Annotated in this window: 61 protein-coding genes and 2 riboswitches (2 of these 63 cut by a window edge); of the genes, 14 read left to right on the top strand and 47 right to left on the bottom strand. The window is 46.0% G+C overall.

Features of this window, described 5'->3' with window-relative positions; genetic code table 11:
• From MHI15_RS29820 to MHI15_RS29800, 5 genes are all read right to left on the bottom strand, one after another.
• Nucleotides 1-557 carry the 5' portion of a carbohydrate ABC transporter permease gene (locus tag MHI15_RS29820; protein ID WP_081386388.1) on the bottom strand. Its footprint begins 322 nt before the window's first position, so the window shows 557 of its 879 coding nt (coding positions 1-557); the start codon lies at nt 555-557; its stop codon lies off the left edge, out of view.
• The gene (locus tag MHI15_RS29815) at nt 557-1,534 is read right to left on the bottom strand and encodes a carbohydrate ABC transporter permease (RefSeq protein WP_081383334.1); all 978 of its coding nucleotides are present in this window, start codon (nt 1,532-1,534) and stop codon (nt 557-559) included. The genes MHI15_RS29820 and MHI15_RS29815 overlap by 1 nt, the downstream gene beginning before the upstream one ends.
• Nucleotides 1,535-1,568: 34 nt before the next feature.
• The gene (locus tag MHI15_RS29810) at nt 1,569-2,969 is read right to left on the bottom strand and encodes an extracellular solute-binding protein (protein WP_341165216.1); all 1,401 of its coding nucleotides are present in this window, start codon (nt 2,967-2,969) and stop codon (nt 1,569-1,571) included.
• A gap of 93 nt (nt 2,970-3,062) precedes the next feature.
• On the bottom strand, nt 3,063-5,477 hold the full coding sequence (locus MHI15_RS29805; protein WP_341165215.1) for a hypothetical protein: 2,415 nt from the start codon (nt 5,475-5,477) through the stop codon (nt 3,063-3,065).
• A 67-nt stretch (nt 5,478-5,544) separates the two neighbouring features.
• Complete coding sequence (locus MHI15_RS29800; RefSeq protein ID WP_076193723.1) at nt 5,545-6,597, bottom strand: LacI family DNA-binding transcriptional regulator; 1,053 nt, start codon at nt 6,595-6,597, stop codon at nt 5,545-5,547.
• Between the two features lie 214 nt (nt 6,598-6,811).
• Here MHI15_RS29800 and MHI15_RS29795 point away from each other — a divergent pair, with 214 nt between their 5' ends.
• Nucleotides 6,812-7,129, top strand: coding sequence for an MGMT family protein (locus tag MHI15_RS29795; RefSeq protein WP_076124439.1), 318 nt, complete (start codon nt 6,812-6,814; stop codon nt 7,127-7,129).
• Here the strand turns inward: MHI15_RS29795 and MHI15_RS29790 are convergent.
• From MHI15_RS29790 to MHI15_RS29755, 8 genes are all read right to left on the bottom strand, one after another.
• On the bottom strand, nt 7,126-7,821 hold the full coding sequence (locus tag MHI15_RS29790) for a DUF1361 domain-containing protein (RefSeq protein WP_076103907.1): 696 nt from the start codon (nt 7,819-7,821) through the stop codon (nt 7,126-7,128). The genes MHI15_RS29795 and MHI15_RS29790 overlap by 4 nt on opposite strands.
• Nucleotides 7,822-7,971: 150 nt before the next feature.
• On the bottom strand, nt 7,972-9,735 hold the full coding sequence (locus tag MHI15_RS29785) for a SulP family inorganic anion transporter (protein ID WP_076124440.1): 1,764 nt from the start codon (nt 9,733-9,735) through the stop codon (nt 7,972-7,974).
• Nucleotides 9,736-9,842: 107 nt separating this feature from the next.
• Nucleotides 9,843-10,169, bottom strand: coding sequence for an ArsR/SmtB family transcription factor (locus tag MHI15_RS29780; RefSeq protein WP_036676741.1), 327 nt, complete (start codon nt 10,167-10,169; stop codon nt 9,843-9,845).
• Nucleotides 10,170-10,243: 74 nt separating this feature from the next.
• On the bottom strand, nt 10,244-10,621 hold the full coding sequence (locus MHI15_RS29775; RefSeq protein WP_076185165.1) for a hypothetical protein: 378 nt from the start codon (nt 10,619-10,621) through the stop codon (nt 10,244-10,246).
• 62 nt (nt 10,622-10,683) lie between these two features.
• Nucleotides 10,684-12,252: a phospholipase D-like domain-containing protein gene (locus MHI15_RS29770; protein WP_076193720.1), complete on the bottom strand. Its 1,569-nt coding sequence runs from the start codon at nt 12,250-12,252 to the stop codon at nt 10,684-10,686.
• A gap of 175 nt (nt 12,253-12,427) precedes the next feature.
• Entirely contained in the window at nt 12,428-12,721 is a 294-nt protein-coding gene (locus MHI15_RS29765) for a putative quinol monooxygenase (protein ID WP_036676736.1), read from the bottom strand.
• A 59-nt stretch (nt 12,722-12,780) separates the two neighbouring features.
• Nucleotides 12,781-13,416 carry a nitroreductase family protein gene (locus tag MHI15_RS29760; protein WP_076101373.1) on the bottom strand — a complete coding sequence of 212 codons (636 nt, stop codon included), beginning with the start codon at nt 13,414-13,416 and terminating at the stop codon, nt 12,781-12,783.
• Between the two features lie 33 nt (nt 13,417-13,449).
• On the bottom strand, nt 13,450-13,878 hold the full coding sequence (locus tag MHI15_RS29755; protein ID WP_076304354.1) for a MarR family winged helix-turn-helix transcriptional regulator: 429 nt from the start codon (nt 13,876-13,878) through the stop codon (nt 13,450-13,452).
• Nucleotides 13,879-14,036: 158 nt separating this feature from the next.
• Between MHI15_RS29755 and MHI15_RS29750 the strand changes: the two genes are divergently transcribed.
• Nucleotides 14,037-14,822 carry a carbon-nitrogen family hydrolase gene (locus MHI15_RS29750; protein ID WP_341165225.1) on the top strand — a complete coding sequence of 262 codons (786 nt, stop codon included), beginning with the start codon at nt 14,037-14,039 and terminating at the stop codon, nt 14,820-14,822.
• A gap of 102 nt (nt 14,823-14,924) precedes the next feature.
• On the opposite strand, the gene MHI15_RS29745 is transcribed toward MHI15_RS29750, so the two are convergent.
• Nucleotides 14,925-15,770, bottom strand: coding sequence for a lipoate--protein ligase family protein (locus tag MHI15_RS29745; protein WP_341165214.1), 846 nt, complete (start codon nt 15,768-15,770; stop codon nt 14,925-14,927).
• Nucleotides 15,771-16,057: 287 nt separating this feature from the next.
• Here MHI15_RS29745 and MHI15_RS29740 point away from each other — a divergent pair, with 287 nt between their 5' ends.
• Nucleotides 16,058-16,945 (top strand): CHAD domain-containing protein, encoded by an 888-nt coding sequence (locus MHI15_RS29740; RefSeq protein WP_341165213.1) that lies wholly within the window; start codon nt 16,058-16,060, stop codon nt 16,943-16,945.
• Between the two features lie 17 nt (nt 16,946-16,962).
• On the opposite strand, the gene MHI15_RS29735 is transcribed toward MHI15_RS29740, so the two are convergent.
• From MHI15_RS29735 to MHI15_RS29705, 7 genes are all read right to left on the bottom strand, one after another.
• Nucleotides 16,963-18,174 (bottom strand): Ger(x)C family spore germination protein, encoded by a 1,212-nt coding sequence (locus MHI15_RS29735; RefSeq protein WP_339281624.1) that lies wholly within the window; start codon nt 18,172-18,174, stop codon nt 16,963-16,965.
• Nucleotides 18,171-19,262, bottom strand: coding sequence for a GerAB/ArcD/ProY family transporter (locus MHI15_RS29730; RefSeq protein ID WP_076179795.1), 1,092 nt, complete (start codon nt 19,260-19,262; stop codon nt 18,171-18,173). The genes MHI15_RS29735 and MHI15_RS29730 overlap by 4 nt, the downstream gene beginning before the upstream one ends.
• Nucleotides 19,263-19,289: 27 nt before the next feature.
• On the bottom strand, nt 19,290-21,038 hold the full coding sequence (locus MHI15_RS29725) for a spore germination protein (protein ID WP_341165212.1): 1,749 nt from the start codon (nt 21,036-21,038) through the stop codon (nt 19,290-19,292).
• Nucleotides 21,039-21,149: 111 nt separating this feature from the next.
• Nucleotides 21,150-21,476: a thioredoxin family protein gene (locus tag MHI15_RS29720; protein WP_076124458.1), complete on the bottom strand. Its 327-nt coding sequence runs from the start codon at nt 21,474-21,476 to the stop codon at nt 21,150-21,152.
• A 37-nt stretch (nt 21,477-21,513) separates the two neighbouring features.
• On the bottom strand, nt 21,514-21,906 hold the full coding sequence (locus MHI15_RS29715) for a MerR family transcriptional regulator (protein ID WP_076185170.1): 393 nt from the start codon (nt 21,904-21,906) through the stop codon (nt 21,514-21,516).
• 145 nt (nt 21,907-22,051) lie between these two features.
• Nucleotides 22,052-22,687 carry a ThuA domain-containing protein gene (locus MHI15_RS29710; protein ID WP_076185171.1) on the bottom strand — a complete coding sequence of 212 codons (636 nt, stop codon included), beginning with the start codon at nt 22,685-22,687 and terminating at the stop codon, nt 22,052-22,054.
• 48 nt (nt 22,688-22,735) lie between these two features.
• Nucleotides 22,736-23,458, bottom strand: coding sequence for an SDR family NAD(P)-dependent oxidoreductase (locus MHI15_RS29705; RefSeq protein WP_341165211.1), 723 nt, complete (start codon nt 23,456-23,458; stop codon nt 22,736-22,738).
• Nucleotides 23,459-23,686: 228 nt separating this feature from the next.
• Here MHI15_RS29705 and ytxJ point away from each other — a divergent pair, with 228 nt between their 5' ends.
• Together ytxJ and MHI15_RS29695 are read left to right on the top strand one after the other, a co-directional pair.
• Nucleotides 23,687-24,013, top strand: coding sequence for a bacillithiol system redox-active protein YtxJ (ytxJ, locus tag MHI15_RS29700; RefSeq protein WP_042123836.1), 327 nt, complete (start codon nt 23,687-23,689; stop codon nt 24,011-24,013).
• Nucleotides 24,010-24,249, top strand: coding sequence for a glutaredoxin family protein (locus MHI15_RS29695; protein WP_076124465.1), 240 nt, complete (start codon nt 24,010-24,012; stop codon nt 24,247-24,249). Before ytxJ ends, MHI15_RS29695 begins: the two co-directional genes overlap by 4 nt.
• Before the next feature lie 99 nt (nt 24,250-24,348).
• Here MHI15_RS29695 and MHI15_RS29690 read toward each other — a convergent pair whose 3' ends face one another.
• The 6 genes from MHI15_RS29690 to MHI15_RS29670 all read right to left on the bottom strand — a co-directional run bounded on the left by MHI15_RS29690 (nt 24,349) and on the right by MHI15_RS29670 (nt 31,801).
• On the bottom strand, nt 24,349-26,673 hold the full coding sequence (locus MHI15_RS29690) for a histidine kinase (protein ID WP_076220122.1): 2,325 nt from the start codon (nt 26,671-26,673) through the stop codon (nt 24,349-24,351).
• Between the two features lie 104 nt (nt 26,674-26,777).
• Nucleotides 26,778-27,365 (bottom strand): potassium-transporting ATPase subunit KdpC, encoded by a 588-nt coding sequence (gene kdpC / locus MHI15_RS29685; protein ID WP_076124738.1) that lies wholly within the window; start codon nt 27,363-27,365, stop codon nt 26,778-26,780.
• Between the two features lie 76 nt (nt 27,366-27,441).
• Nucleotides 27,442-29,475 (bottom strand): potassium-transporting ATPase subunit KdpB, encoded by a 2,034-nt coding sequence (gene kdpB / locus MHI15_RS29680; protein WP_076124469.1) that lies wholly within the window; start codon nt 29,473-29,475, stop codon nt 27,442-27,444.
• A gap of 16 nt (nt 29,476-29,491) precedes the next feature.
• Nucleotides 29,492-31,168, bottom strand: a complete 1,677-nt coding sequence (gene kdpA, locus MHI15_RS29675; protein WP_076141854.1) for a potassium-transporting ATPase subunit KdpA — start codon at nt 31,166-31,168, stop codon at nt 29,492-29,494.
• A 12-nt stretch (nt 31,169-31,180) separates the two neighbouring features.
• Nucleotides 31,181-31,258, bottom strand: coding sequence for a K(+)-transporting ATPase subunit F (gene kdpF / locus MHI15_RS30835; protein ID WP_076101420.1), 78 nt, complete (start codon nt 31,256-31,258; stop codon nt 31,181-31,183).
• 126 nt (nt 31,259-31,384) lie between these two features.
• Nucleotides 31,385-31,801 carry a hypothetical protein gene (locus MHI15_RS29670; RefSeq protein WP_076124472.1) on the bottom strand — a complete coding sequence of 139 codons (417 nt, stop codon included), beginning with the start codon at nt 31,799-31,801 and terminating at the stop codon, nt 31,385-31,387.
• 251 nt (nt 31,802-32,052) lie between these two features.
• A riboswitch (cyclic di-AMP (ydaO/yuaA leader) is annotated at nt 32,053-32,242 on the bottom strand.
• A 419-nt stretch (nt 32,243-32,661) separates the two neighbouring features.
• A riboswitch (cyclic di-AMP (ydaO/yuaA leader) is annotated at nt 32,662-32,826 on the top strand.
• Nucleotides 32,827-32,894: 68 nt separating this feature from the next.
• Here MHI15_RS29670 and MHI15_RS29665 point away from each other — a divergent pair.
• The 3 genes from MHI15_RS29665 to MHI15_RS29655 all read left to right on the top strand — a co-directional run bounded on the left by MHI15_RS29665 (nt 32,895) and on the right by MHI15_RS29655 (nt 34,478).
• Nucleotides 32,895-33,449, top strand: a complete 555-nt coding sequence (locus tag MHI15_RS29665) for a hypothetical protein (RefSeq protein ID WP_341165210.1) — start codon at nt 32,895-32,897, stop codon at nt 33,447-33,449.
• 14 nt (nt 33,450-33,463) lie between these two features.
• Nucleotides 33,464-33,985: a hypothetical protein gene (locus MHI15_RS29660; protein ID WP_051490930.1), complete on the top strand. Its 522-nt coding sequence runs from the start codon at nt 33,464-33,466 to the stop codon at nt 33,983-33,985.
• Nucleotides 33,986-34,118: 133 nt separating this feature from the next.
• The gene (locus tag MHI15_RS29655) at nt 34,119-34,478 is read left to right on the top strand and encodes a hypothetical protein (protein ID WP_341165209.1); all 360 of its coding nucleotides are present in this window, start codon (nt 34,119-34,121) and stop codon (nt 34,476-34,478) included.
• Between the two features lie 464 nt (nt 34,479-34,942).
• Here MHI15_RS29655 and MHI15_RS29650 read toward each other — a convergent pair whose 3' ends face one another.
• The 6 genes from MHI15_RS29650 to MHI15_RS29625 form a co-directional block, all read right to left on the bottom strand.
• A complete protein-coding gene (locus MHI15_RS29650) occupies nt 34,943-35,131 on the bottom strand; it encodes a hypothetical protein (RefSeq protein WP_076307922.1) in 189 nt (62 codons plus the stop codon).
• Between the two features lie 34 nt (nt 35,132-35,165).
• Nucleotides 35,166-36,446 (bottom strand): ABC transporter permease, encoded by a 1,281-nt coding sequence (locus tag MHI15_RS29645; protein ID WP_076124479.1) that lies wholly within the window; start codon nt 36,444-36,446, stop codon nt 35,166-35,168.
• Nucleotides 36,439-37,341: an ABC transporter ATP-binding protein gene (locus MHI15_RS29640; protein WP_036676693.1), complete on the bottom strand. Its 903-nt coding sequence runs from the start codon at nt 37,339-37,341 to the stop codon at nt 36,439-36,441. Before MHI15_RS29640 ends, MHI15_RS29645 begins: the two co-directional genes overlap by 8 nt.
• Nucleotides 37,342-37,345: 4 nt before the next feature.
• Entirely contained in the window at nt 37,346-38,266 is a 921-nt protein-coding gene (locus tag MHI15_RS29635) for an ABC transporter ATP-binding protein (RefSeq protein ID WP_341165208.1), read from the bottom strand.
• Nucleotides 38,267-38,293: 27 nt separating this feature from the next.
• Nucleotides 38,294-38,689 (bottom strand): GntR family transcriptional regulator, encoded by a 396-nt coding sequence (locus MHI15_RS29630; protein ID WP_076124482.1) that lies wholly within the window; start codon nt 38,687-38,689, stop codon nt 38,294-38,296.
• Between the two features lie 61 nt (nt 38,690-38,750).
• Nucleotides 38,751-39,479, bottom strand: coding sequence for a hypothetical protein (locus MHI15_RS29625; protein ID WP_076282512.1), 729 nt, complete (start codon nt 39,477-39,479; stop codon nt 38,751-38,753).
• A gap of 341 nt (nt 39,480-39,820) precedes the next feature.
• Here MHI15_RS29625 and MHI15_RS29620 point away from each other — a divergent pair, with 341 nt between their 5' ends.
• The gene (locus tag MHI15_RS29620; protein ID WP_341165207.1) at nt 39,821-39,994 is read left to right on the top strand and encodes a hypothetical protein; all 174 of its coding nucleotides are present in this window, start codon (nt 39,821-39,823) and stop codon (nt 39,992-39,994) included.
• Between the two features lie 387 nt (nt 39,995-40,381).
• On the opposite strand, the gene MHI15_RS29615 is transcribed toward MHI15_RS29620, so the two are convergent.
• From MHI15_RS29615 to MHI15_RS29585, 7 genes are all read right to left on the bottom strand, one after another.
• Nucleotides 40,382-40,846: a DUF420 domain-containing protein gene (locus MHI15_RS29615; protein WP_076124485.1), complete on the bottom strand. Its 465-nt coding sequence runs from the start codon at nt 40,844-40,846 to the stop codon at nt 40,382-40,384.
• 26 nt (nt 40,847-40,872) lie between these two features.
• A complete protein-coding gene (gene ctaG / locus MHI15_RS29610) occupies nt 40,873-41,793 on the bottom strand; it encodes a cytochrome c oxidase assembly factor CtaG (protein WP_076124487.1) in 921 nt (306 codons plus the stop codon).
• Between the two features lie 85 nt (nt 41,794-41,878).
• Entirely contained in the window at nt 41,879-42,205 is a 327-nt protein-coding gene (locus MHI15_RS29605; RefSeq protein WP_036682505.1) for a cytochrome C oxidase subunit IV family protein, read from the bottom strand.
• 5 nt (nt 42,206-42,210) lie between these two features.
• On the bottom strand, nt 42,211-42,837 hold the full coding sequence (locus tag MHI15_RS29600) for a cytochrome (ubi)quinol oxidase subunit III (RefSeq protein WP_038568531.1): 627 nt from the start codon (nt 42,835-42,837) through the stop codon (nt 42,211-42,213).
• Nucleotides 42,834-44,681 (bottom strand): cytochrome c oxidase subunit I, encoded by a 1,848-nt coding sequence (gene ctaD, locus MHI15_RS29595; RefSeq protein WP_076124740.1) that lies wholly within the window; start codon nt 44,679-44,681, stop codon nt 42,834-42,836. Before ctaD ends, MHI15_RS29600 begins: the two co-directional genes overlap by 4 nt.
• 126 nt (nt 44,682-44,807) lie before the next feature.
• On the bottom strand, nt 44,808-45,854 hold the full coding sequence (coxB, locus tag MHI15_RS29590; RefSeq protein WP_076124488.1) for a cytochrome c oxidase subunit II: 1,047 nt from the start codon (nt 45,852-45,854) through the stop codon (nt 44,808-44,810).
• Between the two features lie 403 nt (nt 45,855-46,257).
• Complete coding sequence (locus MHI15_RS29585; protein WP_019913840.1) at nt 46,258-46,446, bottom strand: hypothetical protein; 189 nt, start codon at nt 46,444-46,446, stop codon at nt 46,258-46,260.
• Between the two features lie 48 nt (nt 46,447-46,494).
• Between MHI15_RS29585 and MHI15_RS29580 the strand changes: the two genes are divergently transcribed.
• The 4 genes from MHI15_RS29580 to MHI15_RS29565 all read left to right on the top strand — a co-directional run bounded on the left by MHI15_RS29580 (nt 46,495) and on the right by MHI15_RS29565 (nt 49,404).
• Nucleotides 46,495-46,626: a hypothetical protein gene (locus MHI15_RS29580; RefSeq protein WP_341165206.1), complete on the top strand. Its 132-nt coding sequence runs from the start codon at nt 46,495-46,497 to the stop codon at nt 46,624-46,626.
• Between the two features lie 289 nt (nt 46,627-46,915).
• Entirely contained in the window at nt 46,916-47,905 is a 990-nt protein-coding gene (locus tag MHI15_RS29575; RefSeq protein ID WP_341088376.1) for a serine hydrolase domain-containing protein, read from the top strand.
• A gap of 93 nt (nt 47,906-47,998) precedes the next feature.
• The gene (locus MHI15_RS29570; RefSeq protein WP_036682511.1) at nt 47,999-48,337 is read left to right on the top strand and encodes a DUF4870 domain-containing protein; all 339 of its coding nucleotides are present in this window, start codon (nt 47,999-48,001) and stop codon (nt 48,335-48,337) included.
• A gap of 110 nt (nt 48,338-48,447) precedes the next feature.
• Nucleotides 48,448-49,404: a diacylglycerol/lipid kinase family protein gene (locus tag MHI15_RS29565; protein WP_052096739.1), complete on the top strand. Its 957-nt coding sequence runs from the start codon at nt 48,448-48,450 to the stop codon at nt 49,402-49,404.
• Between the two features lie 113 nt (nt 49,405-49,517).
• On the opposite strand, the gene MHI15_RS29560 is transcribed toward MHI15_RS29565, so the two are convergent.
• From MHI15_RS29560 to MHI15_RS29545, 4 genes are read right to left on the bottom strand one after another with little or no spacing between them, the layout of a single operon-like run.
• Complete coding sequence (locus tag MHI15_RS29560; protein WP_076101352.1) at nt 49,518-50,111, bottom strand: xanthine phosphoribosyltransferase; 594 nt, start codon at nt 50,109-50,111, stop codon at nt 49,518-49,520.
• Nucleotides 50,112-50,153: 42 nt separating this feature from the next.
• Nucleotides 50,154-50,456, bottom strand: a complete 303-nt coding sequence (locus tag MHI15_RS29555; RefSeq protein WP_038568522.1) for a hypothetical protein — start codon at nt 50,454-50,456, stop codon at nt 50,154-50,156.
• A gap of 25 nt (nt 50,457-50,481) precedes the next feature.
• Complete coding sequence (locus MHI15_RS29550) at nt 50,482-51,300, bottom strand: TrmB family transcriptional regulator (protein ID WP_076124492.1); 819 nt, start codon at nt 51,298-51,300, stop codon at nt 50,482-50,484.
• Between the two features lie 40 nt (nt 51,301-51,340).
• On the bottom strand, nt 51,341-52,132 hold the full coding sequence (locus tag MHI15_RS29545; RefSeq protein WP_076124493.1) for a zinc ribbon domain-containing protein: 792 nt from the start codon (nt 52,130-52,132) through the stop codon (nt 51,341-51,343).
• A gap of 243 nt (nt 52,133-52,375) precedes the next feature.
• On the opposite strand from MHI15_RS29545, the gene MHI15_RS29540 reads away from it, so the two are divergent.
• Entirely contained in the window at nt 52,376-53,065 is a 690-nt protein-coding gene (locus MHI15_RS29540) for a GTP pyrophosphokinase (protein ID WP_051491247.1), read from the top strand.
• Nucleotides 53,066-53,429: 364 nt separating this feature from the next.
• Here the strand turns inward: MHI15_RS29540 and MHI15_RS29535 are convergent, their stop codons facing one another.
• The 3 genes from MHI15_RS29535 to MHI15_RS29525 all read right to left on the bottom strand — a co-directional run.
• Entirely contained in the window at nt 53,430-54,581 is a 1,152-nt protein-coding gene (locus MHI15_RS29535) for a WD40/YVTN/BNR-like repeat-containing protein (protein WP_076124495.1), read from the bottom strand.
• Nucleotides 54,582-54,722: 141 nt separating this feature from the next.
• Entirely contained in the window at nt 54,723-55,514 is a 792-nt protein-coding gene (locus MHI15_RS29530; RefSeq protein WP_076124497.1) for a hypothetical protein, read from the bottom strand.
• 33 nt (nt 55,515-55,547) lie between these two features.
• A protein-coding gene (locus MHI15_RS29525) for a DEAD/DEAH box helicase (RefSeq protein WP_341165205.1) crosses the window boundary here: on the bottom strand, nt 55,548-57,144 show its 3' portion. 1,499 nt of this gene lie beyond the right edge of the window; only the last 1,597 of its 3,096 coding nucleotides appear in the window; the start codon falls outside the window, past its right edge; the stop codon is at nt 55,548-55,550.

The following is a 57,144-nucleotide window of genomic DNA, read 5'->3' as shown; positions in this document are numbered from 1 at the left end:
TCACTGAGTTCTAGCGGAATCGTCATGAAAAATTGCCGGAGCAAAAAGACAAAATACGCGTTGCCGCCTGCACAGAAAAAGGCCGGAATAATAAGAGCAGGTTTGCCAGCCAGTCCCAAAGAAGTGTACAGAGAATATTGTGGCAGCAGGGTTACGGCACTAGGCAGCATCATCGTACTGATGACCAGCACGAACCACATCCCGCGCAGCGGAAAGTTCAGCTTAGCAAAGGCATACCCCGCAAAGCTTGTCGTCAGCACCGTCCCGATCACATAAGGAACTACAATCGAAACTGAATTCCAGAGCTGCCGCAGGAACTGAATACGTTCCAATCCAAGCCGAAAATTATCGACATTTAGTGACTCGGGGAAAAACACAGGCGGCCGCGCCAGTATTTCTGTATGGCTCACGAAGGCACCTCGCAGCAGCCAATAAAGCGGAAAAGCAAACACCACTGCGAGTATACAGGAGAGCAGAATCAGCCCGGTATTGATGGCTTTAGCTCTTTTCTTTTTTTTCTGGATACTTGTATAATTCATAATTGCGGTAGCCGCCATTATCTCGCCTTCTTTCTTTTGCCCATCGAATCGTCCCTTTTAAATGCGCCCTGGAAGTAGAACAGCACACCAGTAATGGCCATAGTGATTAGGAAGACGACCCATGCCTCAGCAGACGCCAAACCGCGCATCCCTACCTGAACAAATGAATGGTCATAGATCATAACGTTGATAAAATAAGTCATCCGATCGGGTGCACCATTTCTGGACAACACCACACTTTGCGTATAAATCTGGATAGAGGTCATCATGCACATAATCAATTGGAAAAAGAGGACAGGCTTGATCGTCGGATAGGTTACTTTGAGGAACTTGTGCCAAGCATTTCCCCCGTCCATCTCGATAGCTTCCAGCAATTCTCCCGGAACATCCTGCAGCGTAGCGATGAACACAACAATCGTCCCACCACAGGTCCACAAGCTCATGATAAACAATGTCTCAAAAATACGGATGGGATCTGTCAGGAAATCAACAGGGGCTATTCCTATCTGCAATAAAATCCAGTTAAGCAATCCACCCTTGGCTTGGTTCTGTAGAAGCATCTGCCACACAATTGTTGTCGCCAGCATCGGAACTACAGACGGCAGAAAGAATATAGCCCGCATCAAGTTTCTGCCGATAAATTTACGGTTCAATAAGAGTGCAACAATCAGACAAAAGGTGATTACAAGCGCCACGTTAATGAAGGCATAAATCAAGGTTACCGTTATGGATTTTTTGAATTCGGAGCTGGTATTGGTGAATATGTACCGGAAATTATCCAGTCCAATCCACTCCATAACTTGGCTTCCGCTCATAATCGTTATTTTATGAAAGCTGTAAAACAAACTGGCCAACATCGGATAAAGCGTCAATACCAAAAATCCAATAATGGCCGGTGCTGCAAACAAATATCCAGCCACCGCCTCTTTGGTGACACCTCTGGCATGCTTTTTAACATAGACCGCAGCCGTTTCGGTTTTGCTCTCTGGGTTCATAAGCAATAGCCCTCTTTTCAAATATAAGCTCTAATTAGGAAACCTTGCCGCTCTCGAACAACTGCTTGATCGCTGGCATGATCGCGTCATAGACTTCTTTAACACTTTTCTTACCTGCCAACGCCTGATCAATAGATTTCTCATATTCAGTATTCATCTTGAGGTAGGCAGGAACGTAATATGCAGGCCATTGTGCGATAGAGTCTTTCGTTGTGGAATAACTAAGGATAGTTTCTTTTGCGCTTTCAGGAAGATCGGAGGTCCACTTTTCAACCAAGGTAGGATCGGTATACCAATCTGCCTGGTTCGGCAACCACGCACCACTCTTCAGCAGCTCCAGACTGTTCTCAGGGTTTACCATGTAAGCATAGAATTTCTTGGCTTCCTCAATGTGCTTCGATGTATTGTACACAACAAGCGGAGCACCACAGTTCATCGTTACTGCCTTTTCCATCTTAGGCAGAACGCCAACGCCGATATCTTCATTACCTTTGATATTAGCTAGATCCCAAGAGCCGCTGATTGCCATGGCATAACCACCACTCAAAGCGTCTACCGCAGAACCAATTCCAGAATTCCAAGTGTAATTGAAAGCGGATGCAACCTTGTCTTTGTTAACGAGATCAGCTAGCTTCTGGATGGCATCAACCGTTTTGGGAGAATCCCATTGAAACTCCTTTCCATCCGGGGAAACAATCCCGCCACCGTTGGCATAAGCTGCCCAGAAATGGTGGAACTCCCGTCCCGCTGTCATACCAAGCCCGTAGTTCTCGGTCAGAGCAGCATCAAAGCCTTCATCTGCCGCTGTTTTTCCTTTAGTATCTGTCGTTAGCTTTTTCGCGTTTGTTACGAATGTATCCCAATCCCACGCATTTTCAACTTTGGAGGGTGGATATTCAAGGCCTGCTGCATCAAATTTGGACTTGCTATAGTAAAGCAGCTCCAACTGGTTGGATAGGCCGACTCCGATCACTTTTTGCTCAGGTGAATGGATTGTAATCGCTGATAGTTTTTCAGGAATGCTTCCGTCCGCTAATAAATCGCTGATATCTTCGATAATTCCCATTTCATTGTACTTTTGGATATCGCCTTCACCCATATAACTGATATCTGGAAGTTCACCGGATTCGAGCCGGGTCTGAATAAATGTATCAAAGGAGCCATCTGCTGGAAGTACTTGTGCATTGATTTTCACTCCGGTGTCGGCTGTATATTTTTCTGCTGCCGCTTCTACCAGCTTTTTCTGTACATCATCACCCCAATACAATAATTCCAAGGTTACATCTTTATCAGGCGTAGTTTCTTTGTTGGCTGCTCCAGACCCTTCAGATGCCTTTGGAGCCGCGTTGTTGGAATTGCTCGAACAGCCAGCCAGTGCGGAAAAAACCATCATTGATGCTAAAGATAGAACTAGAGTACGTTTTCCAAACTTCATGTTTGTTGCCTCCCTTTTTTTCATATCTATTTATTTCAAGCCAAGCATTTAAAGCTTTAGCCTAAAATCATCATGGTTTGTCATTCTTAGCGATTACAGACAAGGGCTGAATACTCCTCCGCCTGCCAGTCTTACGCGAGGCTCTAGTATCCCCTCAGTTGTGCGATATTCGAGCTTATCCTCAAGCAGCACATATCTTGACGGATATGCAGCGTAACTTGTTACGATCCAGCCCTCCGAGTCTTCTTCAATATAACCGTTAATACAGCGCATCTTTCCGCGTGGATCCCTGTACAAATATGTGGTTGTCCCGAAGCCCATTAGATAGGCCACTAGCTCCTCCCCCATATCCCAATCATCTCCTGTCACACCCGAGAACAGCGAAGCAAACAAGGAATCACTTGCCCCCACAAATACGGATTGCCCAAAACGGTTTCGCGACAATTCTGGCATGTTCAGGTTAGGAGCTGCCACACTATATGTAGAGGCTGCCTCTCCAGGCAACAAACGGCGTGGAGTAGAGCGTACATTCCAATCGTAACAATTGAATACTGCCATCGTAGAACGGTAAGCGGCTTCCAAATATTCAGGGTCTCCAAGGAATTCATAGGCAACCCGGGATGCACCTGCTACCAATCCACCCCAAAGGGAATGAATCATATACGACAAAGCTTCCCACCAACGATCCGGATTCTGCACTCTGTAATCATTGCTGAATCCGATATTTGCCAGAATTAGTTGCCCATAACGCTGAGCCTCCTCTTTATTTCCAAGGTGACACAATGTTTCACAGGTAGGACCAAATCCTGCATTATCGTAAAAATGCTCCGTTATAGCTCCCTCATACTGCTGTATCCCTGTCTCCAGATTTCTGCCAAATTGCTCCCATAAGGTAAGTAGACGTTTATACTCTTCTGAAAGACCGCTCTGCTTCAGTGCCTCTAATAAATCAAGAATATAGAGCACAAATATACCATTTAGACGGCTCTCATCCTGTTCACGCTGCCCACTATGCCGATCAGGGTCTAGGCGAAGGCACATGATTTCGGCAGCCCATTGTAGATATTCTCTAGGAGAATGAATTTTAAGTAATGAACCATCCATTCGTGACAATAGATAAAAGACATGCCCAATATAATCCAGATCATAAATGCGGTAGAATTCTCCATACAAGGGACGCGGATGATTGAAATCTCCGCCTTCAAACCAATGCTCCTTCACATCCAATACTGCGGCAATCTCGGCCTTAGCTACTTGTTCGGGGACAGCCTTGGCCATGCTATTCTTCATCAGAAGAAAAGCAACCTTACCCAGCGATTCTCCCTGATTCGATAGCGGACGGAAGGCATATGGCCTCTCAGCCTCACCTGTCCCTCCAAAGTTGTTATTTACCAACCACTCGGCTCTCTTTTCCAGAATCCGGTCAATCGACTCCAGTACATTCCAGACCAGGATATCGGTCCGTCCATCTTCTAGCCCCAGCTCCAGCTTATGTTCTCCCGGCTCCAAACGCTGTAAAGATATAGTGTAGCTGCTGCCTGACTCCAACCGTACAGCTTCGTTCGTAATATTCTCCTGGCGGATCAGCTCCGTTGCCGTTGAAGTGCTATACAAACGCAGCTCACGTAGAGCCTGGCCCTGCGGCAGATCAACAACAGCTTCGAACCTTCCTCCCCGGGTTAATACAGGCGTATAGCTCCAGCGCGGATGTCCATAGGCCATACCCTGCCTATAGAAATCATCTCGATTCTGACAGGGATGGAATATGTATTCCCAGCTGGAGGTCTCTCCAGCGTCAAGATCCAGCGGACTGTAAGCGCCACCATATATCCAGTCGGCAGCTGCAGATTCGGTCATAGATGATCCGTCCTCCACCAACGATAGCCGATGATACAGCAGACCATCCAAAGAAGGGGAAACCTGCTCAAGAAAACGATTCTTATAACTACAATAAGTACCTACGGTTACTGTTCTGCCCTGAACACCATAAACACCCAGATGTGGTGCTTCGTTGCTCCGTCGAATGGCAGCAATTTTAGCGAAATCTCCACCAAGATGGGGGAATACTGCACAGGACTGACTCATATTGCGCTGCACATTTTCATCTCTGTACATGACATAAGCGAGCGAAAACCACACATGAAGTCCATTAATTCTTACAGACTGTGTTGAGCGGTTCATAGCTTCAATAGTCCATCTTAGTCGCTCATCTTCCAAAGAATATGTAAGTCTGATTGCAATCGGCGCACCTTCAAAATCCACAAATACACGGTTTTTTCCTTCTGGCGTGATTTTGGGCAACAGATCAGTGCTTTTTATGATATTCCCGTCTAGCTCTATTGTCCATTCTCCGAATAGCTTATCTGTATCCGCATAACCTGCCTCTTTCAAATAAGACGGATCAACTACCCAATTCATTTCACTAGGGTCGTCCTGTAATATCAGAGACTGAAGCGCTCCGCGGTCGCTTAACTCCATCCTGAAATTTTCGTTGCCTAGAATCGTCATTGCCTAGCACCTCTTCAATATTTTAAGTTAAACGTTTAGATTTATGAGGAAAAAGGAGCTGTGAAACTTATTTTTGTCTCACAGCATTTTTTAACGTAGCCACAGAATCACGTTCGATCAACCGGCACTCCGGCATGGTCAGTGAATCCATCTTCGTCCCCTTGATTAAATTGAACAACACCTCAATAGCTTGATAGCCCATCTCATGTAGCGGAAGTCCCATTGTTGTTATACGCGGGCGTAAGTAATCACTGAATTCACGATTATCAAAACCGACAACCGACAGATCATCCGGTATTTTAAACCCTTTTTCCTCTGCCGCCTGCAAAATACCTACAACCATTACATCATTCATGGAAAGAATCGCGGTTGGAGGCTCCGGCAAAGCGAGCAACTCGGAGGTAAGACGATACCCTGATTCCCTCTCCCAGTCTCCCATCTTAATTAACAGTGGATCGAACGGTAATTGATATTCAGTAACGGCCTTGTAATAACCGTTCAGTCTTAATCTGGAAGGGATTGAATCCATCAACCCACTGATTACAGCAATTCTGCTATGTCCTTGGTTAACCAAGTAGGACATGGCTTGGTAAGCAGCTTGCTCATCATTATACTGGATAGAGATATCGTCCTGTGTGTAAGAGTAGGTATACACAATAGGCTTACCTTCCGTATCGATTAAACCCGTTAAATCACGGGGATGAACACCGATATAAATAATCCCATCCACTTGATTACTGAGCAGTTCGGCAACCGCATTAGCGGCATACTTTCGATAGTCTTCCGTATTCGAGAAGTTACGGCCGATACGCTTGTCCAAACGAAGATTCACCAGTAAAATATGCAAATCATTACGATCTCCAAAATCATTAATTCCATCGATAATATCGGGGGTGTTAAATACCGTCACATCTTCTGCAATAACACCTATTGTATTCGTACGGTTGAGTTTGAGACTCTTCGCAATAGCATTCGGCTTATAATTCAACTCCTCAATGGCTGCAACAACTCGTTCCCTTGTATCGGAACGTACATTGCGGGTACCATTAAGCACATAGGAGACTGTAGCAATCGAAACATTAGCCTTTGCGGCTATGTCTTTAATGCTGGTTTTCCTCATTACACCTTCTCCTATCTTATTATGGAACTCTTTCAATCACGTTGTTAAACGTTTAGATTATTTTTACAGTTAAAATATACCACGCGTATTTATTGCTTTGCAACCCCTTTTTTGCTATTCTCAAAAAATCCTCCTGTTCGTCCCCCGTTTCGTTTAGAATTGATTTATCTGTTGTTCATTGGATAAAAATAAGATATAGGAGCTTGAGCTTGCTATGACACCATTTACTGAGAGAGTTATTCATATCATACAGTCTATACCAGAAGGTAAAGTGATGACTTACGGAGGAGTTGCCCGCGCGGCAGGCAGCCCAAGAGGAGCGAGGCAGGTCGTTCGCATCCTTCACTCCATGAGCAAAAAATATAAGCTGCCCTGGCATCGGGTCATTAATGCTAAGGGAATGATCGCACTAACTGAGGATGAGTCTAACTCCCTCCAGAGACTCTATCTACAGGGAGAGGGAGTTAGTTTTAATGAAAAAGGTGTGGTAGATCTGAAGCAATTCCAGTTTGAGCCGGAGTGTGCCGATTAGTACCCTCTGGTAACTCTTCGTCTTTCTCCGGTGCCAAGAGCATTGAGTAGACAATACATCGTCGCGTAAATGACCAGCAGGACAAAGGCAATGAACAAGCTGAAAAATACGGACTGGAGATTCAGGCTATCCAGAACAAGTTGATACAACTGATGCCTGTCCGTCAGGACGTCCCAGCTATTGAGTCTGTAGACTCGGCCAAGCAGTACACCATATCCCCCGAGCATACATGCCGCAAGCACGAATACCCATGACCACAGCAGGTTGCTTTTGCGATAAATGACCGTCTGGAACTGATACAATGAGAAAAAACCGGTCAACCATCCACTCCAGGTGAACAATAAAAGAGTGACCAAGTCATACCAGTAGCGATTCTGAATGGCCCCCTCCACGATATATCTACTTTTTCTTACCGTTAAATGCACTAGGTCAGTCATGAGATAAGGCGCGTTGGGAAAGAACAGCAACCACGCGACACCCAAAGGAAGAAGTAATAAACCGCCTATCTTCCTTTTGTCTAGCTCATAAGCAGCCATGGAGAATAAAAACGGAATCCAAGCTAAGAACAAATTCCAAATTAAAAAAGCGTAAAACGAATCCGTCTGAAGTGACACTACACGATATACCGCCAATGTAGCGACAGACAATCCCGCCAAGAGCATAAACACCTTCGGATAATTCAATTCCTTCATGAGCTTATATTCTCCTTATCGATATTAATTACATTAAACTTATACCCAATTGTACAAATTCAGAATTCCGAAGTCCAATTTTAATACAAAAGCCCAGACGCAAGAATAGCGCCCAGGCCGACTTTATTTATTAAGCTCAAGTACCGCTGATTAGTTCAGAGGCAATGCTGGCTTCTTGCGTCCTGTCAGACCTCGTAGTCCACCTGCATCCTCCTGACAGGATAATGCCGTACACTCCCTAAACGCCGCATGACTGCATCCGATACATTTATTGTGATTAATACTGCTAAGAGCTTCATTGATCGCTTCACCGGTATGATGATAGAACTGTGCCTCTCCTATTTTGTCATATAGCCCGGTTCTCTTAAGAAGCTCAAGCGGCTGCGGCTGAACACCGGAGATCATCAGTTTCCCTCCAACAGCATGGAGATGCCGCACCAGCTCCGCCAGATTGGATTCACCCGTAGTATCCATGAATGGCACTTTTCCCATCCGCATTAATATAATTTTCGGCTGATCGGAGCCATAACCCGGCATGGTGTCATCAAATCTATACGCAGCGCCAAAAAACAGCGGCCCTTCCACGGTATAAATCCCAATCTGCGGACAATCATGACTCTCCGTTACCATATGTGCTCCTACCTTGACGGAATTAGGATCAGGCAATACTTTGGATACCAGATGAACCTCTCCCATCCGTTTCACAAACAAAATCACCGCAAGAATCAATCCCACCTCTACGGCCAGCGTTAAATCTGCAAATATCGTCAACAAGAAAGTGATGAATAATACCAAAGAATCGCCTGTTTTGATTTTAAGCAATTGAAGAAATTGTTTACGCTCACTCATATTCCAAGCTACTACCATCAAGATAGGAGCCATCGCTGCCAACGGAATACTAGAAGCATAGGGTGCAAACAACAGAAGAATTAGGAATACCACTACCCCATGAACGATCCCTGAGATCGGAGAAACTGCGCCGCTTTTGATATTTGTGGCGGTTCTGGCAATGGCACCTGTGGCTGGAATTCCTCCAAACAATGGAGCTGCAATATTGGCGATTCCCTGACCAATCAGTTCACGGTTGCTGTTATGGCGGCTGCCTGTCATCCCATCAGCTACGACAGCTGACAATAAGGATTCAATAGCACCCAACATCGCGATGATAAAGGCCGGACGAATCAGCAGTGTAATCCGCTCCCAGGTAATGGTCGGAAAACGGAAGCTTGGCAGTGTATTAGGGATATTCCCATAGGCCAAACCAATCGTAGTCACCTTACCGCTAAAAAATAACGCTGCTATGACAGTCGCACAAAGAAGACCGACCAATGAACCCGGCACCTTCGGAGCGAAGCGAATCGCTAGGATAACAACGGCCAGACAAATCGCGGCGGTCAGGATACTATATCCATTGATCGTCGATAGATGAAGTCCAATTTCTTTCATGTTATCTACAAAGCTCTCGTGCCGTTCAATATCCCTTAACCCAAGGAAGTTAGCAATCTGTCCGGTGAAGATAATAACCGCTATGCCTGCTGTGAAACCAATCGTGACCGGCTTCGGAATAAATTTAATCAGTACACCCAGCCTTAACAATCCCATGAGGACTAAAATAACCCCCGCCATCATCCCCGCTAACAGCAGGTTCTCATAACCATACTGCATCCCAATGGCAAACAAGATAGGAATAAATGCACCTGTCGGTCCACCAATCTGAAATTTCGATCCCCCGAACAATGAAATACATATGCCGGCAACGATTGTCGTATAAATGCCATATTCCGGCTTTACACCAGAAGCAATAGCAAATGCCATCCCTAAAGGAATGGCAATAACCCCGACGATTGTCCCTGATATCAAATCCTTGCGAAAAGCGTTCATGTTGTAGCCTTTATAACGACCCCGCCCTGTCATGTTCAAACCTTCTTTTCTTTAAATATCTGATTATTTGAATATAAGAAGAACATTACTCTAGGACGCGACTGTTGTCAACGCCAAAATAACGTTAATCTATTCCATTTTCACTCGCCGCGCATGCCTTCCAGCAATGAAATGGTATTCACGAGATGGTTATCAAATATTTGTTTGGCCACAACCAGAAGGTCCTTGATCAGAGGATCACGTAAGGCATAAATGACTGTGGTGCCTTCTTTCACACTGGTTACTACATTTTTGGCGCGTAAAACAGCTAGCTGCTGGGATACAGCAGAACCTTCCGAGCCGAGAATAGCCTGCAGTTCATTCACATTCTTCTCACCTTCGCTAAGCAGCTCCAGAATACGAATACGCATCGGATGAGCCAGCGCCTTGAAGAATTCGGTCTTAAATTGCTGAATTTCGGTGTTCATAGCTTTCTACTCCTCATGCTTAACTTTCTGAATCTAATGTTATCTTTGTATGTTATCTTAGTCCCTAAGAAGCGTCAAATACTGAAGGGATAGATTCGCACATCACGGACCTGCAATTCTACGAACACACCCAGTGCCATAGGTTCACCGAGACACTCGAACATCACTAACCCTTCACCTATTCGTAAAAATCCTGTGCCATCTTCTTCAATATTCTCCAACACGCCCGTAAAAATAACCCTATCCTGTTCGAGCCTGATGTTGAACTCACCTGCAGGCACAGGATGGATATCCACCCACCTCATAAGCAGCTCCGAAAGCTCGAATTCCACATCCATTTCTGCCCCTGGATTCACAGGAGCACCACACCAGATTCCCCGGCCCTCCCCAAATTCTGTGAGAAAAAATACCTCGTCCTTTTTCAAACCACTTTTTGTAATTTTGATTTGCATAGCCCATACTCCACCCTAATGATTTATAACGATCATTATATCATGAGAATTAGCCCAATTTATCAAGTATAATTCTGGGTTGCCTTATTCAGATAAGTACTAGGGTGTAACCAAGGATGCTTAAAGAACTCACTTTTACTGGTAATCTTCCGCGAAACACTCAGGTCATAATCGATCATAGACTTTATCTGCTCTGCAAAGGCCTCCCCTTTTACCAGCATTCCCAGCTCAAAATCGTGGCAGGCACTTCTTTCGTTGATATTATATGAACCATGAAAAACGGCTTGTGATCTATGATCATAGGTAATTTTCCAATGGGAAAATCGACCGGTGGCACTGTAGTCATAGAAGGAAACACCGTTAATAAACGGCATATACATATTGCCTCTTACCGCCGCGCGATTTGTAGGATGATCATTAACCTCCAGCGGGTTACAAATGTTCAAATTACACGAGCATTCCGGACCAAGCAGCCCAAGCCGATCCCAAAAATCCTGATCAATCAAATAAGGATTCACGATGATAGTCTCTTCAGCCGCGTAAGTAATTAAATCCAGATAATATTGTTGAATCAGGTTAACCGGGTTACCTGGAAAGCTTGCTAACAGCGTACATTCTTCCTCACCAAAATGATAATCCACATCCGGATAATAAAAGACATCATTCACATCAAAATGATCTCCGCCTAGAAGCAGCCAGCGAGAATAGAACATCGCATTCAAAGGCTGCGCTGCTGCGCCGCGAATCCGGAAGCAGCCATCATGCCACTCAGCCTCTTTACTAGGAATCCCCTGTGGATGTCCATCTATACTCATTGCAGAGGATGCCTGCACTGGGGTCTCATACGTATATTGGTCACCAATATTTACACTGCCTATAATCGTGGTTACCCCATCTATGACCATAAACTTCCGATGATCGATGACATTCAGTCCTGTGACCTCAACATCCTCTTGCACTTTATCCTGCAGAAACAGGATACTTTCCGGCACTCCTTCTTGCTCCAGCGCCTTTCGTTTCACCCGCCATTCAATGGCTGTATAATACGAATTGAAGGTATTCAGCAGCTTGGCGCCTGCATTCTCAAGCTGATCAGCAATCTTGGAGAACTGGCCGTACTCCAGATTATTTCCGTACCCCAAAGCCGTCAATGTGTAATTGACCATAACCCTTACCTTAACGCCACGCTTAAGAGCATAAAACAGTTCATCTGCAACCAGATTGCCCGAGCGATCATTAAAAAAAAGCATGACAGACAGGTGGATATAATGCTGCGCTTTTCTGATCTCCTCTAATATCATTCCTAGACACTCTGGACCATTCACGTAAGGTGTTACTTGATTATTCCACGTAGTCTGCGGAGCCAGAACCTTTAGCTTGCCTGAGTCTAGTCTGCCCAATACTTCAGTAAGTTGTTCCAGGAAGCTTGGGCTAAATCCAGGAAGCTGGAATAGCTGCTCACTTGTCGTAATGACTCCGCCAAGCGTCTGACGATAGGCTCTGGCAGCCTCTAGGTCTATCCCCTCAAGCTTACGCTCCACCTCTTCTCCTGCTACACCCATAATACGGGCAAGCGATCCGCCGGATAGATAATAATTCAAGAAATCAATCATATTTCTCTGTGTCTTCATATGTAAAGTCCCCCATCGTTTATATTGCATGCCTTTGAATCAAGGTAAGGATAGATACCCTAGATCTCCTTTTTATAAACGGGGTGAAATGCAAAACAGGGATGCCCCACAGCCTTTATGGCTATGGATCATCCCTGTTTAGGTTTAAATAGAATTCGCTAAGAATGGAGACAGCTTATTTTACCTGTTCTGCGCTAAATACTTTAACATCTAGAGGAGCAGCCAAGAATTCGCCAGCTTTAGCTGAGAAAGCAGTGAAATGAGCGCTCGTATTGTGGCTGGATACTGCTTCAGCATCACGCCATTGCTCAATCATAATAAATGAGTTGGCTTCTCCAGCATTCTCATATAGCTCATAAGAAAGGTTACCCTCTTCAGCATGAGTAGCAGCCAGTAATGCTTTAGACTCCGTCAAAAACTGTTCGCGACGCTCTGGATTAACTTTAAGTACAGCATGAATAATGATCATTGTATATTCCTCCTAAGATTAGTGTTTATGGTAGCGTGTTGGCTTACTAACTTTAATAATTATTTCCACTCAGCAACTTTATCGATAGGCAGACGAACAGAGGGGTAACCTGCATCAACAGCTTTACCAATGGAGAGCAGCATTACAGGAACATAACGATCTTTTTCCATACCAAACGCTTCAGCGATTTGGTCTTTTTCAAATCCACCAATTGGGTTTGTATCGTAACCATGTGCACGAGCAACCAGCATCAGCTGCATAGCAACAAGTGCGCCATCGATAAGCACGGTGTCTCTATTAATTTCCCGTGGCAGGTTAGCGAAATGAGCGGATAATCTGGTTAATTGATTTTCTTTTACTTCAGCAGGCATAAGTCCACGTTCAACAGCCGTACCGTAAATTTCTTCAGCGTAATCGAAGTTGTTCAAATCACCAAAGATGGCAATCATAGCCGCAGAAGTCTCTACTTGTACGTTATTAAAACGAGCGAGAGGCGCTAAAGTAGCTTTAGCTTCGTCACTTTCAATGACCAGAAAACGCCAAGGCTGCATGTTCACTGAAGATGGAGCAAGTGTAGCTTCGGTAAGGATCTGTGTCATTTCTTCTTTGCTGATTTTAACGGATGGATCATATTTGCGGATAGAGCGGCGTCCTGTAATAATTTCTTGAAAATCATTTGTTTGTGTAGCGTTCATATGATTAATTCTCCTTTGAGTGTGTTTTGTAAGTTACAACAGAATGATATTAGATTGCAGACGATTGAGCATATCAATGAGCACTGCTCGCTCCTGATCGTTAAAACCTGTTAGCAGAGTAGCGATAAACCGCCTTTTCTCTTCGCTATATTTAACCATTCTTTCCCGACCTTGATCGGTTAATGAGACCAATGTGACCCTGTTATCGGCTGGGTTATTGCGGCGAGCGATCATGCCACTCTCTTCCAATCCCTTCAGATGACGTGTGACGGCTGCCGCATCAATATCCATTTCCTTTTGCAGACTGATTTGGCTGACTTCATCTACCCGAAACAGTTCATGCAGGAGGCGAAGCCGTGTGGGACTGATCCCTGCACAACGTTCGAATTTTGGAGAGATTCCTTTGTTTAAGGCCTGCAGCAGTTCAAATATATGTTCTTCCTCAGGACAGTACTCCGTCAAAATATACCTCCTTTCTATATTTAATTGCATGCAATTGTTTTGTATGAAATTATACTAACGCATAATCATTGACCCGTCAACTAATATATCAAATCATTTTTAAAAAATCAACATTGCTTATCCTCATCCGGTGCTATACGCTTGAACAAAAGAGGAGGATACCTATGAGAATATCCCTGATTCAGCTGGATATAGCATTTGGCAATCCCGCTATGAATTATGCTGCTGTTGTCCAGAAAATAAAAGAAGCCGCTGTCGCTGCCCCCGATTGTCTGATTCTCCCTGAGCTATGGACCACTGGTTATGATCTAACTCGCTTAGAAGATATTGGCGATCCGGAAGGAGAAATTACCAAGGCATTTATCTCCAGCTTGGCTAAACAATACAGCATCAATATCATCGCTGGTTCTGTCGCTAGCCGAAATGATACTGGTGTAACTAATCGCATGTATGTATTTAATCGATCAGGTGAGCTCGTCGGACAATACAGCAAGCTGCATTTGTTCCAGCTGATGGATGAACATTTGTATCTGCAGCCGGGAGAAGCCAAAGGACTATTTACATTAGACGATACGTTATGTGCAGGGCTAATCTGTTATGATATCCGGTTTCCGGAATGGGTTCGCGCCCATACCGCACAAGGGGCGGAAATCCTGTTCGTCTGCGCTGAATGGCCACTGCCCAGATTGTCCCACTGGCGGGCGCTGTTGATCAGCCGGGCCATCGAGAACCAATGTTTTGTTGTAGCCTGCAACCGTGCAGGCAGCGATCCTGCCAATATCTTTGCTGGGCATTCAATGATTATTGATCCTTGGGGAGATATTGTGTGTGAGGCTTCTGAAGAGGAACAAATTCTAACCGGAGAGATCGATTTACATCAGGTGCGTGAGATTAGGAAACAAATTCCGATTTTTTCGGACAGACGTCCTGAGTTGTATAATTAAAAGAGCGTCATTGTTGAATATTAAAAAAGACGTTACGTAGGCTGGCATTATCCAGCTTTCCGTTACGTCCTTTTTTAACAGACTCCAACCCATGCTCAGCCCTTAGGAATACCGCTCGCGCAGCACCCGCGTTGCATTGAGCACACGTGGATCATCATAGTCCAAGCTGTATCCTGTCTCTTGCTGCAAAATGCGGGATGCTCTAAGAGAGACCCCACGACGAATTAAAGCCTGAATAATCCCCTCCACAAACACTTTCGCCACTTCAGGTCCACCGAGTTCACCCAGTCCAGCAATCGTCTCTGGACGAACCCGTGGATAAGCTAATGAGGAGTCTCCTCCGGAGGCTCGCGCATAGAAATCGCGGATTTGTTCACCGCGTTCTTGTCCCGAGCCAGAAACTACAACAAATGCATGTACAAAATAAGCATTGTTCTGCCTACGCTGAGCAATACCACAAAACTTCCGGCCACCAATGGCCAGATCGAAATCACCAGGGCAGTAAGAACCAACAATCTCACCAGCCTCAATTTGCGCCGCAGCCTGTGGATGACTTATAGCAACCGCTTCCGTGATCAAAGCAGCCAAAAGCCTAAAGTCATCATGAAAGTCCAGCTTTCCACGTCCTTTGGGCAGAACTAGAGAAACATTAATGATCCCTGCATCCAGAGGCACCGCAGCCCCGCCGGAATGCCTAACCGCCGTTCTAATCCCTTGCGCCTCAAGCGTAAGCATCGCCTGAGCTGCACACGGTAGCTTACTGTCCCGAAGTCCAAGTGCCACACCACCAGAATGACTCCACAGATGTAAGCTAGGAGGTATAAGTCCCGCTCCAACATCCCGGCATAAGGTTTCCTCAAAAGCGAACGGGACCAGCATATCCTCTAAGCTCCCTGCTTCTGTACCTTTGCTCTCATCCCTTGCACTCAGATGTTGAAAGAGCCCCATTTCTGAAGGAAGTTTACTAAATATTGAATCATACTCACGAGTATCCACCAAAGCCCCTCTTTCCCGAATATGAGCCACGAGACCTGCTATTCTCTACCAGCTAAAGATCCAAGCCTATCCGTATAAATAATGATAGTAATATTGTAACCGATCTGTCTCCATGCTGTGAGCAGAGAATTGAAATGAGGTTATGATAACGCTATTCTTATAGTAAATGGACTTACCCCAGAGCATAATAGGGGAAGCCCTAAATTCATGCTATCCCAAACGTTAAGGAGTGATGCTGCATGACAGGAGACAAGCTGACCAAAGAACGACAGCTAACCAAAACAAAGCAATGGGAACAAGCCCTTAACTACCTTTATATCAACTTTTGGGATTACAGCCATGACGCATTAAATAAATTCGCTGATGAAGATATCCACCAGGCAAGAGTGAACTGCCGTAAGCTGCTAAGTCTATTATCCATTCTTGATCCGCGGCACACTTCAGGCCTGTACCCTATTTTCAAAAAAGCGCAAAAGAGATTAGGTAAAGTGAGAGATGCAGATGTTCTAATAGAATCTTTCAAGAACAAGCGCAAGCAAGCGAAGGAGAACGGAGATTCCAAAACTGCAGACCTGTTAAAGGCAGTGATTGCTTACCAAAAGGACAAGCGCAAAACTTACCGCAAGAAGCTCGCTAAGGAGCTGCCTGAACTAATCAATGAAGACCTCGAGGAAAAGTGGAAGACCTTCCTAAGCGAGCAGCTTGAAGCCCTAGCCGCCAAAAAGAATGTTAACGTTGTTATGCGTGAGCTTGAGATCGCTTATGAGCAGAAGAAAAAAACCTGTAAAGCTATTTTCCATGAAGACAATGCCGAATCTAAAGAAGCCTTCGACGCTTTGCACCAGCTAAGAATCGCTGCTAAGGAACTTCGTTATACCGCGAGTGCGGCCGATTTTGCGTTAAATCAGAAATTTCATGCGCATGAGGAGATCTATAAGGAGATTCAAGATCAACTTGGGCTGATTAACGACAAACGTCTATGGCTGGAAACACTGAATGCTATTGGACGTGAAGAGCTGGACATCGGTAAAAAAGCATGGAATGCCTTCACGTCGCAATTAAAGGATGAAGTGCTCGATGCACTGCATCATAATGATGTCATTCCTATCCAGACACAAACGAAGTAAATTGCAAATGGTCCTTTCTATTCAGCCGATGTATCTGATGCACCATACTCTTCAATATTTAGTTTCACTTCATAGGTAATCGGAATCTCACTAAAGGTTTCATCCCAGTTATCCTCTACGCTCCGCCATACGGCTGGATGTTGAATACGTAAAGCGTTGCCGAAACCTGCAACCTCTGTATGCAGCTCCTTCTGCATTTTTTTCACAGTGACCTGAAGCATGTCTAAGACATGCTTCTCTAGCACTGCTTTATCCTCCTTTACAATGCCGTCATGTAACTTCTTTGCACTCTTGGCAAAAGCCTCACCATATCTCCCCGTAGATTCTATTTTCACATGAAAAGAGATCTTCCCATCCTTCACATTAGCTTTATACTTACTACCCAGGGATTTGATTTCATAGGTAATGAGCTTATTGTTAGACGGGTCGTATGCTTTGAGAGCACCCCCCTCTCCCTTTCCAGTCAGCCAGACCATACCTTCCAGCTCCGATGCATCTAAAAAACCAACGAGCTTTCCCGTTTTCCCTTTAATTACGCCTGCTCCATCCAGCTTTGTCTCCTTCTCTTTTTCTAAAGAAATTACATTCTGCAACATGAAACTTCTTTTACCATGCAAAGGACCCGCCACTTTAGCTATTGAAACCGGCTCCCATATCCTCGTGCTCCGACTTCTATTCACAAAAATCCCCTCTAGTACAAATGAAGGGGTTTGGCCCGGCAGCGCATTTTCCAATACATCTTTGGCTTTTCCCTTGCTGACATATAGTAGAACACTGGGACGGATATCGTTATCCCTGCTAAAGAAATCAATTAACTCAGAAAACTTGGTAGAACGTGCAAGCTTCTCACCGATCACAATGACCTTAAGGTGATGTCCGATCGGAGTACGTCTAGTACGCAGTGAAAGTGCCCGTAATGCTTCAAACATCGAATCACTTACTTCACTCATGTTATAGTAATTTCTGGTTGAGGATGGGGAAGCCCCAGACTTCATACCTGACCCTCCTGAGCCTTGAGGAATCGTAAACTGGTAGGTACTCATTATTTGGGCAGGCATAGGATTTCCCCCGCCTCCTTGCTGGGTTGCCTCCTCATCCCCTGTCTCCTCCGCACTGTCCAGGGCAACACCAATCTCCATACTTAACTCCTCAACAGGTGTGCTGCTCCAGCAACCGGTCAACAGAATACATACTATAAGAAATGTAATCGACACTCTCCATTTTTTCATGAAGCCGCCCTCCGGAAATGTGCGATGATCAACAGCGGCAATGGAATTAATCCAAATAAAACGATCATCCAATTACCTACGACTGTTCCTAATGCAAATAGAGCATTCACATTTGGTGGCATTCTGGAAACTACATAGGCTACTGGAAGTATAGCCAATAAGCAGCTATTAAATCGTTTATGAAATATTTGAGAAACTCCCAAAGCAGCAGCATAAATAGTGATGCAGAAGGTGCAGAAAATTTGCATAATCCAAATTACCAGTAGCAGCGATTCAAACCTCTCAAAAATAAGATAATTCACCTCAAAGCTTCTCACTAGATCAAGAAATGGCCAAGTTCTTGTGACCACTCCATCTATAGAAAACGCACCAATAGTCATTACAACAGCTAAAAGATAAAAGAACGTTGATATACATGATCCAGCAATAATTACCTTTACTGCTTTTTGTGGCTTATCCATAAAAGCAACAACGAACAGCATCGCTTCACCAGCAGTAAAAGTCAGAATGGTTGGCCTGATGCCCTTCCATACCGGTCCTAAACCATCTCCAAGGAAAGGCCGCAAATTATCGATATCGAAAACTTCAATACTAAGCAAGCATACTCCAACAAAAACTGTCCAAGTAATCGGAACAATCAACCTACACATGCTAGTGATAGCATTAAGTCCTCCTCTGCATAAATAGAAGGCTATCCAAATAAACACAGCAACAATAGCCCAAGGAGGGGTTCCCTCCAACAGAAAAAAAGAGGTCACTTCCTGTACGGAACGTGCTTCAAAACTGGCTATACACAGAAAATAAACAATCACTAATATAGAGAGCATCACTCCAAGTGGCTTGCCAATGATTTTCCCGCTAAATTGAAAAATAGTTTGACCTGGAAACCGTTGGCTAAGTTTCACTATAATTAAACCTGTTAAAAAGGTAATTACTCCCCCTAAAAAAACGGAGATCCACACGTCTGGAGTTTCACTAGCCTCTACAATCGTCCGAGGAAGTGTAAGTATCCCTGCCGCAATAGTATAATTGGCTAGTATGATCGTCGCTTGAACAGCAGTAATTCGGTCCTTCACCTCGGTACTCATATTCGCTTCCTCCTTTACTTCGATCTCTCACCCTTTGCGTCGGGGGTCCTTCGGCTTCAACAGCGTAGGGCGGCCTGTTAGAAATTGCAGTGGCATACGGAATATAAAATCTTTCCAATCCTTAATCTTATACGGTATAAACATGCCAAGATAAGGCATGCCGAAGCTTTTTAGCTTGATTAAATGGGCACTCAGGAAAAGGAAAAATAACACAACTCCATATAATCCAAAGACTGCTGCAGAAAACATCGCTATAAAACGGAGCATACGCAGCGTCATTCCCGCACTATACATAGGGATGGTGAAGGAGGAGATTGCTGTAACTGAAACAACGATGACTAGAATTGGACTCACAATTCCCGCTTCTACCGCGGCTTGGCCGATGATTAGACCGCCAACAATCCCCATCGCGGGACCGATAGGTTTAGGCAGCCGGAGTCCAGCCTCCCGTAATATTTCGATTGAGGTCTCCATGATCAAAGCTTCGATTAATACCGAAAAAGGTACACCTTGGCGGGAGCTGATGATTGAAATGGCCAACTTTGTCGGAATCAATCCCGGCTGAAAGGAGAGGAAGGAAATATATAGTGCCGGTGCAAACATTGATATCAATGCGGCGAGAAAACGCAGTAAGCGCACCAACGACCCCACCATCCACCGATCGTAATAATCCTCTGGGGATTGCAACAGCATCCCGAAGGACACGGGCATGATCAAGGCAAAGGGTGTGCCATCCAGCAGGATAGCTACTCTCCCTTCCAATAACGCTGCCATTACGCGGTCAGGTCTTTCCGTATTCTGAATCTGCTGGAATGGCGTGAAGCTATTATCTTCGATTAATTGCTCCACATAACCAGATTCTTGCACATCATCTATATCAATCGTCCTAATTCTTCGTTTGACTTCTTCGACAAGTTCATCGTTCGCGATATCTTTGATATAAGTTAGAACCAGATCCTTCTTCATCCTCTTTCCTACAGTAAAAGAAATCATGGCTAGCTCTGTGCTCTGCCCATGTCGGCGCAGTAATGCCGTGTTATCACTTAACGTCTCATTAAATCCGCTTCGAGATCCCCGCAAGACAGCTTCTGATTCAGGCTCCTCTATCCCTCTTGTGTTCCCCTTCGGGGTGCTGAGCACAATAGCCTCCTGTATCCCTTCTACTAACAGCACTACAGAGCCGAACAATACCTTTTGAAGGGAGAGCTTCACTTTATCCGTAAACTCAACTTCCGAAATAAGCACGATCTCATGAATGAGAATATCTTTTAGATCCTTGGCTTCCGGTATCGTATGGGGATCTTTAAAAACCTTATAGGCATCCATTAAAGGCTTCAGAATATTCCGATCCATTTTATCTTTATCTGTCAGTCCATCTACAAATATAAGGGCCGCTTGCAGCTTTATACCTCCGATACGCAACTCCCGAAAACTCACATCATGCATATCTGTGCTCATCTCTTTAAATCTTTGCAAATCCTCCCGAAATTGACCGCTATAGCTTGCTTCTGTAGGAGATTCTTCACTGATTCCAACGGAATCGTCCGCCTTAGTAACCTTTTTCGTATTGCTAGAACCTAGAGATGCTTCTCCGTAAGGAACCCCACCACCTATGCTGCCGGCAGCTTTTTTTGCTCTAGTACTTATCGTATCTTCCTTTACATTAGCCCAACTCATTATCCGGATTAGAATAAACGGAACGAAAAAGATCATAATAGCTTGGAAAATCACACTCCATTTAGGAATTATCTCTAGAATAATATTCCACACCCTCATCACCTCCTTTATAGCTGTGTTCGTATTTTTTACCGAAGATGGGTAAATCATGCACGCAAAAAAGACCCCACAATATGGAGTCTCCCTAATTTCATCTTTAAAATTATCGCCTTATGCTTGAAGAACCTTGTTCAGTATGCCTTGGTAGGCTGCTTTCGGACGCAGACCGACCAGCTTTTCCACGGGCTGCCCCTCTTTATATACAATGACTGTAGGCATCCCCATAACACCCGCTTCTCCAGCCAAATCCGGCAGTTCATCACAATTCACCTTAACAATAGAAACATCGTCTCCATATTCCTGGTGAAGATCTTCCAGAACAGGCAGCAGCACCTTACAAGGGGGGCACCATGGCGCACCATAATCCACCAGTACCGTTCCTCCACCACGTATTTCTGACCGCACCCAATCCGCACTATCGGCATTTATAATAGACATTTGCCATTCCTCCTCATATTTTTCAACACCAGCAGTACTATTCCAAGTTCTCCAGTGGACACGTTCCCAACTTGCTCTCATCCTGCTCCTGCAGAATAGATGCCATTCGTTCTTCCAAATTCCTCTTGATCTGATTCAGCTCTACAAGCTGACGTTCAATATCTTCCAATTTACTGCGGTATAGTGGCATCACTTCTGCGCAGAAAGCTTCTTTGTTCTTCAAGACACAATGTAGAAAGCCCGCGATCTGCTCTGTCGACAGACCCAGGTTCAAATATAGTTTAATCGTTTCTACCGTCTCTACAGCAAGTGAAGAATACTCCCGATATCCGTTGGCCTGACGGATCGGCGAGATTAATCCTTGACTCTCATAGTAACGAAGTGAACGGACGCTTACGCCCGTCAGTTTAGCAAGTTCACCTATTTTCATAGCATTCTCCCCGGGGTTCATGAGAATTGTTCTACACCAGTATAAACCCTGACACCAATGTTAGAGTCAACAAAAAAAATCCAACCGCAGCTAACCCGCAGTTGGACTCGTGTTTTATGTTACAACAGGTATATCCGCTTATATCCTACAATAATCCTGCCGCCCAAAGTCCACCTCTAAGAATCATCTGGCGAAAGGGCTCTACGGAAAATGACGGCAAATGATGACCAGGCATTAAATAAACAACCCGGCCTAGACCAAATTCATGGCACCAAGCCGCCTGCCTCATTGCCCCATCATGAGGATATTCCATAAGCACAGTTGTTTCGAAATAGGGATGCTGCTCAAAATAATAAGGCTCATCATCGATCACAAATTCTTCGATCCCCTGCATAATGGGATGCTCCCGTGCCGGTATAGACATCTGGAGCGAAGTGAATTCTGGATGATGAGTGAAATGCGCTCCCAGCATAGCGCCTAGCTCCTGATTACGCTGTAAGGAGATTCCGTTATGTACCACTAGTAATCCACCACCGTTAGCCACATAGGAGAGCAATGCGCTGCTTTGTTCCGCCGGTATTTTATCATCGGAGAATTCGGTATAGGAGATTACCAGCTTGTAATCAGATAATGTTTCTTTATTAAGCAGCCCATAATCCTCCGAGGAGAATACCTGCAGGTCATTGGCAAGGATCTGCTCAATCTCCCGGTCTACTCCCGCAAATGGGTGATATTTAACCTCCGAATAACTTCCGAGTGCCAGTGCTTTTAGTGTAGACATCCTATCATCGCCTTTCTTCGTGTACTTTTTTGATTACGGGAAGACCATCTACCAAGGCCATGTATTTCCATCCACATCAAGATAGGCCGGCTCATCCCCTAGATGCTTTTTATACTCCATAACCTGACTTATAATCTGGTCTGAGGACACATCAGGTGAAATATCCGCTTGCTCATTTTTTTCGCCATGCATATAAGTCTTCATCCAGCCGGGGTGAAACACCATCACTTGACCCCCAAGCGTCTTTAGATGATTGTGCATCAGGGAGGATTGCATATTGAGAGCCGCCTTAGACATGCAGTAGCCGTACATATTAATACGTTTATTTCTGCCAATGCTGCCCGCTTCCGAAGAAATATTAACAATCAATTTATCCTTACTTTGCAATAAAAGTCCCATAAGTGCATTGCTGACTCTCAACGCGCCTAGCGTATTCACATTATAAATCTCCGCCATGCCCTCATCATCCATATCCACCAGCATCGTAGCATCATCTGCGGAATGAATAATTCCGGCATTATTAATAAGAATATCAACATGCCCCGTTCTGCTGGCGATAGCCCTTGCTGCCTGCTTTACACTGTCCTTACTACCAATATCGAGTGGAATAAGTTCCAGCTGTTCCGGATACTCCTCTTTAAGCGCTTTCAATTCATCTGTATCTCTCATGTATTGTCCAGCAAATACTGAGAACTGTTTCTCTAAAAGAGAGTGTACAAGAGACAATCCAAGACCCCGATCAGCTCCAGTCACACATGCGACTCTGTTCATTCTTATCAACACTCCTACCTAGTAAGAATTATTGAAGCAAGTTGTCTTCCTTTCACCTTAGCATGCCATCCCCTTTTTTTCAACGCGCTAAAATGAGGGTTTGGTCATCCTTGGATTAGCTGCTCCAGAATCCTTTTTGTTTTAAATTTAATATATGTTACAATCATGATTACAGGTTGTTAACAACACAATGGTTAGTAAAATAACGATCCCAGGAGGGTGATATCTATGTCTATTCAACAACTTCATACATTGGAAGATCTTGAGCAGTATGTGGCTAAACCTGGCAAGAAGCTGCTGTTCAAACACAGCACTACCTGCCCGATTAGCGCCAAAGCTAATGAAGAATTCCAGGCTTATCTAAAGGATGCGGATACTGCAGCAGCAGTAGTTCTAGTCATCGAGGATCGTCCAGTTTCCAATCAAATTGCCGAGGATTTCGGGATTAAGCATGAATCTCCACAGCTCTTCCTGCTTGAGGATAATGAGGTTCGCTGGAACACTTCCCACTGGAAGATCACAAGAGATGCTATCAAAGAGGCTGTGAACCAATGAGCCAGCAAGTAATTGTTTATTCAACAGCAGGCTGCAGCGACTGTAATCTGGTCAAACAATATCTTACGGAGCAAGGTATCCCTTTTGAAGTAAGAGATGTTATGACTAGCACAGTCTATCAAGAGGAAGTCGAAAAGCTTGGTTTCATGGGTGTTCCTGTTACTGTAGCAGGGGATCACGCCACCAAAGGATTCAATCTCCCCGAGCTGAAAGCACTTCTCGAAGCTGCTCAGTAATTCATCCGTTTAATCATTTAGCACTTGATATATGCTTACAAAAAAGGGGATTCCAGCAGCCACTCGGCAAGGAATCCCTTTTTTTCATTGTTCTAAAGCTTAGGGTTCCTCACGCATAAGATTTGCCACGACCAGTACATCTACATTTCTGGCCGAACGCAAAATCTGTTTAGTGACATCCCCGCGTAGCCATTTACGTACCCATGAGCGTTGGGACTGGCCGATAATAATTTGTGTGCTCTGTAAGGCTTGAGACCTTTCAAGCAGCAAGGAAGACACTCGTGCCGGGAGCACGTTAGGAATCATCTTAAACGTTCCACCCAGTCGTTCCGTCAATTCTTTCAAATCATTAATTCGTTTATCGTAAGAAGGCCCGCTCTGCTTATATTCCTGTACGTACGTAACATACCAGCAAGCTTTAAGACGATAGGCAATCCGAAAACCGCGCCGAATCAGACGTTCCGCATGATCTCCTAAGGTGATGCACACATAGATCACTTCCTGCCGCCGCCAAGGTCCCCGCAGCGACCCGACACGTTCCCAGGCCTCCAGACGTTCATCCACATCATCAGCAATTTCCCGCAGCGCTAGTTCACGGAGGGCGATTAGATTGCCGATTTTGAAAAAAGCACCCAGCGCCTGATCCACTTTGGTCATCGCATATATTTTTCCATCCTTCATCCGCTCTTGCAGTGTTTTGGGGGATACATCGATAAGTTCAACTTCGTCGGCCCGTTGCAGAATGCTGTCTGGGAAAGTCTCTCTAACTCTAACTCCGGTAATTTGTTCTACTGCATCATTCAAGCTTTCTAAATGCTGAACATTCACTGTGGAGATTACAGAGATCCCCGCATCCAATAACTCCATAACATCCATATACCGCTTCTTATGCTTGCTGCCCGGCATATTGGTATGTGCCAGTTCATCTACCAGTACGACCTCCGGATTACGCTTAATAATAGCTGCCGTATCCATTTCCTCAAGGACAGTCCCCCGATAGTCAATGCTCAGTCGCGGAAGGATCTCCAGCTCACCGATCTGTTCAAGGGTTTCTTTACGTCCATGCGTTTCTAGTAGTCCAATAACAACATCGATCCCTCTCTTTAAGAGATCATTTCCTTCTCGCAGCATCTTATAAGTCTTGCCCACCCCGGGAGCAGCACCAATGTACACTTTAAATGTGCCCCCACGAATCGCATCGATTTTATCCTTTACTTCCTGAGTGCTTAATCTGTGATAGGCATCAGCTTTCCGCTCATTTCGGCTCTGCCGGGTAGGAAGAACACGTTCTCCCTCACGCTCAGCACGATCAGCCACGAAAAACACATCTACTCCACGGATTTGCTTTAACAATGAGTTAGCAATCGAACCCTTCCACAGCTCCTGCCACGCCGTTTGCTTAGAGTGACCCATAACGATACGGGTAATATTATGCTGGATGGCGTATTTCACTAGAAGTCCCGGAATCTCCCTCTTCGAGCGAAAAGAAATCTCCTCCATCGAGGCCCCAATCTTCTCAGTCAGCTTCCATAGGGATCGCTTGAAGGTTGCTGCTTCCTTAGAGGGCGTCAGGCCCTGCTTCCAGAAGGATACCACCGCCAGATCTCCGTTTAACCGTTTAGCGATTTGCTGCCCACGGCGGATATGAATCGAGCCATTCCAATAATACTGTGCAGACACCAACACTTTTTCGGCAATCCCCGAAGCCCCCAGCAATCCTTGCTCCTCCCGATGCTTCTCCAGCGAACCATTAACATCCTCCGCAACCATTCTCAGCGCCAGCTCCCGCAGCTTGCTTAGATTCCCCTTGTTAAAAAGCGAAGTCCGCTGCTTCTTGCCCAAATGTCCTTCGGACAAACGTTGAAGTATCTTTTCCGGAGTCACATCAATTAGAACGATATCATCTGCAAGGGTGAGCACTTCCGCAGGCAAGGAATATTCCACCTCAATCCCCGTCCACTTCCGCGCTAGATCTGCTGCGCCCTCCAGCTCGTATACGTTTACAGTTGTGATGACACTAATTCCACAGCCCAATAAATATTTGATATCCTCCAGCCTAGTTGATCTCTCCGCACCCTCGCGATTATGATGAGCCAATCCATCGGTCAGTACAACCTCTGGATTACGTGCCACAATGGCCTCCACGTCCAGATCCTTCTTCTCGATCTCCTTCTGAAACCAATGAATACTTGGAATCCGTTCCAAGTCACCCAGCTGATCCCTTGTTTCTGGACTCTGGTTGGTTGAAACCGCACAGATTACAACATCGATGCCCTGTGCTTTCAGCGCCTGACCCTCACGCAGCATCTGATAGGTCTTGCCTGATCCACTGACCGGACCTATATAGATCTTCAGGCGTCCACGATGCAGCTCATAAATAGAGAGCAGCAGTTCCTCCGGCGTCTTCCTCCGATATGTTCCCATCAAGACCACTCCTTAATAACCCGTTCATCCATTCACTCTTCTATGCCAGAAAGCAAGATATCCCTGACCCAGTTTGAACAATCGGGCAGGGATATTAGCTATATTTATTTGTTCGTTAATTTCTGCAGCTCCATGTTCAGCTTAAGAACATTTACCCGCTTTTCACCAAACAGCCCTAGATCGCGACCTTCGGTCTGCTTATTCACTAGCTCTTCCAGCTGCGCGGCTGGAATCCCAGTCAAATTACTGATCCGGGGAATCTGCACAATTGCCGACGCAGGAGTGATATGCGGATCAAGACCTGAACCCGAGTTGGTTACTAAATCAACCGGCAGCTTGTTTACAGGCACATCCGGATTATCAAGCTGCCACTGTGTGATGGAATCCTTCGTCCGCTGCAGCATATCCGGGTTGGATGGGCCGTAGTTATTGGAACCTGAGGCTTCCGCTTTATAATCAATGCTGGATACACGGCCATGGAATAATGCCGGGTCCGTAAAGCTTTGCCCGATGAGTTCTGAGCCCACAACTACTCCAGCGTCATTCTTCAGCTGACTGCCGTTCGCTTGCGATGGCATCAGAACTTGAGCAATCGCTGTAGTAGTCAGAGGATAAATCACTCCGCAAAGAACAATAAACACTAGACATAGCCGTAATATAATAAAGAAATTAGCACCCTTCGATGATGACAACTGTTCTTCAGCGTCCGCAATCGATTTTCTGTTATTCACGATGCTCTCACCCTTTCAATGATTAGTCAATCCGTTGTTATATCCATACACTTACGAGCAAATCAATAAGCTTGATGCCCGCAAAAGGAACGACTACTCCACCTAAACCATAGATAAAAATATTACGTCCCAGCAGCTTCGTAGAACTCATCGCTTTATACGAGACACCTTTCATAGCCAATGGGATCAGCAGCGGAATAATAATCGCATTAAATATTAATGCAGATATAATTGCCGAGCTAGGTGAACCCAATCCCATGACATTCAGGGCTTCCATTTCGGGAATGGCGAGCATGAACATTGCCGGAATAATTGCGAAGTATTTAGCGATATCATTCGCAATACTGAACGTTGTCAACGCGCCCCGCGTCATCAGTAGCTGTTTACCAATAGCTACAACCTCAATGATCTTCGAGGGATCGGAGTCCAGATCAACCATGTTTGCTGCTTCCTTAGCGGCTGTAGTCCCACTGTTCATCGCTAAGCCCACATCAGCTTGGGCAAGGGCAGGTGCGTCATTCGTACCATCACCAGTCATTGCCACCAGCTTGCCTTCGTTCTGCTCACGGCGGATAACCGCTATTTTATCCTCAGGTGTACTCTCTGCAATAAAATCATCTACCCCTGCTTCACGGGCAATAGTAGCTGCGGTCAGCGGATTGTCCCCTGTACACATGATAGTCTTGATTCCCATTTTTCGCAGCTCATCAAACCGCTCTTTCATGCCTGGCTTAACCGTATCCTTTAAGTAAATAAGTCCATAAATCCGGTTGTCTACCGCAACAGCAAGCGGGGTCCCCCCCATCCGAGCGATAGCATCGGAATTACTGTCGAGGTTCGCGGGAATGACTCCGCCCTTCGACTGTACCCATTTCTTCACGGAATCGACTGCCCCTTTACGAACAGATCGTCCATCAAGTAGATCTATACCACTCATCCGGGTCTCAGCCTTAAACTCTACGAACTCTCCGCCTTCAGCAAGTTTGCTGTCATAGCTGCGCTCCAGCTTCTTAGCCAGCTCAATAACCGAACGTCCTTCCGGAGTCTCATCCTTTAGCGAACTAATAGCTGCCCAAGCCGTAAGCTCAGCTTCCGTTTCATCTCCAACAGGCACAAAATCACTCGCCATCCGGTTTCCGAAAGTAATCGTACCTGTCTTATCTAGAATCATTGTATTAATGTCGCCGGCAGCTTCAACGGCCTTCCCTGACATAGCAAGGACATTAAACTGTGTGACGCGGTCCATCCCTGCTATCCCGATAGCGGAGAGCAGTCCCCCGATTGTGGTCGGGATCAGACAGACCAGCAAGGCGATCATAACAGGAATATCTAGATCAACGCCCAGATAAGTCGCAATTGGCCGCAAGGTCACTACTACAATCAGGAAAATCAACGTCAGACTGATCAAGAGTGTATTTAGTGCAATTTCATTGGGTGTCTTTTGACGTTTCGCCCCTTCAACGAGGGAGATCATCCGATCCAGGAATGACTCACCGGGATCACTGGTAATTTTGACTTTAATCTCATCACTGACTACCCGGGTGCCGCCTGTGACTGAGCCAAAATCTCCGCCGGCTTCCTTAATAACAGGTGCAGATTCACCTGTAATTGCAGATTCATCTACGGAGGCCAGCCCTTCAATTACTTCACCATCGCCAGGGATAAGTTCTCCCTGACTGACGATGACAATATCTCCTTTACGAAGCTCGGAAGAAGAAACGGTCTTCACAGACCCTCCAACGAGTTTGTTAGCTGTGATATCCTGTTTCGTTTTCTTGAGTGAATCCGCCTGGGCTTTCCCGCGGCCTTCAGCCAGCGCTTCAGCGAAGTTGGCAAACAGCACTGTGAATAGCAGAATGAACAACACTGTGATATTGAAGCCTACCGATTTCTCTGCATTAAAATATCCGGGGGCCAGTACCATAAGCAATACAATAATCGTACCGATTTCGACTACGAACATGACCGGATTTTTAATTAACGTCACCGGGTTAAGCTTAATAAAGCTATCCTTTACAGCGCTTAGGAGTATGGGTCCCGTCAGCAGCTTTTTTCTTTTTACAGTACTCATCTTGTTCTCCCTCTTCCTACCGTAAGGTCAAATATTCTGCAATCGGGCCGAGCACAATGACTGGCAGAAACGTCAGAGCCCCGATAATTACTACGGTACCAATCAGAATTCCGGTGAACAGACCATTGTCTGTGCGGAATGTGCCAATCGTCTCAGGAACTGGCTTCTTCTGGATCAGTGAGCCTGCAACTGCCAGCATCGCGATTATAGAGACATAACGGCCAAGCAGCATTACGATTCCGGTTGTAACATTCCAAAAGGTGGTGTTGTCCGCAAGCCCTTCAAATCCTGAACCATTGTTCGCGGCAGAAGAGACATATTCATATAACACTTGGCTAAGTCCATGGAATCCGGGATTCGTGATGGAACCGTTGCCCAAGTCCGTTAAGAACGCACCTGCTGTTGGTACAAGGATAATGAACGGATGCACAAGGATAGCAATCGCAATTAGCTTCATCTCCTTGGCTTCTATCTTTCGCCCGAGAAACTCTGGTGTTCTGCCAACCATTAGTCCACATAAGAAGACACCCATGATGGCATACATCAGCATATTGATTAGTCCGACACCTTTTCCCCCGAAGACGTTGTTGAGCATCATTAGGGCCAGAGGGGTAATGCCACCCAGCGGTGTCAGCGTATCATGCATATTGTTAACACTACCTGTCGTAGCTGCCGTTGTTACCGAAGTGAACAGCGAAGATTGCGGGATACCAAAACGTACCTCTTTACCTTCCATGCTGCCTTGCGAAGACTCGATCCCCAGCGCATTGATAGCTGGATTGCCTTTGGTTTCCGCATAATAATTCAATCCCAGCAGTAGTACGAACAAGGTCATCATTGCTGTGAAAATCACCCAGCCCTGACGTTTGTTCTTAGCGAACAATCCGTACATATATGGCAAAGAGGCTGGCAGCATCCACATAGAGAGAATCTCCAGAACGTTCGTAAGTGGATTAGGGTTCTCAAAAGGATGCGCTGAATTGGCTCCGAAGAAGCCGCCACCATTCGTACCTAAGTGTTTAATTGATTCCAAAGAAGCGACTGGACCGATAGCGATTTGTTGCGTCTGCCCTTCAAGTGTAGTGACCTCAAGCGATGGCTTGAGCGTTTGTGGCACATGCAATCCTACCAGCACCAATGAAACTAGCAGAGCTAATGGAATGAATACACGAATATGTGCTTTTACGAAGTCCTCGAAAAAGTTCCCGACTGATTTCTGTCCTGTAATCCCTCTGACAAAAGCAACCGCAACAGAAAATCCGCTCGCTGCAGACGTGAACATCATCATCGTGATGACTGCCATTTGTGAAAAATACGATAGTCCCGTCTCCCCGCTATAATGCTGCAGGTTCGTATTGGTCATAAAGCTGATCACCGTATTGAATGAAAGCGTCTGTTCCATATCGGCAATTCCATTCGGGTTCAGCGGCAATCCCCGCTGTAATCTTAGAAAAATATAACTGAAAGCAACCAGTACGATATTAGTTAAAACAAAGCTGAGTGCATACTTCTTCCAGGACATTCCGTCCCGTTTTTTCAGGCCGATCAGCTTATAAATACCTTTCTCTGTGCCTGCAAACCAGCGATCCGTACGATTCGGTTCGTTAGAAAATACATGATATAAATACGTTCCCATCGGCTTGACCAGCAAGATGAGAATTACAATTACGACGACTATTTGCAAAATGCCCATGAATGCCCCTCCTTAAAATTTCTCAGGATGAATCAACGCGTAAACCAGATATATAAACAACAGTAGGGTAACAGCGATTACTAGAATCACAGCTTATCCCTCCCCGTATCCTCAACTACACCTGCGCACCAGCGCATAAAGCCATAAAATAACCCGTAAATTACAGCTAACGAAGCCACCATATACAGATCCATCATATCTTCCGCACTCCTTCCATTATCCTTGATGAGGTGATCTATCGATTAGAAAATCAGCATCACCACTATGGGAATAGATTACATAGCTCGCACCAAGTCTTTTATAGACCAATCTAGGATTTATTGAACTTGTAATCACAAAAATCGGCTGTGTCGTCCAGGTACGGCACATCTGAATATAGCGGCAGCAAAGCGGAAAGCTGCTCTCAAACAGATATACCCTGCCTACCGGGAACGATGGGCGAAACCAAGTGCTCTGATGGCGGGTATCCACTAGAATAACCTGCTCAATCCCGAGCTCCTCAAGTAAAGCTTTCTCAGCCACATTGTTGGTTAATCCCGCCATCTTAATACCCCTGAACTTCAGAAGTTTAATGAAATGTTCTCCCGCCTTTGTAGGCGCACATACAAGCACATATTCATTCTGATCCGTCATCTTTTTTTCTCCTCCTGCTCATTTACAACAAGGAGGCAACGAAAATCTCCGAAAGGATGTTGACCTATCGTCATTTTCGGGCACAACCTAAAGCTCGGTTGTGTCACGTCATTAGACGCTGCCTTACAAATACCGCTAATGATGAATTTAGCGACCTCTTAGGGGAGGCCTCCATAAATGCTTTGCTTCTAAGAGCACAGCAAAAAGCCACAAAGGATCTCCTCTGTGGCTCGCTAGCGGTCACATTGCACTCATCCTCTCTCCATACGCTTACGAGGTTAGCTGTCGGATTCGGGCGGTGAGAGTCGCCCTACCTGTATAGATGCGAGCTCACTCACACCCTCTACAGGATTCACCCCATAATCGGCTTCCGACTCTCACATCGGCTGCCGATTGTTGGTTCCCCCGCTTTCCTTATCGGAAATTAAGCGGATCAAATATTCGATTGTCGTTGAAACAGGAGTAATCATACTCTTATGCACGAAGACTTGTAAAACCTGAATGATGCCAAAATAATGCAAATTAAAAACTATTTTCCCATTAGATAGCGCTTACTTGATATCTAATCTCTCTATATCTCTTGTTTACTCGAGTTTGGAGCGTTTAATCGCTATCTATAATACATGTGATTTTATTCACCTTTTTAGAGCGAAAATACTGCAAATTCCCATTATAGGTAGAAACGCAAGAAGCTGAGGCTGAGCGAGAAAGAGGCGCGATAACACGCCATAAATACCTATTTACCTCGTTTTTCAGTCGTAGTCGGCAGGATATGGTTAAAATTGCTCTAAAAGAACATTTTCCGTTTTTTACAGAAAATCTTGAAAAGAGTATGATTCGGGTTGAATCTAATTCATGAAAAACAATCAACGCTGAGTTCCTGCATTCGCAGGGAACGGGGGAACCATCAGGCCACCTGGCCTACTTGGGGTGAATCCAAAGGAGACTGCATAAGTCTCAATAGGTAGGGCGACTCTCACCGTCCGAATCCGACAGCTAACCTCGTAAGCGTAAAGAGAGAGACCCTTGATCCGCCACGCTTTGGCCCAGGTATATCTGCCTGTAATCCAAAACCGCAGCAGAGGTCCTCCTCTTGCTGCGGTTTTTGCGTTACCTAAGCTTATTAGGTGATAGCACGCTGGATGGGGTGAATGTTTTGAAGCACTATTATTTAGGGATACATCAAGGGCTGCTTGAGCCGATAAGTCTAAATTACGTTTGTTTCGGGGCCTTGTGGTTCGAAGAACATAATCACAGGTACATTGTAGGCTATGCATTTGGCCAGAACCAGATCCAAGCCCTTCGCCAGTTCAGCACACCTTCTTCTTGTAAAGACTGTTTAGACTCTAAGATTGTATATGAGATATATAAAAATATTCGAGAACAACAGCAGCAGCAGGATTGGTCATCACACCAAAAGCTCCCGTGGTTTACAGCCTTCAAGGAGCCTTGGAAAGATGTAAGCGCCGGTTGGTATGTCTTGAGATCCCGCAGCACCTTTCCCTTACATCTATCTGTTATACGAAAAGAGAAGTTCCGACTATGGCTAGAGCATACCGCAGTCTGTGAGAATAAAATGGAAATGCTCGCTTGTGTAGAAAGGGCTAGTGTCACTCATCATGTAGACTTAAAGCTTTTGGAAATCTAAGGAGGAACCCTACTATGGACCAGCGCAGACTATCCCGCATTGAAGTATTTGTATTGGATGAACCCGAGCCTATTCACTATGGAATGGAAGGGGCTGAAGGCTGCCGTTATGGTATTCTGAAGCTCACCTGTAAGGGAGGCTGCAGTTGGGGGGCTTGTCTGATCTCTGCCAACACCAAAAATTTCGATCTCATTAAATGGAGTTCTTTTTTACGGGCCATCTGTCATTGCCGTCTTGAAGAAGCGCTGGATAAGGTCCGCCGCGAAGGTTCAGATTGGGAGCAGGTTAAGCTTGAGCTAGTTCAGGGTGCTTTGCAGGATTTAAAGGCCAAGCTCCAGGGTAAATCCTTGGCAGGGCATATTCAGCAAGGGCGTCTGTACAGTGTTGCAGCAGGGGGGAGCAATTCCAGAAGTGAACGGCTCTACTACAAGCCTTCAAAAGCTTTATCCACTGCCTCCCAGCAAAAACACAGTTGCCCGGAACCAGACACCGCCGATCTCATCAATAAATCCATCTCTTACTTTTCTATATTATAGATTCAAGCAAATCTCTCAATCTGAAAGGATCGTGTTCACCATGCCTGACCCCTTACCTCCCGAGTCCACCTACAGTACTAAATTTGCAGAGTGTGTTCAAAAGTATACTAATGAAGTCTACGTACTTAGTTCCATGTTGTTAGAACAATCTAATGAGGCAGACAAGATTACTATCCGCACCTTCATAGAGCTTCATAAAATATATCGTCAGGATGATTTTGATCCTCAGTTATTCTCTATCCACGCTTACCGCACTTGTATTCACCAGTGTGCTGATTCTTTTGCCCGGCGCTCGCTTCTATCGGCTAAGGCATTACCTTGGGAGGAACAGCTTGTGAAGGTATTGTGGTACGGCTTAAAGCTGCCTCTTTCTCAAATAAGCATTATTCTGCAAAAAAGTGTTCCCGCACTGAAAACACAGCTTAGAGCTCTACGGGAGCAGATGACCACCCAAACGGATATACTAACGAGCGCAAATCTTTCTATAATTTAGTCTCTGACTAGAATTCAAACGATCTTTGAGCGCATGAAGCGACTAATGGACTCAGGAGCCTTTAATTGAAGCTTTTCCACAAATATGGCCGGCGTTCGGACTCCAGTAGAAATCCCGAGCGATGAACGTCTTGGATCGTCTTAAAGCAAGCCCTAATCATCTTCCACCAAGACAAGCCTTACGGACCCAGATGACGTTACTTGCACGTTTATCGCCTTTTGAGCATAGTATCGGACTCCAGTGCAACTATTTGGTTAAAAGAGCTACTAATTCACCCTTTTTCATGCCAATAGCGACTATAGTGTCCGATATCTTGCTAAATCTCGATGATTGCTGCATTTAAGTGCTGCTGGGTCCGTTAGCTATATCAGCTCGTATACAAAGAGATTGCCAACTCAAAAACGGGGATATCCCAGCAACCATAAACGGCTGTTAGGATACCCCCGAAAACTCAGTGCTTACTATTACGCTTTACTCTTACGCGCCTTACCGTACATCCACAATCCCGCCAACATCCCCACTATAGCAATACCAGTCAATAGGCCTTGAACGAAATCCATAAAAGTGGAGCCATCCGGAAGCATTCTACTAACCGTAGCCAGCGATACAGAACTCATTAAAAGCATAATGGTATATTGTTCGCTTGTAGACATCATTAGCACTCCTTAAAAGTTATATGAGGTCATCTTAGATCTTGTAAGCTTTCATTGCTTTTCTGATTTCTTTAATACTTGGGCGTTTGCCGTACATCAGTACGCCGGTACGATAGATCTTGGCTGCCAGCCATCCGAAGATGAAGGTAGTCACAAGCAGGATCAGCAGCGATACAATGACTTGCCAGATCGCCACCTCGCCGACACCAATTCGGAGCAGCATCGTCAATGGTGAGGTGAAAGGCACATAACTCGCTATCTTAACCACTAGAGTATCTGCATTGGAGATACTGAACAGTGGAACATAGAACGCTACGAAGCCTAACATCATGATTGGCATTACCGCCTGACCGAGATCCTCCGTACGGCTGACAATCGAACCTACAGCCGCATACATCAAGGCATAGAGGAAGTAACCTAATACGTACAAGACAAATCCATAGAGCAGCAAGTTAATATTGAGCTGGCCTAAATCGAGATCAAAATCAGCCAATACAGTCGCATTATGCGGGAGCGTCAAATTGACGACGATCGCTGCGACAAAGATCCCAATTTGCAATATTCCTACTAGGAAAACACCGATAACTTTACCGAACATTTGCGCTAAAGGTGAGGCACTTGTAATCAGAATCTCCATAATCCGCGAGCTTTTCTCAGAAGTTATCTCTGCGGCAATCATGTTGCCTGTCATCATAATGGACATAAAGAACAACATAAGCATGGCATATACGATAATGTAGTTAATGGCTGGAGTGTCCTCCTGAGAGCTTTCACTGCCACCGCCTGCGTTAAGCTGTTGTGTAGTAATCTGCACAGGCGTTGACATTGCAGCAATCTGTTCAGAGGTCAGCTTGTCGCCAACGATGAATTGTGTGTTTGCTTGCTGAAGTGCATTTTGGAGATAAACTTGCACATCTCCGTTTAGTTCCCCATCATTACTATGATAAGTAACGGGTGGAAGCCCTTCACCAGTAGGTTCCGCAAAAGTAACATAACCTTCTACGGTCTCTTCATCTAATGCTTTCTTTAACTCGGCATCCTCCGCAGAAGCATATTGTACTATCTTAGCCTGTGGCATGCCCTCTGGCGCAGTATAAGCCTTCAACAATTCTGCAACCTGATTTCCCTCTTCAGCAATCACAGCAATTTGAGTAACTTCACTTTTGGCCGAATCACCCTTAAACTGATCGATGATATAGGGAAGATTCATCCCTATGCTGAGCAATAATACTAGAATCAAAGTAGTAATCATAAATGATTTCGTTCTAACTTTATTTTTAAAGGTAAAGCCGATAATTGTCCCCATCTTATTCATTAGATTCACCCACCGCTCTGATAAAGATTTGGTTTAACGTAGGTTCCTTGATTTCAAAATGCTCCACTTCACCCTGTGCTATCGCCTGCTGTAAAATACGCTGTGCTGCACCGATCTCACTGATCGATAACAGATACCCACGCTCCAGCCGTTTAACTGCTGTAACACCTGCGATGGACTCCAAACCTTTTACCTCATTAGCTGTACGCAGCAATACTTCTTCCCGCGGGTAGCCATTCTTGATCGTGCGGATATCCCCTTGAACGACCGTATTGGATCGATCGAGAATCGTAATGTTACGGCATAGCTCTTCCACATGCTCCATCCGGTGCGTAGAGAAGAGGATACTTGTTCCCGAATCACGTAATTCTTTGACCGTATCTTTCAGCAGCTCCACGTTTACTGGATCCAGCCCGCTGAAAGCTTCATCTAGAATCAGAATCTGCGGCTTATGAACGACAGCGGCGATAAAGCCCATTTTTTGCTGATTTCCTTTGGAAAGCTCTTCTATTTTTTTATTGTAATAATCCGGAACCTCGAATCGATCCAGCCAATAGCGCAAGCTCTTATCTGCATCACTAGCTGACATCCCACGCAGGCGGGCCAAGTAAACGATTTGATCGCTGATCTTCACCTTAGGATATAGTCCACGTTCTTCGGGCAGATAACCCATAAGTTGCTGCAGTTCACTGTTGAAAGGTTTTCCGTTATACAAAATCTTGCCTTCATCAGGGTAGATTAGGCCGAGCACCATACGCATCGTGGTTGTTTTCCCCGCGCCGTTCGCCCCCAGTAATCCGTAAATTTCCCCTTTACCTACGGTTAGGTTAATTCCGTTTACTGCGGTTTTTTCTCCATATTGCTTAACTACACTTTCCAGCTTTAAGGCTTCCATTTCTCTAGTCCCCTCTCTTGTGGTCAATTAGAATAGGACGATGACCCTGTGTCCATAAACTTAATATTTCGTCCAGTTCCAAACTGCGGCTCTTGATAACCTTTACGCCCAAGTCATGAATGCGTTTCTCGTTTTCAGAAAATTGTTCTATGATAAAAGAAGCTACACCCGGTGTATCCATGGTAAAGTGCAAGCCTCCTGGCAACTCAGCCGATAACTCCGCAAGCTCCTCTTCATCCGCAGCATTCACCCAAACCTCGGTCCAAGCACCGAACAGACTGTCTTTTTCAGCCATACCCAGCAGTTCTCCCCGATGCATAAGGACGATATAATCCGCCAGCCGTCGCACCTCATCCACAATGTGTGTGGAGATGATAATCGTTGCGTTGTGCTCATCCATATATTTACGAAGTGTCTCGATCATAATCTTCCAGGCAAAAGGATCAAGACCCGATGAAGGTTCATCCAATAGCAGCAGACTTGGCCGTGCCGCAAGTGCTACAGCAATTTCGAATTTCCGGCGCTCCCCTTTAGACATCTTCGAAAGTCTCATATGATACGGAACCTCAAAGCGATCCATCAGCTCGTGAAAATACTGATCGTCCCAATTTGGATACCAATACTTCCGAAATCGAGCTGCCTCCTCTGCATTCCAGTGGTTCTCCTCAGTAATTGACGTTTCAGGAACATAGGCAATGGTCTGGCGAAGCTCCAGAGACAACCCGCTATCATACCTGTTCTCGAACCAATAAATCTCGCCTTCCTCTGGATTAGTCAGCTGCATCAGCAGATTCAGCAGCGTGCTTTTGCCGGATCCATTCTGACCTACCAAAGCTGTAATATATCCTTTAGGCAGATTCAGGGTCAGCGGTCCTATCGTTTTGTTTCGCCGCCGTTTAAGTACATTCCGCAATTCTATAGCCATCTGTACCATATGAGTAAGCGCCCCCTCTCAATCCTTTTCTCTATACTTGCGTTCTACAATCTCCATAAAAATCTGTTCAAGTTCATCCTTGCTGCAATGTACCGATCGGGCGATATCCACTGCACTTTCAAGTGCTTTGCCAACCGTTTCACGTTTATATTCTTCCATGGCTCCGTCACCTACATGGGATACAAAGGTACCTGTTCCTTGTCGCGTTCGCAGCAAACCTTCGTTCTCCAGATCCTGATATACCCGCCGCACGGTAATTACACTGCATTTCAGATCTCCTGCGAACTCACGAATCGAGGGCAGCAGCGTACCTTCTGTAATGACTCCGCTAATGATTAATGATCTAAGCTGAGTCTCTATTTGATGATAGAGGGGCTCTGCACTATTTTCGTTGATTTGTACCGGTATCCACATTATTTACACCTCGCCTTCCACTCTAGCGTGCTAGAGCGCAGTCCTTGCCATTTCCGATTTTTTATATGAGATTGCGACTTTTCAGCCGATGTATAGTCCATTTAGAGAATAACTGTACAGATATTGTTCCCAGCAGAAGTGACCCCCACATGATCGGAGATAACAGCCCCCACTCCTTCGAATAGGAGATACTGTATAAGAACAAACTGCCTCCGCCCAGTGTAACTAAGAACGATGCTGCCCACGATAAAACTACGATAAGCAATGTTAGCCATAGATAAGCTTTGCCGCTAAAAAGATATTCAATAAAAATATATAGACCTGAGACCATGAATCCGAAGCCGAGCCAAGTAATCGCAAAAGCTATGTACGAAGGAACCGCCAGCTCTGCCCGGAAATTCTCTCCTAACAAGTAAATAATAACGAAGAATAACGTACCATTTAGAGTAAAGGAGCCCACACCCTGAAGTTTCCTCCGCGATAATATTACTGCAGCTGGGATCGGTAAAGTTCGTAAGTAAACCAACATTTTTGTGTAAGAGTCTTCACTCCAATATTTCATGGAGCGGCGAGAGAATGTTAATCCCAATAAGGGGATAAAGGAGAGAAATAAGAAATCCGCTAGCATCGTCCGATCCTGCTCACCTAGTACATCATTTGCTATCAGGCTAGTCAGTCCACCAAGATAACTCATAAAAACAACTGTTATTACGAGGGTCCCTAATATTTTTAATTTGTCTCCACGAAAATCAGAGCGCAACATAAACCATGAATCTTTTAATGTTCTCATTAATGCTAACCTCGCTTTACAATGTCTTCAGCGTCTAGCAGAAGCAGGTGTTCATATCCCTGTGCTTACTGTATATATCTATATACACAGTATATGACCTTGATTTTACATTGTCAATCCTGTAACTGGAAATTATTCAAAAGAAATAGGAGGTTTAGGTAACCTCACACTTCAAGCTTATGAAGACACTCTCGAACGTTAGGTAACGCTTATTAATTGAGATTAACTACAATGAGGGGGAATTGAGGCAGAATGCTACGGGGCGAATGTAACTGGGATAATTGAGTTTATTAGATAATTCATTCTGGAAATGAAGTAGTAAGCGCTCACTCTCTGCTTCTATGCAACGTGTTGGTGTAATGTGTGTTGAGGGAGGCGGGTATGGCGGATGGTGCGGTATCAGGGGCGGGGTGCTGATTCGGCTGCTGACTGGTTCAGGTTTCGGGTGTGGGATACCGTTTCGGCTGCTAGTGCAGTTTCAGGTATGGGATATGGGCGACTGCCGGACGGATTAACATTAGGAAAAAACTCCCTAAAATCTGCCCAACCGAGCTTAGATTATTAGTTTTTAGGGAAATCCTCCCTAAAAATTCAGCTATTACTCCGTTATTGAGCTAAATCCATTCAATTTCAGGGAGTATTTCCCTAATTATGGCCTTTTTGAGCTATTTTCGTTCATTTCCAGGGAGGTTTTCCCCAATTACATCTTTTTCGTGCTAACTTCGTTCAATTTCAGGACAGATCCCGAAGCTCTACAAACCAAAATAAGCCCATCACCCGCAATCCCTACTCAGGAACATGCAGATATATAGGCTTATTTCATAACTATTTACGGTTCTGCTACTTTAGTGCTGTTCATTCGCTCAACGCACTAAACTCTGTGCTCTATTCAAGCACTTATTTTACGCTCCCAAAATAACTTCCCACACCGGCTTGGTATGTCCACCTGGATACAAAACATACAACAGCACGTACACCATAACGCCTGTAATCGCTGTGATAAACCAAATTATCGATGTCACTCTGCCCCACTTACGGTGCTTGGAATACTTCGCCTTGAAACCAAGAGTTAACGTAGTAAGTCCGAATACCGCAGCTACGGTTGCCAGAACGATATGGAAGATCAAAAACACTTGATAAATTGTCTTCAGTTCATCCGGTCCACCCCATGAGGTATTTCCCACAAACAACGTTCTCGATACGTAAACAATAAAAAACAGCAGCGCAGCGATAGCGGCAGCAATCATCGTTTTCTTATGCGCCTCGCGTTTGCCCTTGATAATGAGCCACCAACCTATAGCCACCAGCACCGCGCTGATCACGATGAATGACGTACTAATAGTCGGAAACACTGTGAAAATATCCATGATTCTCCCCCTCGGCAGTCTACCAGTTATGCACGGTTCAAGTTGCTCTCCTGAAGTGTTGAGGATGGCGTCGACAATTCATCGTCGTCTTGTCCGTTCTCTTTTTTATACCAATGATAGAACACATAAGCAAGCATAGAGGCAAAAATAAATTCCTGAATGAACTTCATCGCGATGCCTCCTACCTGTTGATCCACCTTCGGCGACATCACTTCAAAGAATGCAGGACCTCCAAAATTCTGAAGTAAAACAGAGGGGTCACCCGAGATACAATAGCCCATAGCACGCGCCCAAGTCTCTGGATCACTGTAAGTGGCGTAGAGCGGATGATCGGCAAATATAATCAGCCCGCAAGCCGGCGTCAGCAATACCATGTTCAGAAAAATAAATCCAATCTTCCCAAGCCCACTCGCCATACGATGTTCCGGCAGCGGATTAATCAGTGTCCACCACATTAAAGCAGAAGTCAGGAACAAAACAATGTAATAAATACGATGAACAGTAAAATGCAGCATCACATAATCATGAATAACAGGAATATGGTACAAGGAAAAAAGTCCGTTAAACAATAGAGCAGCTACTACCGGATGAGCTAAAAAAGATAACCGCCGAAGCGGATTCACCTTTAGTATCCTGCGCCAGATAAAATCTGGAATTCCAAGCATAATCAGCGGCACCGCTACCAGATAAGACAAGGCCATACTGACCATGTGGAAGGAAAACATCATATGCCCTAAAAGGCTAATGGGTCCTCCTTGTGCCAGGTAAAGGGCAAGCATCCCACAGACAAATAACGCTCTACGCCAAAATGGCACCGGTAATGAATCGGCATAACGCCCAGCAATCGGACCAATCCACACAAAATAACCTGCTGTCAGCAGCAGCATTACCGCTAGAAAAAGCGGACTCCATAGTTCAGCAAAACTAAAGTATTCTAATCCCAGCATAATCCCAACCTCCTAGCGCAGGAATTCATATATCTAAACATCAAAAAGAGGGGGCATCGCAGCCCACCTCTTTCATTATCGTCCGTTAATTCCACCAAACCCAATACAGCGACATAACAATACAGGTCCCAGCGATAAAGAAGCCACCCAGCATGAAGAGAATCGGCAGAAGATGCCCTTTATCTTTTAGATGCATCCAGAAGCCCATCTGCACAATGACCTGAAGAACAGCCATTACCAGCAGCAAAATAATCGCAAAGGTTGCATTTACGCCCCCAGCCGCAACAGCAGCGAAAGCAATCAATGTTAAGACAATGGAGAAAATAAAGACAACAATATGTTTCTGTGGTCCTTCATGCCGATGACGTTGCTTATACCCGCCGCTATCTGGCATATGCTGATCCGTCGTCATAGTGCCTAGCCCACCTTTCCGAGTAGGTATACAACCGTAAAGATGAAGACCCATACTACATCGATAAAATGCCAGTACATGGCTGACACATACACTTTTGGTGCAGTAACTACCGTTAACCCCTTGCGGGCGAGCTGCCCGATCAAGATGGAGATCCAAGCGATCCCGAAAGCTACGTGCGCACCATGAAATCCTACCAGTGTGTAGAATGCCGAGCTGAATGCACTTGTGGTCATTCCGAATTCTTCGTGTCTTACATATTGAGTAAACTCATAGATCTCCAAAACCAGGAAACCTAAACCTAAACCTACAGTAACTAAAAGCCAATTCCGTAGCAGTGCCGGCCGATTTCTGTGCATCGCTTGAATAGCGAATACACTCGTCAGACTGCTTACCAGCAGGATGAATGTTGCAGCGGCTACAAGCGGCAGGTGAAACAGTTCATTCGCCGAAGGCCCCTCATTCGTCTGATTACGCAGTGCGAGGAAAGTAGCGAACAACGTGCCGAACAATACCGCTTCGCCGCCTAGAAACAGCCAAAAGGCAAGAACCTTGTTGCGTCCTTCGAGCGTAGCTTTTTCCGGCTCGTGCGGAAAGGTATCCTTAGAAGCTTCTGCATGTGCCGTTGTCATGTCCGCTCACTTCCTTCCAGCTCTTCAGGTTCAATATGCCATCCGTGATCATCATACAGCGAACGCATCAGCATGGATCCAAATGTAATAATAAGACCGATGGCTGTAACGATATAATTATTAAACAGGAAGCTCATAAAAGCATTGCCGAATTCATCACGGCTAAACATAAAGCCAAGCCCAGCGATAAAAATTCCGATAGACATCGTAAACGGTAAAATCGTTGCTGACGGCATATGAATTGAGCCCACCGGCTCTGCTGGTGTCATGCCTTTATTCCCTGCTACTTTTTCTTTCCAGAAGGCATCAATCCCCCGAATAAGAGGTGTTTGCTTGAAGTTATATTCTGGCGGCGGTGAAGGAATGGTCCATTCCAATGTACGTCCATCCTCCCACGGATCATTGCCTGCATCCGCTGGTTTTCTGGAAGTCAGGAAGATGTTCACCAAGAAAATAATCATACCAACACCCATAAGTCCTGCACCAATGGTACTGACTAGATTTAGCAAATCAAATTGCTGATTTGGTAAATAAGTAAATACGCGGCGCTGCATCCCCATAAGCCCAAGGAAATGCTGTACAAAAAAGGTCAGATGGAATCCGATGATAAACGTCCAGAAAGTCCACTTGCCCAGCGTCTCACTCAGCATCCTTCCGAACATTTTTGGCCACCAGTAGTGCAGACCTGCGAACAGGCCAAGCACCAAACCACCTACAATAACATAGTGGAAATGCGCTACAACAAAATACGTATCATGGAACTGAAAGTCAGCAGGTGCGGACGCCAGCATCACTCCAGTTACTCCCCCCATAGTAAATGTAGGAATAAATCCTACAGCGAACAGGTTAGGGGTTGTGAAACGTACTTGCCCGCCCCACATCGTGAACAACCAGTTAAAAATTTTAATCCCGGTCGGAACCGCAATTAACATCGTTGATACGGAGAACAACGCGTTAGCTACAGGTCCAAGTCCAGTTGTGAACATGTGGTGAGCCCAAACCATAAAACCTAAGAAGGCGATCAAGATGGTTGCAAACACCATGGAGCTATATCCGAACAGTCTTTTACGCGAAAAGGTTGGGATGACCTCAGAAATAATCCCGAAGGCAGGCAGAATGAGAATATACACTTCCGGGTGACCAAATATCCAGAAGATATGCTGCCATAGCACTGGACTTCCTCCGGCTCCGACTTCGAAGAAATTGGCTCCTAGAATCCGGTCGAATGTCAGCAGTACTAAACCTACTGTTATTGCTGGAAAAGCAAACAAAATAATGGCGGAAGTAATAAATGTAGTCCAGGCGAACATCGGCATCCGCATATAGGTCATTCCCGGCGCACGCATCGTAATGATCGTGGCTAGAAAGTTAATCCCCCCGATGAGGGTCCCTAATCCGGCAATTTGCAAGCCGATCGTATAGAAGTCTACACCGTGTGTAGTGCTGTATGTACTCGTAGATAGTGGGGTGTAGGCGGTCCACCCGGCATCAGGAGCACCACCCATAACCCAGCTAAGATTCAGTAGAATCCCGCCGAACAGGAAGGTCCAGAAACCAAGTGCATTTAGAAAAGGAAAGGCTACGTCACGTGCACCGATCTGTAGCGGAATGACGGCATTCATGAGTGCGAAGATGACTGGCATGACGCCGAGGAAGATCATCGTCGTACCATGCATGGTTATGAGTTCATTAAACGTTTGTGCATCCAAAAAGTTATTCATCGGCTTGATGAGCTGCCAACGAATCAGAAGCGCTTCAATTCCCCCGATGCCAAAAAATAATCCTCCGGCCCATAGGTACAAAATCGCGATTTTTTTGTGATCGACGGTTGTTAGCCAATCCATAAGTCCTGTATGGCGCTTCACACTGTGGCCGTGCCCCAGAGGCTTGGATGAATTCAAGGTATGCGCTGCTTGAGCCAAAGTTCGTCCCCCCTTTTCGAAAGTTCCGCCCGCCTTTAGGCTAAGGCATTAGTCCAGCTTATAGTTGGCCAGATACTCTGCAATGCCATCAATCTCAGCATCACTCAGGCCCAGATCTTTGGGGTTAGGCATCAGATTGCCTGGTTTTACGGATTGCGGGTCGTGCAGCCAGGTTTTGAGATTCTCTTCAATCGGCGCACCATCTTCCCTCGTGTCGTCGTTGAGCAGAATTCCAGCAATCGATTCCCGAGAACCAATTCCGGTCAAGTTCGGCGCATTATTAATCCCTTGATCGCCTACAGCGTGGCAAGTCAGACATGCCGCTTTGAACTTCTCAGCTAAAGCAGGATCCTCTGGCAGCACAGCTACAGGTGCTTTCATCGAATCAATCCACTTTTGAAACTCTTGTTCACTAACTGATTTCACCTTAAATTCCATCAATCCATGAGAAGGTCCACATAGCTCCGCACATTTCCCACGGTAAACGCCTTCATTAGGCGCACTAAAGCTAAAGCGGTTAATCGTTCCAGCTGGGTTGGTATCGATTTTACCGGAAAGAGAAGGGACCCAGAAGGAGTGCAGCACATCTTTAGTTTCCAGTTCAAAGGCGATATCTTTGCCCACCGGAATAATCAAGTCCTGCGCTGTAGTTACCTTATAGTCGGTATACTCAAACTCCCACCAGTATTGGTGGCCGGTTACTTTAACCTTGATCGCATTCTTGTCATTGGAATGATCATCTCCAGCGGCAAACACAGCTTTCACCGTTGGCACGGCCAGTACTACAACAAGGATGAGCGGAATGACTGTCCAGAGAATCTCAAGTTTCATACTGCCCTCAACCTGCTCAGGGATTTCATTCTGACCCGGTCTTCTGCGGAAGCGGATCAGTACATAAGCTGCAATCGTAAAGACAATCAGCAACACCACGATCATAATGCTGATCGACAGCTCCATTAATCCGTAAGATCTGTCTGCTGCAGGTCCCTGTGGTCTGAGTACTGACAAGTCCTCACGACCGCACCCGGCAAGAAAGAGTCCAAACATAGCGGTCATGGGAAGGAGTCGCTTTACAGCCTGCCACGTTTTCATCATTGATCTACCCCGCTTTTCCCGATTTCGTAGATTCCTGTTTTTTTCTGTCAATTATAACAATCACTATTAATATAAGTTTAAGGGAAAGTTTTGTCAATCGTTCACAACTAGTTCACATTGTAATTTTCGACACAATAAACCCTTGTCCCATCTGGATTTTATAGCATTTTATGAAAACGCAAACAAATAAAAAATAATAAAGAAAGCGCATTCAATTTAAAATGTGTCTATTAATTCATTTGACTATTCTATGAGGAAGACTTTTCCTTATTCGTAAATGGGCATACAAAAAAAACCGATTCCAGCAACAAAAGTCGCTCGGGCACGGTTTATAAGAATCCTCGTGGATGTTATTACTCAAAATGATGTCTAAAGTTAAGCAAGTGACAAACGTATCTGTTAGCTAGGAGACGGATGAATTCATCCGTACCAACTCGTGTTCCACGACCATGGTCAGTTCTTCTTCATAGCCTCCTGTAATCCGATACTTTCGGACGTACTCCTTTACGAATTTCTTGGGATCTTTGGGCCGGAAAATGCGTGTCATTTCCCGTAGACTTTCCTTGACTTCGTTATGACCTTTACTTGCCATGATCAGTTCCCTCCCAAAACATTGAAAATGAATGCTCCGTTGTAGAGAATGCATGATGAAAAGTACGCCGTAACCTCGAATGCAAGTGAAGTATCCAGTACACATACGTGGCTTGCACTATCCGTCAAAACGTGGAATCTAAAGCTAAATCTAGCCTTTGAGACACCGCCTTGCCGGTGAAGCAGGTTCGTCGTGATTTGGGCTGAGAGTAAGGACGCCTGATGAACGATAGCTCCTTGACACTTTTATTACCCGAAGAGCCACTTACTGAATCACTCCTTTCGGGCCTTATCGTTATATTGTATCATATTCCGGATTAACTTCCACCTTTCCTTGTAAAATGTACTATTTGGAAAATATTATTTTTTACAGCTGTCTTCGTAAGTCAGATGTCTCCAAACTGGTTAAAATACAATAACCTATACAGCAAGCGAAATTGTATTTATCAACAAATGAGAAGGAGATCTTTATGGCCCAGCCTGCAATTCCCCTAATGACTACCGCAACGCCAGAAGACACCGATACACGCCGGGAGGGTCTTGAACAAGCCCATCAAGCTATCCTAAAAGAATACCCCAAGATGCATAGCATGCTTATTGTGCGTCATGGAAAACTTATCTTCGAACATTATTATAATGACCATCATGCTGGAGCATTAAATGATCTCCGTTCTGCCACCAAAAGTTTTGTCAGTGCCCTTACGGGAATCGCTATCGGCCGTGGAGAGATGCCTGATCTCCATATTTCTGTGTCCGAGGTCCTTCGCAAGCATATTCCATACCTTCACTCCCCACATCTCTCAAAAATCACACTCCGTCATCTTCTTACCATGACTTCCGGTTTTAGCTGGATCACAGGGAAGAAGCTTGGTGAACCGCTTGTTCGGAACCTCCATCGCAGCCGCCGCTGGGGTTCCTTTGGCCTTAGCTTGAACATTATTCCAGAACAAATCGGACAGTTCCAATATCGAAGCATCGACTCACATCTAATCTCGATAATGATTAGTGAATCTACAGGTCTTGATGCATTTTCCTATGCAGCACAGTATTTATTCACTCCACTCCGAATGGCTAATACCGCTTGGTTACCTAGCCCCGAAGGACATAGCATGGGTCATATCGGTTTGCACCTAACGTCTCGGGATATGGCTAAATTCGGAATCTGCCTGCTGAATAATGGAGTGTTTGCAGAGCAGCAAATCATCCCAGAACATTGGTTGCAGGAAGCACTTACCGCTCAAGCTAAGGGATATCCAGCGTTTGGTGATTACGGATATCAGTTTTGGATCGGTACGATGAGCGGGCAGCCCTACAAGCTCGCCCACGGGCATGGCGGGCAGCAGATTCTGCTCTTTCCCAATCTGGATGCTGTAGTGGTCTTTACAGCAGAGAGCAAGACAAACAACTGGAAGAACCCTCGCAGGCTGCTTGAAAAGTATGTTCTCCCTTCAATGAGCTAAACATACTTTTTCCTGACAAGTCATAGGCTTGTAAGGAAGAAGGATTCGAACAATCAAGCCCCTTCTTCTCCAAGCAGAAGGAGAGTGAGCCCATTGTCCCCTTTTAAATCATCCACCGGATTGCCCGATAATATAGCGGGCGCGTTATGTTACTTTTTCCCTTTTCTCGGCGGCGTCGTCTTTCTCGCATTGGAGAAACGCAGCCGCTTTGTGCTGTTCCATTCGCTGCAATCACTGATTACCTTCGGGGTGCTGATGATCCTCCACGTTCTAACCGGATTGGTCCCATTCCTCGGCCCCTTGATGAGTGCCCTCGTCTCTCTTTGCAGCTTTGGGGTGTGGCTGTTAATGATCTACCATGCCTTAAGTGGCAGGTGGTATAAACTTCCTTGGGCAGGTGATATCGCAGAAAGTCAGATTCGCCATCTGTAATCCCCCAAAAAGCAGCCCCTCTGATCGCTGAAAAGTATTCCCTTTTGCCCATCCACTCCTTACAATGTAGAAAGGGCATCAATGGAATTCTACAGGCTGGAGGAAATCATATGTATCTATTTATCATAAACCCGCGTTCCGGCGGGGGAGCAGGCGGCCGGACCTGGCATACTGTAGAGGCGCTCATGAAGGAGCGTTCGCTGCCTTTCATGTCCTTGTTTACGCACAGCGTAGAGGGTGCAGAAGCCCTTGTTTTAAATACACTAAAGCATCGCGAGGATTGGAAAGCCGTGATTGTAATCGGCGGTGACGGCACGCTCCATAGCATTTTGGGTGCACTTTGCGGCAAAGATATCCCCATGGGCGTAATTCCTGCCGGCTCCGGCAACGACACCGCCCGGGGGTTCGGCATTCCACTTTCCATAGAAGCCGCGCTGGAGGCCGCCCTTAGCGAGCGGTATATCGAAGCAGACCTGCTTTCAGGAGCAAACGGACTGACCGTAACAGCCGTTGCCAATGGCTTTGATGCTCAAGTGGCCGAGAATGTGAATGCCAGCCGATACAAAAGGCTGTGCAATGCCATTGGAGCAGGCCAGCTCGCGTATATCATCGGCATATTGCATACGCTGATGACATTCAAGCCCTGCCGGGTAAGCGTAGTCTGCGACGGTACGGAGCACGCCTTCGAGAAGGCATGGCTGGTCTCGATCTGCAACCTGCCCAGCTACGGCGGCGGGCTTTTGATCTGCCCGCAGGCAAAGGCCGATGACGGCCAGCTTGACGTCTGCGTCGTGCATGGGTGCAGCCGCGGGCAGCTGCTGCGGTTGTTCCCCACGGTACTGAAGGGCAAGCATGTGGCGTTGCCCTTCGTGTCTATGCTGCGCGGACGTAGCGTAGCTGTGGGCTTTGCCGAGGCCCGGCCTGCGATCGGCGACGGTGAGAGCCTCGGCAAAGGGCCGCTGGCCGTTCGCTGCGAGCCGGGGGCGCTGCGTGTGCTATCGCCGCTGGCGGCGGACAGCGTACAGCTGCCCGTCGACACTGCAGCGGCATGCGGCAGCAACGGGTAACCTGACCCGTGCATACCATACACACAAAAAACAGCAAGCGACTGGTTCATTACCAGTTCGCTTGCTGTTTTGTATATCCTATAGCTTTTGTTTGAGAATGCATTCCAAAAGCCTCAAACAAGAGGCTCTTCCTCGTCTTCCACGAAAGTGACTCTTCCGTCCTCCAGTGAAGCAATACGCACAAGTGACTCTACGCGATATCCCGCTTCCTGCAGCAGCCGATTCCCTGGCTGGAACGCTTTTTCGATCACAATACCAATTCCAACCACACTTCCCCCCGCCTGCTCAACAATACGGGCAAGTCCGAAGGCGGCTTCACCATTCGCCAAGAAATCATCAACAATCAGTACCCGTTCTCCGGGAGCAATGAATTTCTTCGAAACGGTAATTTCATTCGTTTCTTTCTTCGTGAAGGAGTAGACCTTCTCCACGTAAATGTCTTCTGTCAGCGTCAGCGATTTCTGCTTACGGGCAAAAATCAGCGGAACCTCCAGCTCTAATGCTGTCATAATCCCTGGAGCAATCCCCGAGGATTCTATAGTCAGCACCTTCGTAATTTCTTCGCCAGCGAACCGGCGGATAAACTCACGGCCAACCTCACGCATCAGGAAGGGGTCCATCTGATGATTCAGAAAAGAATCCACCTTGAGCACTCCTTGCCCGAGTACAATACCTTCTTTCAACACTTTTTGTCTCAACAGCTCCATAGTGCTCCTCCTTCTCCCATCATTGAATCCATTCTCCCCACATTACAGACCTGTCGGCTTCTGAGGCAATAAATTTCCAACGATCGATTTTAAATTATGATCATCCTTGCTCTTTTCCTGACCGTTATCATAACCCGTAATTCGAATCTCCAAGAAATCCCCCGGATTTACCGGTTTAAAAATCAATTTTTCGCGGTCTTCCAGTCTCACGTTAAAATTCATATCCTTAAACATTTCGACTAATTCTGCTTCTCCAGGAGATGCTCCCTTATCCAGAAACAACAGTCCACGCAATTTTTTAGGACCATCATTGTGCACCACTTCAAAATGAACGATACATTCCATGCTTCTCACCTCCCTATGATAATAACTACTGCGCCTGTTCTTCCCCATCATCGCCTTGATCATACATAACATATTTGCTATGAATTTTGCTGTAACGTTCTCCATAACGCTCTACTAATTCTGCGCCCATATCCTGCTCCAGCTCGAACAAGACCATTTCCTGTGTAAAATGATTCAACAGCAGCTCCACTAACACCGGGTGCTCTGTTACCACTGCTTGCGCGGATCCATCATCATAACGCATCCCCAACATACACCAGCTCCGGTCAATCACAAATGAGAACTTCCGTCCATCCGCCCGCTGCGAATTTTTTCCGAATGACGGCCATACCGGGTAAGAGGCAGCAGCAGCATTGCCACCGTCAAAAGCCCATAAAAGCCTAACGCCACGCAGTTCGGCCTGTTCAAGTTCGCTCCGCAGAAGCGACGCTTCCTCGCGCCACATATCCACTACAATCTCCTGCTCTGCCATGTTAAGCTGGCGAATCAGCGCCCCCATTACATTGCGGTCGCCCTCTACATTATAAAAAGAAGGACTAACAGGTCCCCCGCGAGGCATCTCACTTTCCATATAAGCCAGCGAAGCTTGAACTCTTCCCGAGATCATCGTCGCCAGCTCCTCCGGATTAAGAACACTATACCGCGCAGGCTCTCCTTCACCACATCGTACATATCCCTGCTGTGTTAGGCGCTGAAGCGCCGCATACACATTTGATCTTGAAACTCCGAGCTGTTTGGCAACCTCATAGCCAGAAGCCTGACCTTTAGTCGCAAGCTCGACCATGATTTTGGACTCCATCTCCGTGAAGCCCAGATTGCGCAGATGCAGCAGCAGCTGTTCCATCTTGTTGTCCCCCTAAGCCCTAAGCTGACTGATATCTGTACTATATTTGCTCCGATCCACAACGTGGACACCATAAGGAGCCCTTTGGCAATTCATTCCGACAGATTTGACACTTAATCATATCACGAACACCACTGTCCTGGGTGACTGCGGTCTCCTCCTGATGTTCATTCGCGTTCCAATCGCGGATGCGACGATCCAGCTCAAGCTGTCTTTGTCTTTCCCGTTCCAGCTGATCAGCATGTCTGCGATCCCGTTCAATGTCATGTTCGTTCGCCGCATATTCCTCCAATGGCAGCTCATCATCCTCTGAAGGCAGGATCTCAGAATACACCACACTTTGCGGATGGAGCTTCATTGCAATCTCCTTCTCTTCATCCGTTAGCTCATCCGCACCATAGTATTGATCCTCATCCTCTTCGTCCTCATCCACAGTTTTGACGAATACCGGCGGTGACGGAATCTTTCTTGATGTGGTTAGCTCCTCCAGCTTACTTCCACACTTTGGACAAAAATTTGCATCGAGCGCCACAACATTGCCACAAGAACATAACCGTTCATTTTTCAGTTCAGCAATTCTTGCGCGTTGGACTTCAATTTTTTCCTGAAGCTTGGAACAGGTCCGTGCCAGTTCTACCATTTTGCCTTCAGCTACAGACATATCCTTAGAGCGATACCCTTCATAAAAAAGCCTGCCCATTTTCGTGAATTCCACTTCCATCTCACGTTCAATATCGGAAATAAGCCCGTTCAGCTTGCCGATCTCAACAGAGCTTTGTGCTTTTTCGGTAACCCGGCTCGCACTATCTTTGATTCGTTTCATAAAACTCATTACAGTTCCTCCCTCTCCAGCGATACGTGTTTCTATCATACCAAATGTATCGAACAGATTCATTAATGTGCTTTAATACGCGATTTAGCGGAGAATGTTCCTATAAATTCTTATTTTCCCTGATTTCAGACGTTATTTTGCGTCAGGGGTTCTACATCGGTTAAAATAGAATTAATCACAAATAACGAAATTGGGAGAGTTTCAGTGGAAGAACATGACAGCACACAGCTTACGCTAAAACAGATGCAGGTACACGTTAAGGATCTGCAACATTGGCAAGATAACGAGGATTTCACAAATCTTATCAATGAGTTCAAGTCTCTGCCAGCACTCTATCGCCATGCACTAAACGATCTTGAGAATAAAATCGATGTGATCAAAACGGAATGGCAGGTCCGTGACGGCTTCAGTCCCATCGAGCATGTTAAATGCCGAATTAAAGAACCCAAGAGCATCCTTCAAAAGATGGAGCGCAAAGGTTTCGAGTTCAACTTGGAAAATATGGAGCAGCACATTCACGATATTGCAGGTATGCGGATTGTATGTGCTTTTGTTAAAGATATTTACCGTCTGGTTGATCACCTCAGCACACGCGAAGACATTCGCGTATTGGAGATCAAAGATTATATAGCCCATCCCAAGCCGAATGGGTATCAAAGCCTGCATCTTATCGTCGCAATTCCGCTCGTCCTGCTGGAAGGAACACGCTGGGTCAAAGCCGAAATACAGCTGCGAACCCTAGCCATGGACTTCTGGGCAAGTATGGAACATATTCTGTATTATAAATTCGATAAGCAGCTTCCTTCGCATGTTGCGGAAGAATTGAAGGATGCCGCACGCGCCGCCGATGAACTGGATCAAAAAATGCTGCGCCTACGCCGCGAGATTCTGGAACTTGCAGAAGGGGAATCCCCTGCCGGCGGGCAGGTTTAAGCTTTCATATTTCTACATTTCTCAAAAATTAAGGGGATGTCTCATAAGCCATGACAATGGCTGCTGGGACACCCCCTTCTTTTTAATCGATTAGGCCGTTTGATCGTTACCATTTGCCGCCGAAGCAAGGTGCTATCGGACACAGCCTATCTTATTCGCAAAATAATCCTCCATTTTGCATACTAACGGACCCCAAAGTCGCTAACGGCATAAAAAACTCCGGATCTGCGCCCTCCTATATAGGATAGCTGCACTGGAGTCCGAAAACATACTGGATAGGCGATAAATGTGTGAATAACGCCTCCTGAGTCCCTAAACCTCAACCAACGGCTAATCATGACCCGGCGTTCCGCTGTATTCAGCCTCAAGGCTTACTAACCAAAGGCTTCCATGTAACGCCGCCATCTGTAGTGGTCTTTAGAAATCCTGGACCCGCCAACCAACCGTTTTTCGGCGTAACGAACTGAATGTTTTCTGCCTTCGCGAATAGCTGTGATGTCGCAATCAACCTCCAGCTTACACCCCCGTTGACAGTCGCCACCAGTTTGCCGCCCTCCTGCAAAGTCCAACCTTCACGAGCGTTCAGCCATGTTGTTCTCGCTGCCTCAGTACCGAGCAATTGAGGGCCAAGCTTCCATGTCCTGCCTCCGTTATCACTTGTGTAAAACACCATACTTCGAATCCCATCGTCAACGATCTCCAGCGGCAGGATGCCTTTCATATTGTCTTTGCCTGAGAATTTAGGCGGATAACTATTACTGTAAGTAAAGGCTGCCAGAGCAGCTGGCTTCTTTAATTGCTCCGGCTTCCAGCTCTTCCCGCCATCCGTAGTTCTGAATGTTAAAATGTATTCTTGCCCATGGTTGCTGGAGGTGATCCAGCCATTCTGGGAATCCTGAAAGGTTATCCCTGTTGGATAGGCTTTAATACTCTCCGTTAGATTTCCGATTCGCTTCCAGCTGTTCCCGCCATCAGCCGTGCGATACAAGGATTTCTCCATCATCCCGAGACCAGGTTCTGAATCCAGCAGCACATACCCGTTATTCACATCGATAAAATGAATAAAACCGCCACTGTATCCTTGCTCCCAATCCTCCGTGACGGGAAGTTTTGTCTCCTTCCAGGTCTGGCCCTGATCAGAGGTATGATAGATCAGGACAGGTTGCCCTATACCATGACTACTTATAATCCAGCCATTTGTGGCATTCAGGAAAAAGCTTGCTGCGGCAAAGATGCCTGTTTCTTGTGGAATAGGAACAATATTGCTGTCCGGATGGTACCAACTACTTCCTCCATCGTTCGTAGTCCATAATCCAGTCTTATCTATTCCCCACCCATGCTTTATGTCATTCATGCTAAATTTAGCAGGATACCCCTGCAAAGAATTCATATCCGTCTTCAGCTCAGCGGTATTTATCCCCATACTCGAATCTAAACCAAGATTATCATTTACCATGTAGGATTGCAGAAATAACCCAGCAATGATTATCGGGGCAAAAACGGCATATAGTCTCAAATGAAACCCTCCTTTTTCCATTTCCTTCTATTCTATAATCATAGACAGAGTTTAATAGTAAAAGGTTACAGAAGCTTTACACAAAGAAGAAGCCGCCTCCTCAGATAGGAAGCGGCTTCTCTAAACTCCACTGCTGTTTAACTACGCCTTACTTGCACGACGGGCAGCAGCTTCTGCTACTCGATTCATAATCAAAGTTAGGCCTTCTAGAGCCTTAGGTGTCTGAGGCAGCAAAGCTCCCCAGTCTTCCGTTACCGCTGCTACTACCGGCGATGAGGGAAATGGCCTAGCCGTAATCTCATGGAACTGCGGTCCCGGCTGGTGAAGCGAACCTTCAGCAGCCGCTTCTGCAAGCCATTCCCCAGAAGAAATTGCGGGGCCCTTGCGCTCTAGCCGTGCTAATTCTGTTGCAAGCTCACTAGCTGGGGCTGCCTCTGTCTCAGAATCATCGGCAGCTATATCAGTTTCAGCCCAAAGGGCAAATATTCCATCCAGGAGTTCTCCCTTAGTAAATCCTCTCAGAGAAAGCGCCAGCAGCGGCTCTTCAGCAAGTCGTTCTTTTATAAGCTGCAGAGTCTCCGCCTGGTTCTCTAACCCTTCCCCCTCAAAGAGGGCTTGCTCCAGCTCAGTATCTGTAGGCAGAAGCTCCAGTTCCGCCAGCCCACCCGTCAATCTCCCTTGCAGCAAAGCAAATACCTCATCCGGACTTAGCGCCAGACGCCGCAATATTTCTTTTCTACGGGCAGCATGCCATACTGGAACCTTCAGAGAGAGAGGTTGCTCCGTTCTTTGTCCCTGAGGAACAGCAGAAGTACCGACATTCCATTCACCTTTTGCCCGCGACCCTCCCGTCACTTTCCCGGGCGAAGCCGTCCATGCTGCTTTTACTAATCCAGGCACAACTTCCAGCCGCATCTCTAACAGTTCACTCATTGTTCGATCCCTCCGTATTGCTCATGTCTTTCTTTACATCCAATCCTGATCCTGCAGTTCAATAAGCTCCTTCAGTTCATGATTAGACATCTCGGTCAACCATGTTTCACCAGAACCAACAACCTGCTCCGAAAGGCTTTTCTTCCGCTCAATTAATTCGTCAATACGTTCCTCCAGCGTTCCTTGGCAAATCAGCTTATGAACTTGTACGTTCTTATCCTGCCCAATTCGGAAAGCCCGGTCTGTCGCCTGATTCTCCACTGCCGGATTCCACCAGCGATCGTAATGAATAACATGATTGGCCCGGGTTAGGTTCAAACCTACTCCGCCCGCTTTAAGAGATAACACGAAGAAGGCTGGCCCCTTGCCCTCTTGAAAATCATGCACCATCTCGTCCCGCTCCCGTTTTGGAATCCCCCCATGAAGGAACAGCGGCGATGTACCATAACGCTTAGTAAGCTTGCTCACCAGCAGCTCCCCCATCGCTACGTATTGCGTAAAGATCAACACAGATTCGCCAACTTCAGCGACACTGTCCAGCACCTCGAACATAACCTCCATTTTACCGGAATATTCATTGCGTGGACTCCGTCCTTCTTCTTTCCGGAATAGCTGAGGATGATCGCAAATCTGCTTCAGCTTCGTCAGAGAGGATAACACCAGTCCACGGCGAGCCATACCACTGCTCTCCCCGATCACACCGAGCATTTCATCCACGACACCCTGATACAGGGCAGCTTGGGTCTCGGTCAGCGGGCAATAAGACTTCAGCTCCAGCTTCTCCGGTAAATCCTTAGAAATATCCGGGTCACTCTTCAGACGCCGCAACAGGAAGGGGGATACCAAGCGATGTAGCTCCCGCAGGCGTTCCCCACCTTCACCAGACACATAACGCTGCCGGAAGGAATGATAGGTTCCTAAATAGCCCGGGTTTAAAAAGTGGAAAATAGACCATAACTCGCCAAGTCTGTTCTCTACCGGAGTACCTGTCATAGCTATGCGATGCGGCGCTGATAACTTCATCACACTCTGCGCCTGCTTCGTACGGTGATTTTTAATATATTGAGCTTCATCCAGCACCACTGTTGACCACTGAACATTGGCTAAATCCTCACTGTCACGGCCTGCCAAATGATAGGTCGTCAGTACGATATCATGACTGGTTGCCAGTTCTAAGAAGCTATCTCCCCGAACACGGCGTCCACCATGATGTATGTGTACATTAAGCGAAGGTGCAAAGCGCTGCAGCTCCCGCTGCCAGTTGCCAAGAAGCGATGTTGGGCAGAGAATCAGTACAGGCTCCTGCTTCTCTTCAGGGGGAGCACTTAACGCCCGGTCCAGCAGGCAGGTGATAACCTGCACCGTTTTACCTAGACCCATATCATCGGCGAGGCATACCCCAAAACCCAGACCACTGAGCTCGGCCAGCCACTGATAACCCCGCTCCTGATAAGGTCTTAAAGTTCCATGCAGACCCTCAGGTACAGGACGCACCGGAAGATTACGTAATACATCTCCGCGCATAAGTGATGCCAACAGCCCGGATGTCTCCATCCCAGTGACGGACATTCCTTTCCAGAGCCGATCTTCACCATCCTCGGCTTCTAGACGCATCCAATCCGCGGCAGTC

The organism is Paenibacillus sp. FSL H7-0918, from assembly GCF_038007025.1.
Classification (GTDB): Bacteria; Bacillota; Bacilli; order Paenibacillales; family Paenibacillaceae; genus Paenibacillus_AQ; species Paenibacillus_AQ odorifer.
The sequence above is the reverse complement of the archived record's forward strand: the minus strand, read 5'-3'. Positions and strand labels throughout refer to the sequence as shown.

Bases quoted from the DNA above. Each gene is read 5' to 3' on its own strand.
- MHI15_RS29815 (WP_081383334.1), bottom strand. From the start codon at position 1,534: ATGAACCCAGAGAGCAAAACCGAAACGGCTGCGGTCTATGTTAAAAAG.
- MHI15_RS29810 (WP_341165216.1), bottom strand. From the start codon at position 2,969: ATGAAGTTTGGAAAACGTACTCTAGTTCTATCTTTAGCATCAATGATG.
- MHI15_RS29805 (WP_341165215.1), bottom strand. From the start codon at position 5,477: ATGACGATTCTAGGCAACGAAAATTTCAGGATGGAGTTAAGCGACCGC.
- MHI15_RS29800 (WP_076193723.1), bottom strand. From the start codon at position 6,597: ATGAGGAAAACCAGCATTAAAGACATAGCCGCAAAGGCTAATGTTTCG.
- MHI15_RS29795 (WP_076124439.1), top strand. From the start codon at position 6,812: ATGACACCATTTACTGAGAGAGTTATTCATATCATACAGTCTATACCA.
- MHI15_RS29790 (WP_076103907.1), bottom strand. From the start codon at position 7,821: ATGAAGGAATTGAATTATCCGAAGGTGTTTATGCTCTTGGCGGGATTG.
- MHI15_RS29785 (WP_076124440.1), bottom strand. From the start codon at position 9,735: ATGACAGGGCGGGGTCGTTATAAAGGCTACAACATGAACGCTTTTCGC.
- MHI15_RS29780 (WP_036676741.1), bottom strand. From the start codon at position 10,169: ATGAACACCGAAATTCAGCAATTTAAGACCGAATTCTTCAAGGCGCTG.
- MHI15_RS29775 (WP_076185165.1), bottom strand. From the start codon at position 10,621: ATGCAAATCAAAATTACAAAAAGTGGTTTGAAAAAGGACGAGGTATTT.
- MHI15_RS29770 (WP_076193720.1), bottom strand. From the start codon at position 12,252: ATGAAGACACAGAGAAATATGATTGATTTCTTGAATTATTATCTATCC.
- MHI15_RS29765 (WP_036676736.1), bottom strand. From the start codon at position 12,721: ATGATCATTATTCATGCTGTACTTAAAGTTAATCCAGAGCGTCGCGAA.
- MHI15_RS29760 (WP_076101373.1), bottom strand. From the start codon at position 13,416: ATGAACGCTACACAAACAAATGATTTTCAAGAAATTATTACAGGACGC.
- MHI15_RS29745 (WP_341165214.1), bottom strand. From the start codon at position 15,770: ATGGGGCTCTTTCAACATCTGAGTGCAAGGGATGAGAGCAAAGGTACA.
- MHI15_RS29740 (WP_341165213.1), top strand. From the start codon at position 16,058: ATGACAGGAGACAAGCTGACCAAAGAACGACAGCTAACCAAAACAAAG.
- MHI15_RS29735 (WP_339281624.1), bottom strand. From the start codon at position 18,174: ATGAAAAAATGGAGAGTGTCGATTACATTTCTTATAGTATGTATTCTG.
- MHI15_RS29730 (WP_076179795.1), bottom strand. From the start codon at position 19,262: ATGAGTACCGAGGTGAAGGACCGAATTACTGCTGTTCAAGCGACGATC.
- MHI15_RS29725 (WP_341165212.1), bottom strand. From the start codon at position 21,038: ATGAGGGTGTGGAATATTATTCTAGAGATAATTCCTAAATGGAGTGTG.
- MHI15_RS29720 (WP_076124458.1), bottom strand. From the start codon at position 21,476: ATGTCTATTATAAATGCCGATAGTGCGGATTGGGTGCGGTCAGAAATA.
- MHI15_RS29715 (WP_076185170.1), bottom strand. From the start codon at position 21,906: ATGAAAATAGGTGAACTTGCTAAACTGACGGGCGTAAGCGTCCGTTCA.
- MHI15_RS29710 (WP_076185171.1), bottom strand. From the start codon at position 22,687: ATGTCTACACTAAAAGCACTGGCACTCGGAAGTTATTCGGAGGTTAAA.
- MHI15_RS29705 (WP_341165211.1), bottom strand. From the start codon at position 23,458: ATGAACAGAGTCGCATGTGTGACTGGAGCTGATCGGGGTCTTGGATTG.
- ytxJ (WP_042123836.1), top strand. From the start codon at position 23,687: ATGTCTATTCAACAACTTCATACATTGGAAGATCTTGAGCAGTATGTG.
- MHI15_RS29695 (WP_076124465.1), top strand. From the start codon at position 24,010: ATGAGCCAGCAAGTAATTGTTTATTCAACAGCAGGCTGCAGCGACTGT.
- MHI15_RS29690 (WP_076220122.1), bottom strand. From the start codon at position 26,673: ATGGGAACATATCGGAGGAAGACGCCGGAGGAACTGCTGCTCTCTATT.
- kdpB (WP_076124469.1), bottom strand. From the start codon at position 29,475: ATGAGTACTGTAAAAAGAAAAAAGCTGCTGACGGGACCCATACTCCTA.
- kdpA (WP_076141854.1), bottom strand. From the start codon at position 31,168: ATGGGCATTTTGCAAATAGTCGTCGTAATTGTAATTCTCATCTTGCTG.
- MHI15_RS29670 (WP_076124472.1), bottom strand. From the start codon at position 31,801: ATGACGGATCAGAATGAATATGTGCTTGTATGTGCGCCTACAAAGGCG.
- MHI15_RS29660 (WP_051490930.1), top strand. From the start codon at position 33,464: ATGGACCAGCGCAGACTATCCCGCATTGAAGTATTTGTATTGGATGAA.
- MHI15_RS29655 (WP_341165209.1), top strand. From the start codon at position 34,119: ATGTTGTTAGAACAATCTAATGAGGCAGACAAGATTACTATCCGCACC.
- MHI15_RS29650 (WP_076307922.1), bottom strand. From the start codon at position 35,131: ATGTCTACAAGCGAACAATATACCATTATGCTTTTAATGAGTTCTGTA.
- MHI15_RS29645 (WP_076124479.1), bottom strand. From the start codon at position 36,446: ATGAATAAGATGGGGACAATTATCGGCTTTACCTTTAAAAATAAAGTT.
- MHI15_RS29640 (WP_036676693.1), bottom strand. From the start codon at position 37,341: ATGGAAGCCTTAAAGCTGGAAAGTGTAGTTAAGCAATATGGAGAAAAA.
- MHI15_RS29635 (WP_341165208.1), bottom strand. From the start codon at position 38,266: ATGGCTATAGAATTGCGGAATGTACTTAAACGGCGGCGAAACAAAACG.
- MHI15_RS29630 (WP_076124482.1), bottom strand. From the start codon at position 38,689: ATGTGGATACCGGTACAAATCAACGAAAATAGTGCAGAGCCCCTCTAT.
- MHI15_RS29625 (WP_076282512.1), bottom strand. From the start codon at position 39,479: ATGAGAACATTAAAAGATTCATGGTTTATGTTGCGCTCTGATTTTCGT.
- MHI15_RS29620 (WP_341165207.1), top strand. From the start codon at position 39,821: ATGCAACGTGTTGGTGTAATGTGTGTTGAGGGAGGCGGGTATGGCGGA.
- MHI15_RS29615 (WP_076124485.1), bottom strand. From the start codon at position 40,846: ATGGATATTTTCACAGTGTTTCCGACTATTAGTACGTCATTCATCGTG.
- ctaG (WP_076124487.1), bottom strand. From the start codon at position 41,793: ATGCTGGGATTAGAATACTTTAGTTTTGCTGAACTATGGAGTCCGCTT.
- MHI15_RS29605 (WP_036682505.1), bottom strand. From the start codon at position 42,205: ATGACGACGGATCAGCATATGCCAGATAGCGGCGGGTATAAGCAACGT.
- MHI15_RS29600 (WP_038568531.1), bottom strand. From the start codon at position 42,837: ATGACAACGGCACATGCAGAAGCTTCTAAGGATACCTTTCCGCACGAG.
- ctaD (WP_076124740.1), bottom strand. From the start codon at position 44,681: ATGGATTGGCTAACAACCGTCGATCACAAAAAAATCGCGATTTTGTAC.
- coxB (WP_076124488.1), bottom strand. From the start codon at position 45,854: ATGATGAAAACGTGGCAGGCTGTAAAGCGACTCCTTCCCATGACCGCT.
- MHI15_RS29585 (WP_019913840.1), bottom strand. From the start codon at position 46,446: ATGGCAAGTAAAGGTCATAACGAAGTCAAGGAAAGTCTACGGGAAATG.
- MHI15_RS29580 (WP_341165206.1), top strand. From the start codon at position 46,495: ATGCATGATGAAAAGTACGCCGTAACCTCGAATGCAAGTGAAGTATCC.
- MHI15_RS29575 (WP_341088376.1), top strand. From the start codon at position 46,916: ATGGCCCAGCCTGCAATTCCCCTAATGACTACCGCAACGCCAGAAGAC.
- MHI15_RS29565 (WP_052096739.1), top strand. From the start codon at position 48,448: ATGTATCTATTTATCATAAACCCGCGTTCCGGCGGGGGAGCAGGCGGC.
- MHI15_RS29560 (WP_076101352.1), bottom strand. From the start codon at position 50,111: ATGGAGCTGTTGAGACAAAAAGTGTTGAAAGAAGGTATTGTACTCGGG.
- MHI15_RS29555 (WP_038568522.1), bottom strand. From the start codon at position 50,456: ATGGAATGTATCGTTCATTTTGAAGTGGTGCACAATGATGGTCCTAAA.
- MHI15_RS29550 (WP_076124492.1), bottom strand. From the start codon at position 51,300: ATGGAACAGCTGCTGCTGCATCTGCGCAATCTGGGCTTCACGGAGATG.
- MHI15_RS29545 (WP_076124493.1), bottom strand. From the start codon at position 52,132: ATGAGTTTTATGAAACGAATCAAAGATAGTGCGAGCCGGGTTACCGAA.
- MHI15_RS29540 (WP_051491247.1), top strand. From the start codon at position 52,376: ATGCAGGTACACGTTAAGGATCTGCAACATTGGCAAGATAACGAGGAT.
- MHI15_RS29530 (WP_076124497.1), bottom strand. From the start codon at position 55,514: ATGAGTGAACTGTTAGAGATGCGGCTGGAAGTTGTGCCTGGATTAGTA.